Source organism: Rhizobium sp. BK316, assembly GCF_014193695.1.
In the GTDB taxonomy this organism is placed as follows: Bacteria; Pseudomonadota; Alphaproteobacteria; order Rhizobiales; family Rhizobiaceae; genus Rhizobium.
Genome location: NZ_JACHZR010000002.1, coordinates 508,517 through 565,142, shown reverse-complemented (window position 1 = coordinate 565,142; position 56,626 = coordinate 508,517). Strand labels below are relative to the sequence as shown.

The window sequence follows — 56,626 nt, the reverse complement described above, 5'->3', positions numbered from 1 at the left end:
CGAGCGCTTCCAGTTCCTTGACGAGGCCGCGGCTTCTGCTTTCGTCGACACTGCCGCCGTCGCGGGCAGCATTGGTCAGGTCGGCGAGCACGTCAGCCGACTTCAGCATGACCTTCAGGACGTCCTGGGTAGGCTCTAGCTTGTTGGAACGAACGCAATCAAGAGTGGTCTCAAAGACGTGGGCGAAGGCGACGAGGTCATCCAAGCCAAAGGCGCCGGCACCGCCCTTGATCGAATGCACCGCGCGGAATACCGCATTGACGGTTTCCGGATCGCGATCGCCATCATTCATTTTCAGGAGACCGGATTCCAGCTCAGCGAGCTGTTCCTCGCACTCCTGGAAAAAGATCTCTTTGATTTCGTTCATATCCATAGGAGCAAATCCTGGGCTTTAAGCGGTTACACGCTCGATGGCATCGATCAGCTTGGCGGGGTCGAAGGGCTTGACGATCCAGCCGGTGGCACCGGCCTGGCGGGCGCGGTTCTTCTTTTCCGCATCGCTTTCGGTCGTCAGCACCAGGATCGGAATCGCACGGTACTTCTCGTTGCGGCGCACACCTTCGATGAAGCCGAAACCGTCGAGGCGCGGCATGTTGATGTCGGTGACGATGACGTCGGGATTGGATTCCTCGAGAACCTCGAGGCCTTCAACACCGTCTTCAGCCTGGATCGTCTCGAAACCCGCATTGTTCAGCGTTACGAGAAGCATGTTTCGGATGGTGCGGGAATCGTCCACCGTCAGTACTTTTTTCTTCATTGCCGGATCTCCTTGGCAAGCAGATGGTCGATATCGACGCCAACCAGCTGCATGGTTTTTTGAAATGCGTCGGACACTTTCGAGAAGGTGATCGACTGCTTGTCCTGGTCCCAGGTCTTCTCGGCGGCCATCAGAACCTGGGCGCAAAGAGCGCCGACGCGTTCGACTGCTGAAGCATCGATCGCCAGAGGGTTTCCTCGCATCGAGAGAAGCTTGTCGCGCAATGCGGAAGCCTCATTGAGATCAAGAACCGCTGGCAACTCCAGCATCTTGGCACTCTTCTTTGCTGCCATCAGCTTTTCCTTGTCCCCTTGTCCCCGACCCGCGAAAGCGAGCCGACGTCATAATCCGATAGGTTAGTAAACATTCCGCCCACCTCCGGCACTTGCGAGAGGCTGAGGCATGCTGAAATCGTCATTTTCGTAGTCGTCTTCGACCGCTTCCGGACGAGTTGCGATTGCAACCGTCCGGGAGGCGGAAACACGCACCTGCTGAGGCCAGGTTGCGTAGGCATTTTCCCGCGCGATGCGGAATTCGCGGATCGTCTGGCCGAGTTCCAGAATGACCGTATGGAGATGATCGGCGCCCTCAGCCGAACGCTCCGCAAATCCGGCGTTGTCGGCCACTTCGCTGCCAAGGCCCTTAACGTCTGCGGTCACGGCTTCGAGACCGGCGGCGTGTTCGCCCGTCTCGCCCGCGATGCCCGCGATTGCGGCGTTGATGTCGGTTACCTGGCGGACGATGCTGGCAATCGAATCCTGCGTACGGCCGACCATCTGTACGCCGGCATCCACCTGCGTCTTAGTGGTGGTCACCAGCGTCTTGATTTCACGGGCGGCTTCGGCGGAGCGCTGGGCGAGCGCCCGCACTTCCTGGGCCACGACGGCGAAGCCGCGACCGGATTCGCCGGCGCGGGCGGCTTCGATGCCAGCGTTCAAAGCAAGCAGGTTCGTCTGGAAGGCAATCTCGTCGATCGCGCCGATGATCTGGCCGATCTTCTCCGCAGACTGTTCGATATCAGCCATGGCGCTGATGGCGCGGCCGACGACCTCGCCGCTTTCCTCGACGGCCGCACGCGTGGCGGCCGCGGCCTGTTCGGCAGCACGGCTGCCGGCTGCACCCTCGCGGACCCGCTCGGCGATGCCGGCAAGGGTGGCGGCGGAAAGCTGCAGGCGCCGGGCCTGACCGGAAGCATTGCCGGCGAAGCTGCGGGATGCGCCGGCGAGCGATTGCGTTGCGGCCTCTGCCTTCGCATTGCGTTCGGCAATCGCGGCAAATTCCGTCTGAAGATTGTCGAGCGCTGCGTTCAGCGCGGCGGCGATTTCGGTGTGAGCGCCATCGACCGGTGCGCGCGGCGTCAAGTCGCGGGCCGACAGGCCTTCGATGACATCGCTGAAGATGCGGGCGACTTCAACCTCGCCTTCGGCACGCTGATCGGCGAGTGCGCGCTGCTGCGTGGAACGCAGCGCATTAAAGCGCAGCGAGACGGCGATTTCCACGTCGACCATGACGATGCGGATGATTGAGGTCATCAGGTCGGTGATCTCGCGAGCACGCCGCTTGGCCGACGGCAGTACCGGGCGGCCGGCCAGCTCATCGGCCAGACCTGAAATCACGTGTTCCAGCATGACCCCGTGTCCGGCCACGTGCCAGCGGGGGTCAAGGCCGATCTTGCTTTCGGTGTCGGAGAGAACCTTGACCCGCTCCGCATAGAGGCTGTCGAAACGCGCATCCGTCAGCACATCCCAGTGCGAGGATTGCAGGTCGTGCAGCCGCTCAATCTGGCGTTCGCTTTCGAAATTACGGGCGGCATCCGGAAAGGACTGGAAACGATGGAAAAGATCGCGCAGGCCCGCCTTCAGATAGGCTTCGAGAGCCGGCCGGTTGCGGCGGACCATCTCGCACTGGTCTGGATCGAGGCCGGCAAAACGCAGGCGGTCGCGCAGGCTGCCTGCCTGTGTCCCCCGAGCCTGATCTGATGGCATATCCTGCCTCAACGCCTGTCCCCAACCACTTTCCGGGCGAAGCCCGGCCAAAAACTTTTGACGCTTCCGAAGAATGCAAGACGCAGGGACGGTCTTCGCCATCGGTCACGACCGATGGGCTAAAGCCTCCTGATCAGCAATTCTGTTTCGGAGCGGCCTGAAGAGATGGATACCGGATCAACCGGTACGGCGGGACGGCGTCATGCCTGGTGGGAACGAGTGCATCTTCCCATTCCGACGTGTAACCCAATGTTTATGGTTAATTCCTTGCTTGAAGGTTAATAACCCATTCCTGCCGATAGGTTTTGAAACAATTAGGCAGACTTCACATAGTAAATACTGGCGGGGAGTTGCATCGCTGCTACAAGGCACGCGCAAGCTCTATGTTATAGACCCGTTTTATAGAGCCTGACATGACGTCAACAAGGAAAGAGAAATGATAGTTCTCGGAATGGGTTCCTGCCTGATCGCCATCACGATCGCCGCAGCCGTTGCCCTCCTCGATGTGATCTCTGCACATCGCGACAACCGCACGCTTCGCGTCTTCTGAGAGGCCACCGCGCCTCAAGCCTCCGTTTACCTTTCCCGTTGGCAGTCCGGTACCGTTGGTGTATCGACACGCGCTCCTGTGTCAGCGGAAGTCAGCAATTTATGTCAGCTCGGACCGGCCTCATCATCATCATGGCGTTTACGATCTTCCGCATCGTGACGCTGCATTTCGATACGACGGACCTGTTCGTCGATGAGGCGCAATACTGGTTCTGGTCGCAGAATCTCGATTTCGGCTATTATTCCAAGCCGCCGATGATCGCGTGGGTGCTCAGGATTTTCACCGAGCTTGCCGGCTCCAGCGACATCTACTGGCTGCGGCTTCCCGGTCCCCTCTTCCACATGGCGACCGCACTGGTGCTGATGAAGATGGCGAAGCGCTTCATCGGACCTGAGATCGAAGGCTGGGTCGGCGCGACCTATATCACGCTGCCGGCGGTTGCGCTTTCTTCGGTGTTCTTCTCCACCGACGTCATTCTGCTCTTCTTCATCGCCGTTGCGCTCGCTGTCTATTTCGAACTGACGCAGCGCCGCTCGATCGGACTGGCTCTTCTGATGGGTCTCGGCGTCGGGCTGGCTTTCCTCACGAAATATGCCGTGCTCTTCCTCGTGCCGGGCGGTGCGATCGCGATGCTGCTCATTCCGGCGGCGCGGATTTCCGTGCGCGATTTCATCATCGCGGTTGTTACTTCGGCGATTGTCGCCTTCCCGAACCTCTGGTGGAACCTTCAGAACAATAATACGACGGTGCGCCACACGCAGGATATCGCCCACTGGAGCGATCTCGGCATCGATCTTCGCGGTGGCCTGGAATTCTTTTCCGCGCAGTTCGGCGTCGTCGGCCCGATCGTCTTCTTCGCCATGCTCTGGGCCGTCTGGAACATGATCCGCGGCCGGAGCGAGCCACGCGAGAAGATACTCGTCTGGCTGTCGATTCCGGTCGTGTTGCTCATTACCCTGCAGGCGACCGTTGCCAAGGCCTATGCCAATTGGGCCGTCACGGCCTATGTGGCGGGCATCGTGCTGGCTGTCTGGCTGCTTGACCGCCTGTGGCCGAAGGGTCTCAGAACCTCGCTCTGGATCAATGGTGTCGCCTGCCTGCTCTTCCCCTTCGCGACGATTTTCTCGCACCAGCTGGTGCTGCCGAACGGCAAAGAGGTGATGGAGCGCTATCTCGGCCGTGCCGAGGTAAGCCGTGCGGCTGCCGATCTTGCCGCACAGGCCGGAGCCGGCATCATCGTCACCGACAACAGGGACATGGTCGCCGATCTCTTCCACACGCTGAGAGCCGCACCCTACAAGATCTATGCCCGCCCGCCGGCCGGCCTGCCGGACAGCTATTACGAACAGGAATTTGCGCTCCCGGCCGATACCGCGGGGCAGGTTCTGTTCCTGACCTCCAAGCCGCTGAGTTGCGCGAACGAAACGCCGGAAATGCTGAAAACCTGGCAGCCGGAAAAAGGCAACTATAGGGGCGATACGATCTATGTCTATAAGGTCGGTACGGCCTGCCTGATGCAGCCCTAAGGCGGCTTAATTCACGGGACCGGGCAGGCAGAGGCCGGTTCCGCCGCCTTCTATTTCGATAAATTTTACGCCGCCCTCCTCGAAGGCACGGCGTAGCTGCGCGTCCGTCGCACGATGGATTTCGTGGTGACGGCCTTCATAGTCGCGTATCGTGCTACGGGAGACGGCAGCCTTCTCGGCGAGATCCGCTTGCGTCCAATCAAGCAGACCACGAGCCGCGCGGCACAAAGCGGGCGTCAGAATTGTTTCTTTTGCGCCTTGACCCATAATTTCAAACCACCCATATTGGTCAATATAGATCATATATGTCATGTCTTGAACAGGATTTCCAGACCGGGAGAGAGCGATGCCCCACGATACGCCTTTGATTTCGACGATCGTCGGCGGCCTCGTGCTGGCATTTATCCTGGGCGCGATCGCCAATCGCCTGCGCCTGCCTCCTCTCGTCGGATATCTCGTCGCAGGCGTTCTCGTTGGTCCGCATACGCCGGGTTTCGTTGCAGATCAGAGCCTTGCGCCTGAGCTTGCGGAAATCGGCGTCATCCTGCTTATGTTCGGCGTCGGCCTGCATTTCTCCCTCAAGGACCTGCTTTCCGTGCGCGGCATCGCGGTGCCGGGTGCGGTTGTGCAGATCGGCTTTGCCACACTGCTCGGCTGGGGTCTTGGCGCTTTCATGGGGTGGCCGACGGGCGGCAGCCTCGTGTTCGGCCTAGCGCTTTCAGTCGCCTCGACGGTCGTGCTCCTGAAAGCCCTGCAGGAGCGGCGTCTCATCGAGACAGAGCGTGGGCGTATCGCCGTCGGATGGCTGATCGTCGAAGACCTTGCCATGGTGCTCGCGCTGGTTCTCATCCCGGCAGCCGCCAGCATCACCGGCGATGGTCATGGCCCGGTCGAGCCTCTCTCCGCGGGCCTCAACCGGCTTTTCGGCCTCGATCTCGGCGTCGGCGGCATTATCGCCATGACACTGGTCAAAGTGGCTCTGTTCGTCGCCCTGATGCTGGTCTTCGGCCGCAAGCTCATCCCCTGGACCATGCACCGCATCGCTCATACCGGTTCGCGCGAACTCTTCCGTCTCGGCGTGCTGGCAATCGCGCTCGGCGTCGCCTTCGGAGCGTCCAAGCTTTTCGGCGTGTCGCTGGCGCTCGGTGCCTTCTTTGCCGGCATGGTTCTCTCCGAAAGCGAACTCAGCCACCGCGCCGCCCAGGAAAGCCTGCCGCTTCGCGATGCTTTCGCCGTACTCTTCTTCGTTTCCGTCGGCATGCTCTTCGATCCGAATATCCTGATCGAACGGCCTCTGCCGGTTCTGGCGACCATCTTCATCATCATTATCGGCAAATCGGTCGCCGCCTTCCTGATCGTCCTTCTTTTCAAAAAGCCGGTCAGCACGGCGCTGACGATTTCGGCGAGTCTCGGGCAGATCGGTGAATTCTCCTTCATCCTTGCCGCGCTCGGCGTCGAACTCGGTCTGTTGCCGGCGGAAGGGCGCGACCTGATCCTTGCCGGCGCAATCATCTCGATCATTCTCAACCCGCTGCTCTTCTTCGTGTGCGACCGTATGCGGCCATTGCTGGAACGATCCAAGCACGAAGAGCCGGCGCCGGAAGCAGTTGCTCCGGCAGCCGATACCGGGCTCACGCATACAGAGGAACAGGCCGATACGGACCACGTCCATCCGACCGCTCTCAGCGGCCATGCGATCCTCGTCGGTTATGGCCGCGTCGGTAGCATTGTCGGCCAGAATCTCAAGTCATCGGGCACGCCTTTCCTCGTCATCGAGGATTCCGACAAGCGCATTACCGAACTGCGGAGCCAGGGTACCGAAGTGCTCTCGGGCAATGCTGTCGTCCGCGAAACGCTCGACCTCGCCAATCTCGCCGGCGCGCGCAGCCTCGTCATCGCCATTCCGAACGCTTTCGAAGCCTGTCGCATCGCCGAGCAGGGCCGCACCATCAATCCATCGATCCTGATCGTCGCACGTGCCCATTCCGACGCTGAGGTGGACGAACTGCGGCAATACGGCGCCGACACTGTGATCATGGGCGAGCGGGAAATTGCGCTTGGCATGGTTGACCGGCTCGCTCAAGTGCATCATGACAGTGGACCCTATGAAGACGGACCTTCGGCTGGTACAATCGTGCCGTCGGTGGAGCCTCCGCCTGAAAGAGAATGAGAGATTGCCGCGCCTTTGAGCCGATTTGGGAGTGAAATCGCAGAGACAGGGGAGACGGTGCTGGAAGAGCGCCGTCTGGCAAGCCGTATTGCCGCTTCCGTCGTCGTTGCGATCGTCGCCTATCTTGGCCTGCTCTTCGGTGGCAATATCGTCATCGGCCCTTCATCGGCGCCGAACAGCCTGTCTTCCTCCAGCCGGGATTCGCAGCAGACGCAGGTGACTGCGCGCGATGCCATTCGCGGCCTGCTGATCAGCGACCGCAAGGTGGCGCCGAAGCAGCAGCTCCACGATGCCGGCCCGGCATCGCTGAATGCCGCACCCGCACTGCAATTCGCCAACTGGCGCCAAGCCGCTCCGGCCCCTGAATTCGAGGCCCCGCTGCGCCCTGTCGTGGCCGGGGCTCACCAGCCCCGAGCACCGCCGCAGGTTGCCTGAATCACGTCGCCTTCGGGCGCTTCTGATCCAATAGACATGTAGACATGCCGCAGCGCGGTTGCGCCGGCCCAAGCGTTATCCAAGGACTTAAAACATGCGCAATTCACCATGGCTGGTGTTCACCTATACGGTGATCATCGTGCTCGGCCTGTTGATCGCCCTGCCGAACGCGCTGCCGCAGAGCGTGCTGCAGCGTATCCCCTCCTGGCTGCCGCACAGCCAGGTCTCCCTTGGCCTCGACCTTCGTGGCGGCTCGCATCTCGTGCTTGAGGTGGACGAAGCCGACCTCACCAAGGAGCGCCTGAATTCGCTCCTGCAGGACGCACGCCGCGTATTGCGTGAAAAGAATATCCAGCCGAAATCTGTCGTCCGCAACAACAACAACATCGTTGTCTCGCTCGCCGACCCGTCGCAGAGCGATGCGGCCGTCACCCAGCTTCGCACCCTTGGCAACGTGATCTCCAGCGGCATCAGTGCCGGCCAATCCGACCTTGCGGTCACGGCCGACGGCGGCAATATCACTATCGGCTTCTCGCCGGCCGGTATTGCAACCAATGTCGACAATGCGGTCGCGCAGAGCCTTGAAGTCATCCGCCAGCGCGTCGACCAGGTCGGCGTTGCCGAGCCGACGATCCAGCGCATCGGCGCCAACCGCATTCTCGTGCAGCTTCCGGGCGCCCAGGATCCGTCCCGCCTTCGCGAACTTCTCGGCTCTACTGCCAAAATGTCCTTCCACATGCTCGCCCCGAACGGCCAGGCCGGTCCGGGTGTGACGATCATGAAGGATGACGAAGGCAACTCCTATCCGGTTCTCGATCGCGTCGAGATTTCCGGCGACCGCCTCTCGGATGCCCGCGTCAGCTTCGACCAAAGCCAGCAGCCGGTCGTCACCTTCCGCTTCGACAGCGCCGGTGCGACCCGCTTTGCTGATATCACCCGCCAGAACGTCGGCAATCCCTTCGCGATCGTGCTTGACGACAAAGTGCTGAGCGCACCTGTCATCCGCGAGCCGATCACCGGTGGTTCGGGCCAGATCTCCGGCAACTTCACCACCGACAGCGCCAACACGCTGGCGGCCATGCTGCGTGCCGGCGCCCTGCCCGCCAAGCTGACCGTGATCGAAGAGCGCACCGTCGGCGCCGACCTCGGAGCGGATGCGATCCGCATGGGCCTCTATGCCGGTATCGTCGGCTTCGTGCTCGTCGCCGGCTTCATCTTCGTGCTCTACGGTGCATGGGGCATCCTCGCGAACACTGCGCTTCTCATCCACACGATCCTGACCTTCTCGGCGCTGACGCTTGTCGGCGCGACATTGACCCTGCCCGGCATCGCCGGCGTCGTGCTCGGCATCGGCCTCGCGGTCGACGCGAACGTCCTGATCAACGAACGCATCCGTGAAGAGACGCGCAAGGGCAAGAGCGCCTTTGCGGCCATCGACACCGGCTTCCGCCGCGCCTACTCGACTATCATCGACGGCAACATGACGGCGCTGATCGCTGCGGCCATCCTGTTCTGGTTCGGCTCCGGCCCGGTTCGCGGCTTTGCGGTGACCATGGCGCTCGGCCTGATCATCTCGATGTTCACCTCGGTCGCCTTCGTGCGCGTCACGATGATCGAGATCACCCGCCGCCGTAAGCTGAAGACGATCAACATCAAGCCGCTGTTCCCCTTCTTCAGCCCCTACGACAAGCATATCGAGTTCATGAAGGCGCGGTTCTTCGGCGTTACCGTTTCCGCGCTGCTGTCGATCGCTTCGATCGCCCTCTTCATTTATCCGGGCCTCAACTACGGCGTCGACTTCCGCGGTGGTATCCAGATGTCGGTGAAGACACAGGACGCTGCCGATCTCGGCCGCTTCCGCGAGGGTCTGAATGGCCTCGGCCTCGGCGAAGTGGCGCTGCAGTCCTTCGGCGACAACAACACCATGCTGGTGCGCGCGCAGCGCCAGGACGGTGGCGAAGAAGCCCAGACGGCAGCCGTCACCAAGCTCAAGGCTGAGATCGTCAAGATCGACCCGTCAGCGACCGTCACCGGCACCGACGTCATCGGCCCGAAGGTCAGTGGCGAGCTTGCCTGGGCCGGCATCCTGTCGGTCGTCATCGCCAGCCTGGCGATGCTGTTCTACATCTGGTACCGCTTCGAATGGCCGTTCGCAGTCGGCGCCATCGTCACCCTCATACTCGATGTGACCAAGGCGATCGGCTTCTTCGCGCTGACGGGGCTGGACTTCAACCTGACGGCAATCGCGGCGATCCTGACGCTGGTCGGCTACTCGGTGAACGACAAGGTGGTCGTTTACGACCGCATGCGTGAGAACATGCGCCTCTACAAGTCGATGCCGCTGCGTGAGATCATCGACAAATCGATCAACGAGACGTTGGCACGAAGCCTCTACACCAACGCGACGGCCTTCCTTGCCCTGTTGCCGATGGCGATCTGGGGCGGCAGCGCGGTTGAAAGCTTCGCGATACCGATGGTCTTCGGCATTCTCGTCGCCGCTGCATCCTCGGTCTTCATTGCGGCGCCGATCCTGCTCTTCCTCGGCGACTGGCGCCGCCGCCATGCCAAGGCGGTTGCGGCTTCCAACGACGCAGCCGTCGAAATCATTCCGCCGGACGCAGGCCAGCCGCGCAAGACGGCAGGCTAAAAGGTCGACATACGTGGACTTGGAGAGGGCGCCGGTTGCACAGCCGGCGCCCTCTTTCTATGTTTGGTTCAAAGAGATCGGGAGCACCGCCAAATGTCTTCCAAGCCGACGGCGAAAAAGCCGGAAACCGGTTCCACCGTGAATCCGGAGGAGCGTATCAAGCGCTTCCTCGCGACTGCCTCGCACGACCTGCAATCGCCGCTCCGCCATATCGCCATGTATGCGGAAATGCTGCTCGACGATCTGGAACCGATGCTGGACAGCGAACAGCTGCAGAGCCTCAGGGCGATCATCGATAAGGCCCAGACGGCACAGCGGCTCACCAAGGCATTGATGAGCCTGGCGGGAACGGGTCCGCAGATCGCTATCGGCGACGTCCACCTCACCGATATTGCGCGGGATGCCTGGAAGCAGGTGCTCGAGGAATTTCCCGCCAACGGCGCGACACTTGCTGCGGACAATCTACCCGTTATCCGCAGCGATGCCGCACTTCTGACCATTGTTCTGAAGCACCTCTTCTCCAATGCCCTGACTTATCAGGGCGCCACAGCGCCGCATGTCACCGTGACGGCAGCACGGGAAAGTGCGGACTGGCGTATCATCATTTCCGATAACGGCTGCGGCATCGAGCCGGCCTATCAGGAGAAGATCTTCGATGCGTTCTGGAAGCTGCCGAAGGCCGGCAGCGTACCCGGAGCGGGGCTGGGTCTGACGACCACCCGCGAACTGCTCGGCGCGCTCGGCGGTGATATCAGGCTAGATCATTCCGATGAGAGCGGCAGCCGCTTTGCGATCCGTCTGCCGACCTGAGGATAAAGCGTGCCGCAATCTTTCAGGTTCGCGTACCACGCTTTAACTCTTGGTCTTACGCATGTCGTGATCGCAAAACCGCTGCACACTTTTGCGGGACGCGCGTCAGGCGCTGTAATCGTCCTTCCAGAAATCCGGCACGTCATAGGTCACGTATTCGCGGATGATGTGCTGCAGGGTCTGCACGTCGATCTCATCCTTGCCGATGCGGAAGTCGACGCCGTAATCTGGGAATTCCTGGAAATAATTGCCTGATATATCGGTCGAGATGACACCGATCGGACCGGTATAGCCGATGCCCCTGAGCTCGGGCACGGTCTCGCGAAAGTCTGCATTCGGCAGCAGACGGTTGTCGAGAAGGATGAGGTCGAAGCGGCTGGCCTTCACCTTGTCGAGCGCATCGCCGATCGATTGGGAATATTCGACATCGACACGCGGTTCGGAGAGATCTGCGATCTTTTTCTTGAGCGAACGGAATTCGATGAACTCGTCATCGACGAACAATACCTTCACTGCATTCCTGCGCGTTGCTTCCGCACTCATCGCTTCATCTTTCCCCGACATGAAACCGGCTCATGAAACCAGACCGTTTCGCAGCGCAATCGCCACCATATGAACGCGGTTGACGGCCCCAAGTTTCCGGACTGCAGCGGTGATATGCGAATTGACCGTATGTTCCGAAAGGCCGAGGATGATGGCGATCTCCGCGGAGGTCTTGCCCTCGCTCGTCCATTTGACGATTTCGGTTTCGCGCTGCGTGAGCCGACCGGACATTTCCTGCGTCAGGATTTCCTCATACAGCTTATCGAAGATGCGCATGGCGTCGAGCAGGACATCCGCCACCTCGCCCTGGTCTGGCTCCTGGCGCTGGCCACTGAGCACCAGACAGTAACGACGCCCCTCTGGCGTGAACAGCGGGATGAAAAGGAATGTGCTGCCGCTGAATTCATTTAAGACGAGGTCCGACGGATAGCCTTCTATTACAGCACTTTTCCCGTGAACCGGCGTCGTCAAAAACTGAGCCGTCCGCGCCTTGGCAGTTCCGAGCGCTTCCTTGAGGGTCTTGACAAAGAGGCTCATGCGCCGTTCGGCGACATTGGTAATCACAACCTCGCGCGCTCCGAAGGGAGCTGCAGCTTCCGAGATGCGCGCCAGGGTAAAATTATCGAAATTGTAATGCTGTGCGGCCGCCTTCAGCAGGCGAAAAAAATCCGTGCGATTGATGGCCCGGCTAAGTTCCGGACCAGCATGAAAAGGAACTGCGGCAGCACTGGTCATTCCCACTCTTCCTCCTTCCCCCAATTATCAGTCCGCCGGTCCCGAAATCTTGGGATATACGTCCTAAACGCGAACGGTTACAAAAATTGCGAGACAGTTGATGACCGACGACGAAAACAGGGGCTTTTCGATATGTCAGGCGGAAACATCTCAACTACAGGTGATGCACAGGACAGTTTACGCGAATAGTGCTCTTACCTAGGGGTCCTAATCTTTCCGTATTCAACATCCATGGATGCGGAAGACAGTGCCAGAAGTAAGCGCGGAGAGCCGGTCGGCCCATTCAGCTAAGGGGTTGGCTGACGTTCGTGGCGGCGAACACGGATCGGGCGGCTCTCTTAGCGCTTTTTGGTTTTCTTCTCTTCGGTTGCATCTTGAAATGCACTGTCAGGCTTGTCAATTGCGCTTTCTTGCATTCACATGACGCGCCGTGCATGCAGTCAAGGCACCCTTGCCGCAATCATAGATTGCTGACAATTCCGACAAGATCCAGTGGCTTCTCAAGATAGAAATCGGCACCGGCAGCAAGCGCCCGTTCACGGTCCTCCACCGCATCCGAACCGCTGCAGATGCCGAGCTGCATGGCTGAAAAGCGGCCGTCCCGCCGCAGTCGCGCGATCAGTCCGCTGCCGCTGTCGAGCGGCATGTAGAGATCGGCGACCAATATATCCGGCACGCCTTCACCTGCTTCCAGACGCCCCTCAAGCGCCTCGAATGCAGCCTGCGCGGTGGAAAAGCAGAATAGATCAACATCCACTTGCTGTTTCTTTCGGATATAGTCGAGATAGAAGAGGTCATCCCTGCTATCGTCAACGTAAAACAAGGTCGGCATCTGACACCACAATCCGGATATTGTTTCGCTCGTCCTGCACTGTCCTTCGTTGGGACATTAACGCCACTTCACTAAAATTCGATATCGGCCTTCAGGGATTTGCTGTCGAATAAGCGCGTTTCGCGCAACAATCTGCCTATTGAGTATTCGGCTATTTCGGAAAAGATGGCTTGCCAGGAAGGACATGACAAGGAGGTGGTGCACGTGCGGGATACCGCTATATCAGGATGGGACGGGACCGAAAGCGGACGTTACCGCATGGTCGCGCTCGTCATCGGCTGCCTGCTGGTCCTGCTCGGTCTGACCGCGCTGACCGGGTGGCTGCTGGAGGCCGAGATCATCATCTCGATCATGCCGGGCTTTCCGTCCATGGCGTTCAATACCGCCATCTGTTTCGTGCTGTCGGGTATCGGGCTTGCCACGTCGATGGGGACAGGCAAGCGCTACCGCTTCGTGCCCGTCATTGCCTGCAGTCTTGCGGCTCTTCTTCCCGCGGTGCGCCTGACGGAGATCATCACGCTCGGCCGCACGATTCACAATGTCGATGTGTTCCTGACGCAGTTTCTCATCTCTCCAAGCTTCGTCGAACAAATCGGCGGCGGCATGGGGCCGAACACGGCGTTGATCTTCCTGATATCAAATCTCTCCATTCTTTTTGCTCTCTATGAGAGGGAGTCGCGCGGTCAGCTCGTACAGGAACTCACCAGCTATATCGCGATCACGCTCGGCATGATCGCGCTTGCCGGATACATCACCGATGCCGAACAGGGGTATCGCTGGGGTCCCTATGCCGCGATGGCGCTGCATACGGCTATCGGCCTGGTGGCTTTCGGCTGCGGGCTTCTGGCCAGATCCTGGTGGATGTTGCCGACCAACAGGGCGCAAATCCCCCTGTGGATACCGGCAACGATCTGTTTTACCGGCCTCATCGTCGATCTCTATACGCCGCTCGGCGTGGCAAACGGCATTCTCTATGTCCCGCTCGTACTGACAGCGCTCTGGTTTGGCAATCGCAACGCCCCGATCTTCTTCGCTTTCGTCTGCACTGTCCTGATCCTGCTCGGCTTCTTTGCCGTCAACCATTCACAGGACGAATATTGGCGGGAGGCCACCAACCGCTCGATCACGTCAGCGACGCTCTGGCTGGTTGCCATTTTCGTTTTCTATTTCATGCGCAATAGCCAGCATCTTGAGACCGAGCGCATCCGCTTCAGCGCGCTGGTACGCAATACGCCTGATGCAGTGATCGCCATCGACGAGGCGGGGCAGATCACGAGCTTCAATCCCGCCGCCGAGACCATGTTCGGCTACACACCGCTGGAGGCAATCGGCAACAACATCAAGATGCTGATGCCGGAACCCTATCATTCCGAACATGACGCCTATCTCGGCAATTATCGGCGCACTGGCGAGGAACGCATCATCGGCACGACGCGCATGGTCTCCGGCCGGCGCAAGAACGGTGTGGTCTTCCCTATCGACCTCTCGGTCAGCGCCGTCGTTGCCGGCTCAGGCAAGACCTTCGTCGGCATCGTGCGCGACATCAGCGAGCGCGTGCGGCAGGAAGAGCGGATGAAGACGACACTTGCACAGCTCGAAGAATACACGGCCGATCTCGAACGCTCCAATCACGATCTCGACGAGTTTGCTTATATTGCCTCGCACGATCTCAAGGAGCCGCTGCGCGGCCTGCACAATCATTCCCGTTTCTTGCTGGAAGATTATGAAGACAAGCTCGACGAAGACGGCGTGCGCCGGCTCAATCGGCTGGTTCGCCTCAGCCAGCGCATGGAAAAGCTCGTCAACGATCTTCTCTATTTTTCGCGAATCGGCCGCCAGCAACTCGCCGTCAAGCGAACCGATATCGGCTCGATCGTCCGCGATGTCGTGTCCACCATGGAGCTTCTTCTGGAGGAGCGGCATGCGAAAGTCGTCATCGACGGCGTGCTGCCGGAAGTCATCTGCGATGCCCCACGCCTGACCGAGGTGTTTCGCAACCTCATCACAAATGCCGTCAAATATAACGACAAGTCCTTGCCGCTCGTCAGCATCGGCTATCTGGAACATTATGCCGGCAAGGATGGGACGACGGCGCGCAATGTGTTCTATGTGAAAGACAACGGCAAAGGCATACCCCAAGAATTCTACGAGGATATTTTCCGCATTTTCAAACGGCTCGAAAAATCGCAGGATTCCGACGACGGCACCGGCGCCGGGCTCACTTTCGTGCGCAAGATCATCGGGCGTCACAATGGCGAGATATGGCTGGAATCCGAAGTCGGCGCCGGCACGACATTCTATTTCACTCTGGGAAGGAAGCGTGAGGGGCAGAATGCAGCAGCGTGACACGCAACCGATCCTCATCGTCGAGGACAGCGAGGACGATTTCGAAGCGACGATGCGCGCCTTCAAGCGCACCAATCTGCGCAACCCCATCCGCCGGGCCGCTTCCGGCCAGGAAGCCCTCAATATACTCGCAACCATGGCGTCGAAACCCGGCCTCATCCTGCTCGACCTCAACATGCCGGGCCTCGACGGGCGCAAGACGCTGGAGGCGATCAAGTCCAACGCGCATTGGCGCAAAATCCCGGTCGTGATCCTCACGACATCGGACGACGAGCGCGACGTCGAAGGCTGCTATGCGCTCGGCGCCAATACATATGTACAGAAGCCGGTCGATCTCGACGGGCTGTTTGCCGCCATCCAGCGGCTCAAGGAATACTGGTTCGAAATCGCGATCCTGCCTTTAGAGGACTGACGTTTGGCGGAAGACTGCAGCGTTCTGATCATCGATGACAGCATAGACGACCGGGAAGCCTATCGCCGCATGCTGGGGCGCGTTTCCGGCACGAACTATACCGTCATCGAGGCCGAGAGTGGTGATGAGGGTCTTACCCTCATCAGCCAGAGGCGCCCTCACTGTATCTTGCTCGACTATTCGCTTCCCGGCCGCGACGGCCTTGGCGTGCTCTCTGAGATCCTCGCCCAAGATGCCGCCACCAATGTCGTAATGCTGACCGGCCAGGGCAACGAGACTGTCGCAGTCGAGGTTATGAAGGGCGGCGCGCGTGACTACCTCACCAAGGATTCGTTGTCACCCGAGACGCTGCATCGCTGCATCCAGAACGCCCTCATGCATGGCGCGCTGGAGGCAAAACTGGAGCAGAAACGGCAATCGCTGGAGATCTTCACCCGCGCGATGGCACACGATCTCAAGGAGCCGCTGCGAACGATCAAATCCTTCAGCCGCATCCTGCACGGCTCAGCCGAACTGCCGAGCGAAGACCGCGAGCTGCTCGATTATATCCTGAGCGCCGCCGATCATATGGAAGACCTGATCGTCAAGGTGTCGGGCTTCACGAGGCTGGAGGTTTCGAGCGAGCTCGAGCTCAAGCCGGTTTCGCTGTCGGCCGTGCTCGATCAGGTGGAGCACAATCTGCATCAACAGATCGAAAGCCGACAGGCGATCATTATCCGCGGCCGATTGCCGGAGGTGATGGGCGATGCGACGCTGCTCATCCAGCTTTTGCAAAACCTCGTGTCCAACGCGATCCGCTATTGTGGGGATACGGTTCCGGAAGTGCGCATTTCGGCCATGGCAGACAGGGGGACATGCCGCCTGACTGTCGGCGACAATGGACCGGGCATCGCCCCCGATCATCGTGAGCTGATCTTCCAACCGTTCAAGCGTCTCGTCGGCCGCGGCATCGAAGGCACGGGGCTCGGGCTTGCGATCTGCCGGCGCATCGCACAGCTGCACGGCGGCTCCATCTGGTGCGAGGCTAAGACCGGCAGAGGTGCCACGTTCCTGCTCGAAGTACCGCTCGCGGAGATATCAGGCAAACAGCCGGTCTCCAGTGAACAGCCGCAGGCGGTAAAAACATCCGGCCATACGGGCGAAGGAAGCGGCCGGCTCGCCGAAGTGCTGCTGGTGGAAGACAGCCCGGCCGATATCCAGCTTCTGAAGATCAAGCTGATGCGGCGCGAGAAGGTGAGCTTCAACCTGCATGTGGCAACCAACGGCCGAGAGGCGATGCAGCTTCTGGAGCGGCGCGCCAGCGTTCCCGACGAGCCGCAGATCGACCTGATGCTGCTCGACATCAACATGCCGATCATGGATGGTTTCGAAGTGCTAAGCGCGCTCTCAGCCGATCAGCGGCTGAGCCGGATTCCGGTCTGCGTGCTCAGCACGTCAAGCGACGAAGGCGACATGCAACGGGCAAAAGAGCTTGGCGCGCTCGCCTATATGATCAAGCCGCCGACGGTGCAGCAACTCGAAGAAGCATTGGAGGAGGTCGACACGCTGGAGCTCCTGCCGCGCGGTGATGCACTTGTGCTTTTTGCGGAACAAAATTAGGGAAAAGGCCATTGGCAACGGCATGACGCTAGCAACGACCCTCATACTCTCGCTCCTGGCCTCTTTTCAATTCGGGCTTTCATCCATGGCTTCAGGCATACACCATATCACGCTGATCACCCGCAAGGTGCAGGCGAATGTGGATTTCTACGCCGGATTCCTCGGCATGCGGCTCGTCAAACAAACGGCCGGTTTCGAAGACGCCACACAGCTTCATCTCTTCTATGGCGATGCCGAGGGCACTCCGGGCTCACTCGTCACCTTTCTCGTCTGGGAGGACGGCGCACCAGGCCGCGCCGGCTACGGCCAGATCAACGAGGTGTCGCTGGCGATCGATCCGACCAGTATCGGTTACTGGCTGACGCGTGCCATGCGCTTCGGCTTCCGCTCGGAAGGCCCTGCGGACGAGTTCGGCGAGCCGGTGCTGCGGCTGAAGGATCCTGACAATGTCATCGTCAAGCTTGCCGGCGCCAAGGATCTGAAATCGCCGGCTGCCTGGGATGGCGGCGATGTGCCGGTCGAGCATGCCGCGCAGCGCGTGCGCGGCGCGACCCTGCTGACCGAAAGGCCAGCCGAGAGCCGTCATTTCATCGAAAGCCATTTCGGCTACAGGTTCCAGGCAAATCGCGGCACGATCGACCGCCTCGTCTCGCAGTCGGGAGACGTCATCGACGTGCGCGATGCGCGCGGCTTCTGGTCCGGCGCGCCGGGTACCGGGACGGTCGACCACGTGGCTTTCCGCGCAGATGACGACGAAGCCGTGCTCGCCGTTCAAAAGGCGCTTGAAAACGAAAACGCCTCGGCGACCAATCTGCACGATCGCAAATACTTTCGCTCGCTCTATGCCCGTGAGCCCGGCGGCACGCTTATAGAGCTTGCCACCAACCAGCCGGGCATGATGGTGGATGAGCCGAAGGCCACACTCGGAACCAAGCTCTTCGTCCCGCCGAAGGATTCGATCACCAATCTCAGTGATCTGAAGGTCGTGCTGCCGCAGTTTTCCATGCCCGGCAAACCGCGCATCAATTATCGCGATCTGCCCTTCGTCCATCGTTTCTATACCCCGCCCGATCCGGACGGCAGCGTCTTCGTGCTGCTGCACGGCTCCGGCGGCAACGAGACGACACTGATGCCGCTGCTGAACAAGGTTGCTCCACGCGCCACCCTTCTCGGTGTGCGCGGCCGCGCGACCGAGGAAGGGTTCCCGCGCTGGTACAAGCGCATCACGCCTTTCTCCTTCGACCAGGACGACATCAAGAACGAGGCCGAGGCTTTCGCCGCTTTCATCGAAGGCGCTGTCAAATCCTATGGTCTCGATCCGAAGAAGGTCGTCTATGTCGGCTACTCGAACGGCGCGAATCTTCTGAATTCGCTGCTCTACCTGCACCCCAACCTGGTGCACAAGGCCGTGCTGCTACGTTCCATGCCGGTGCTCACCGCCTATCCGCATGCCGACCTGAAAGGCACGGACCTGCTCGTCATCAGCGGCAAGATGGACGCTTACGGCAAATATGCGAACGAGCTGCAAGAGCGGCTGAAGACGTCGGGCGCGACCGTCGATTCCGACATCATCCCAGGCGGTCACGATCTGGGCGATGCCGACGTGCCGATCATTCAAAAATGGCTGCTGCAGAAAAACAAACTGCAGGAAACCCAATAGCCTACCAGTGGAAGCTATCTGGGCATGATGCCGGAACGGCATCCAATACCGGCGTTGCGTTACGATCGATCCCGTAAAGCCTTGCAAAACCGGCGTCTTTTAGAAGACGGATACCCGCTGGCATGACGTCGCCGACATTCTGATCGACGGCATCGGCGTTGACGACCAGAATGAAATCGAACTTGCTGCGCCAGTCGACCAGATAGGGCGTGAAGCTGGCGGCTTCCGCCATCAGACCTGGACAGGACAGCACGCCGGTCGAAAAGAGATTTCCTTCCGGTACCGAGCGATCTGACCAGGATGGACGGACGGCAAGAGGCTGCTTGCCCTGCGCGCTGAAGAGCGTCGGGACAAAAGCATGCGCCAGTGGAACGGCCAATGTCGGCAGATGCCGGAACGTATCCTGGCTGAATGCATAGTGCCGCTGATCCGGCTTTATGTCGCCAGGAGCAGACTCGTGCTGCAGCGGCAGGATCGCAGCGCCCGAGGGAACGGCTTCCAGTACTTTCTCGACGCTTGCAACATCGGCCTGGCCTCGCCACCAGTTATAGCCGATCCAGAGGGTCCGGCCGAAGACAGCGACATTCAGCACAAGGAACAGGATCACGGCCCGCCGCCGGCCGATCTTTTGAAAGGGGCAGATCATCACCATGCCGACGAGAGCGGCCATGATGGGAAAGCGCCAGCTTATCCATCCCGTGCCGAAGGCATGAAGCGGCGAAAGGATGGACAGGGCAAGCAGGCCTGCAGCCGTGACCACAAGACCTGCGTGGACGCGCAGGTTTTTCCCGGTAAGCGCTCTGCTGCAAACGAGCAGGATCGGCACGAGAAAAATCGCGTCGACGAATGCAACATAGGTCCAGATGGCCGAGAGCAGATTGGAAATCAGCAGTATCGGGCTGTCGTTCCAGGTCGCCATGATATCACCGGCCTGGCTTCCGGGAAGATCGGCAGCGGTCAGCGCCAGCGCCGCTGGTGACAGCAAGCAGGCTATTATCGCCGCCGCGAGCTTGCCGATAAGGCGCAGCATGGCCTGGCGTGAATTCAGCACATCGAAGCGCCAGGAAAATTCCAGCCCGCAGATAATCGCAAGAAAGAAGCCCGCGGAAAATAAGTGGACGAGGGTGAGCAGCAGTGAAACCGCCACCCGCCACAGGAAGAGCCTGGCCGCAGAACCGGACTGCAGTCGGTGATCCACCGTTGCAAACAGCAATGCGAGGCCGAGGCCGATCTGGAAATTGATGAAACCGCCGATCAGCGTGGCGCACCAGGCGAGGTAGAGCATGCCGATCTGCCAATAGTGGCTGCCGCCAAACAGGCGACGATGCAGCACGATGGCGCCTGATGGAGGCAGGACAATCGCCAGGAACAGCAGGATACGGGCGAGCAGCGCAACGCCGATAACGGGACCGATGAAGCGGGCGAGCAGGTCGATGCCGACATTGGTGAAGGTGCGGTTCCACTCGATCATGTAGATTTCGGGAAATGGTGCTTCTTTTATGCCGCCAGCAAGCAACCACATGCGGGCATAATGGTTCGCATAGTCGAGCAGTGGCGGAAATTTGAAGAGGCCGACAAGGATGGCGACAAGGACCATGAAGAAGACCAGAGGCGCGGTCGACGCCTGCCGGACAACGACGTCCTGCGGCTTTTCCATTCCGTGGACTTCAGCTGAAAATATCTGATCGAGGTTCGCCATAGCCAATCCTGTCCGAACTCCGGAACAGGTCTAGCAGCCAAATGGTCAAGCTTCCTTTAAGCGGGATCACCCTCGCCTTGCGATCATGATGCCGGCGAGAACGATCAAGCCGCCCAGGGCTTGCATTACCGTGATGTGCTCGTTGAGCAGAGCCCAGGCGAGAATGGCCGCCACGACCGGCTGGAGAAGCAATGTCAGCGAGGAGAAGGCCGCTGGCAGATAGGCAAGCGCATAGGCAATCGCCACTTGTCCGCCAGCATGGCTGACAAAAGCCAGGCCTGATACCACCGACCAGCCGTAAAGGCTTGCCGGCAGCATGTGGCCTTCGAAGAAGAAAGCGAGCGGGAAGACGCCGACTGCGGCAGAGGCGGTGCTCCACAGCATGATGCGGATCGTATCGAAACGGCTGCGCAGCGCGCCGATCGCCAGGATGTAGCAGGCATAGAAGAAGGCGGCGATCATGGCGACACCATCGCCGCGCAGGTCGCCATTGCCGAATGCGGCAGGTCCGCCCTTCAGCACGACCACGCCGGCCAATGCCAAGATGAGGCCGAGCACGAAGACGCGGGTAACTTTGGCCCCGAAGAACAGAAAGCCGATGGCGGTGACGAAGACGGGCGCAAGGTTTGCGAGCAATGTCGCGTTAGCAACCGAGGTCATGGTGATCGACAGATGCCAGGCCGACAGATCGAGCGCCAGCACGGCGCCAGGCAGGATGAGCAGACCGTAATCGGCAAGGCTCTTGGGTTTAGGGCCGGTATCCTTGCGCAAAAGCGAAAAGATGAAGATCGGGATCAGCGCCAGCGCCACACGCCAGAAGGCCGTCGCCATCGGCCCGACTTCGGAAAGCCGCACGAAGATCGGCGATCCGCCGATCGCCGCGCCGCCGATAATGAGGGCGACAAGCGGGAGACGGCTGGAAGAGGGAGTTTCGGAAACGGCGGAAGCGGCCTGCGACATGATCTCGATGCTTTCTGCGCGACCTTTCGGTCAGGCCGCTACGCTGCGACTATCAGGAGTCGCGCGCCGATGACAGTCAGAGAACGACAGATCGATCAGAAATTGTTCGCGAATTATCCCGCGGATACGGCTTTCAGCTTCTCAGCGATCTCGCGTGCGACGAAGACTGTATGTTCCGTTATCTGCGGCAAGCCCATCAGTTCCCCGAACGTGCCGCGTGCAAGCGGCCCTGAAATGAGCAGCGACGAGATCACCGTGCCTTCCGGTCCCAGAGCCTCGGAGCGCTCGCTGCAAGCAAGCCCGAGGCCGGTCGGGTCGAGGGCGAGATAGCCCTCTCGCGCGAGTTCGCCGAGCCAGGGCTGCGTCTGCAAAATGCCGCCATGCGCCGGACCGGTCGTGACGAGGACGGCATCGAACGTCCTCTCCAATTTTTCACGTGCGTGGCGCGGCTGGAGCGTGATGCGGATCGCCTCACCCTCTGCCTTCGCATCGGCGACGGATGCCGCAAGGATTTCCAGCCTGCCGGCTTCGATTGCAGCATCGAGCACTTCCTCCACCTGCGGCGCAATGCGGAAGCGGTGAACATCCCAATAAGGCCGCAGATGCCGAACGATCCGCCGCCGTTCGGCAACCGGCAAACGACGCCAGAGATCGTGGCCCTGGCCGCGCACCTGATCGATCACGGCATGCCAACTCTGGCCCCGTTCGATCGCCTGGCGGATCGTCTGGCGGATAAGGCGCAGCAGCGCGATGGCTGATAGTGCCGGCTCGGAGATAAAATCACCGAACGCCTCCTGCGGGACGGCAGCATGGCCGCGCGAGCGAAGGCCGCGGCGGGAAATTGCGGTAACCGGGCCTTCGTGGCCGTTTCGTGCAAGGGAGGCGATCACGTCTGCCGCCGTCAACCCATTGCCGATGACGAGAACCCTGTCATGCGGCCGCACGACTTCGAGCGCACCCGCTTTCGTGGTGTCGACAATGAAGCGCGGGTGTTCTCCAAGAATGGCCGCCAGCCTGCCCGGCGCCACCGGCGGCGGATGGCTGGTGGCGATGGCGACGATATCGGCCTCCGTCAGCCCACCCTTGTCATCGAGGATCGCCCAGCCATTACCTCGGCGGTGGATGCCGGTCACCGTCGCCCGGCGATGGCCAATGGCACCCGACTTCAGGAAGGGCTGGAGAAGCGAGCCGACGTAATCGCCGAATACGCGTCGGCGCGGGAAGAGCTGGCCGTTCTCGCGTGCGGCTTCGGGATCGTCGCGCACGGCATTGTTCGCCTCGATCCAGCGCTGGAATTCTTCCACATCATCGGGCTGCAGACTCATCTTGGCGGCCGGCACATTGATGCGGTGCGCCGGATCGGCAGTGTCGTAGGCAAGGCCGCGGCCCAGCATGGGACGCGGCTCAAAGACCACGATATCGGGTGCATCCTCGCCAGCAAGCTTCAGCAGATGATAGGCGACACCCGCCCCGGAAACGCCGCCGCCGATGATGGCAACGAGCGGCCGCTGGGATTTCTGTTCGGTCGGAGTTTGTATCTGGGACTGCATCTCAGCCGGCGTTATTTCAATCGATGCCGGAGCATAGGTGGAGCATGAAGGCCATGCAATGCTCCGGCACAATAGTCTATAATTTTTATGCAGAAACCTACAGCGACCCGATCAACCGGAGATCGTGGTTGCGAATTCCGGCGTACCTCTAATGGTGTTGCTGACCGTGCAGATCTCGTCTTCGGCCATATGCGCGATCTTGCGGCGCGTTTCCTCGTCGATATCGCCCTTGATGGAGAAGGCGATGTTGAATTTCGCAACGCGCGACAGCCCTTCCGCCGCCTTCTCGCCAGTCACATCAGCGGTGATCTCGGTGATCTTGTCGAGAATGCCGAGTTGGCTTGCCGCCATGCGGGCGCTCAGCACGAGACAGGCCGAAAGCGAGGAATAGAGCAGATCGAGCGGGTTGAAGCCCGGCTGTGATGGGCTGGTGACGATATCGATCTCGCCGCCGGTGACCGAGGTGACGTGCGGGAAACCAGTACGCCCGAGAACGGCATTTGCACCTGTGGGACGGGGACGAGCCTTGAGATCGGCCATTTTGAAATCCTCTATCGAATATAGCTTTCAGATAGTGTTTTCGGCTCAAAGCCGCAATGCGATGATTTGATTTTCGCCGAGCGCTGCCGAACGGAACCTTTCTACCCTTCAGCGGTTTTTTCGTGAGCAACCTCATGAAGAGGCACGTTTTTCCCATGCCCAATGTCCGCCACATCGACCGCAAGCACAAAAGTATGGATGCCCGCGACCGGCTGATCGTCGCGCTCTATGCGCAGCTCAAGGCCGAGCGGGAGACACGCGAGACGCTGGAATGGGCAATCCGCAACGGTGCGGTATCCAAGGACGTCCTCGAGGCGATCGTCGCCGACCCGGTTCCCGTCGTCACGAGCGAGGATATCGCATCGCTTGAAAAGATCATCGCGCGTGACGAGCATCGCAGCCGTTCGCCCCCGCAATGAATGACCAGAACGGCTGACAAGGAGGAAAGCACATGGCCGACATCACCTATCAGATCGTCCGACATGACAATGGCTGGGCCTACAAGCTCGGCGATACATTGTCCGAACCCTACGCCACGGCAGAACAGGCAATGGATCGCGCAAGAAACGCAGCCGCGCGCCAGAAGATCGGCGGCGGCGATGCGCTGCTCGCCTATCCGGCGCCGGATGGAAGCGGCTGGAAATTCCAGCCGATCGAAACCGACAAAAGCAACAGCAGGCTCTGAACGGAGAAGACGATGGCAGCACGCGCGAGCTGGAAGGGCCATCTGAAGGTCGGCGACCTTGCTTGCGCCGTTGGCCTCTATACGGCCGTTTCCTCTTCCGACCGCGTCTCTTTCAACATCGTCAACCGCAGGACCGGCCATCGCGTCGAGCGGCAGTTCGTCGACAGCGAAACCGGCAAGCCGGTGGAACGCGACGACCAGGTTAAGGGCTACAGGATGGAAAGCGGCGACTACATCCTTGTCGAAAGCGATGAGATTGCCGAGATCATGCCCGAAAGCGACAAGGTGCTGAATGTTCAAGGCTTCATTCCCTGCGATGGGATCGACAAGCTATATTTCGACCGTCCTTACTATCTGGCACCAGTCGACGAGCATGATGTGGAAGCCCTCGCGTTGATTGCCAGAGGCATGCTTGACGGCAAGGTGGCAGCCCTTGCCGAAGCCGTGCTCTTCCGCCGCAACCGCACGCTGCTCATCCGCGCGCATGACGACCACATCATCGCGACCATGCTGAACTTCGACTATGAGGTGCGCTCGGCAGATTCAGTCTTCAAGGACATTCCCGATATCAAGTTCGACAAGGAGATGCTGGATCTCGCCGGCCATATCATCGCGACCAAAGAGGGCCGTTTCGACCCAAGCGAATATCACGACCGCTACGAAGCCGCGCTCGTCGAACTGGTGAAAGCCAAGATCGAAGGTCGCGCACCGCCGAAACGCAAGCGCGAGCCCGAGCGCAAGGTGGTCGATCTCATGGAGGCGCTGCGCCAAAGTGCGAAAATAGGCGGCAAGGCACCCGCGAAAAAACCTGCCGCACGCAAGACCTCCGATAAAAACAGCAGGAAGGCGAGCTGATCATGGCGCTTGAGACCTATCAGACCAAACGCGATTTCAAGATCACTCCGGAGCCACGCGGAAAAAGGAGCCGCGCGAAGGGCAACAGCTTCGTGATCCAGAAGCACGACGCCACACGCCTGCATTATGACTTCCGCCTTGAGATGGACGGTGTGCTGAAGAGCTGGGCCGTGACGAAAGGTCCAAGCCTTAATCCGGAGGACAAGCGCCTTGCGGTTCATGTCGAGGATCATCCCCTCGCCTATGGCGATTTCGAGGGCATCATCCCAAAGGGCCAGTATGGCGGCGGTACGGTTATCGTCTGGGATCGCGGCACATGGACGCCGCTCGGCGATCCGCACAAGGCCTACCGCAAGGGGCATATGGAATTCGAGCTCGACGGCGAGAAGCTGAAGGGGCGCTGGCATCTGGTGCGCATGCATGGAAAGCCCGGCGAGAAGCGCGAGAACTGGTTGCTCATCAAGGGCGACGACGCAGAAGCCCGCCATGAGGGCGGTGCCGATATTCTCGAAGAGCGCTCCGAATCCGCCAAAACCGGTCGGCAAATCGAAGAAGTGGCGGAGAATCCCGACGCTACCTGGCACTCCAGACCGGAAGGCGGCAAGGCTATCGCCACAAAGGCCAAGGCGCAGCCCAGAAGAGCAAAGTCTTCAGCCCCGCAAGAGCAGGATTGGCCTGACGGCGCGAAAAAAACTGATATGCCCGACTTCATCGAGCTGGCGCTCGCCAAGCTGAAGCCTAAGCCACCGGCCGGCGAGCGCTGGATCCACGAGATCAAGTTCGACGGTTATCGGCTGCAGGTGAAGATCAAGGACGGGCGGGTGACGATGTACACACGCGGCGGCCTCGATTGGACGGAAAAATTCGGCCGGAACATTGTCGATGCCTTCGCATCCTTGCCGACCGAGACGGCCATCATCGATGGTGAGCTCGTGGTGGAGCGCGATACCGGCGCATCAGATTTCTCCGCTCTGCAGCACGATCTCAGCCAAGGCCGCTACGACCGCTTTGTCTTCTATGCTTTCGACCTGCTCTATCTCGATGGATACAGTCTGCTCAATGTAAGCCTTGTCGAACGCAAACACCTGCTGGAGAAGCTGCTTCCCAAAGATAGCGCCAAGCTGCGCTACAGCGCGCATTTCAATGAAAATGGCGGCCTCGTGCTGAACCATGCCTGCAGGCTCAGTCTCGAAGGCGTCGTCTCCAAGCAGCGTGACAGCAAATATGTCTCCGGCCGTAAGGGTGAATGGATCAAATCCAAATGTTCGCAGCGGCAGGAATTCGTCATCGGCGGCTACGTGCCCTCGACCGCCATGAAGAATGCCGTCGGCTCGCTCGCCATGGGCTACTACGAGGATGGCGCGCTGAAGCATGTCGGCCGTGTCGGCACCGGCTATACGGTGGCGACCGCGCAGATGCTTTACGAGCGGCTGTCGGCGATGGAGATGAAGCAGAATTCCTTCGACGACAAGCTGACCGCCGAGGAGCGGCGCGGCCTGCATTACGTCAAGCCGCAGCTCGTTGCCGAAGTGGAGTTCCGCGCATGGTCTGCCGATGGTAATCTGCGCCATGCGGCCTTCCGCGGATTGCGGGAGGACAAGCCGGCAAGGGAGGTTGTGCGCGAGATGGAAAAGACGACCGCGAAAAACCTGCCGAAATCGGCTGTGACGCTGACGCATCCCGACCGCATCTATTGGCCGGACGAAGGCGTCACCAAGGAAGGCCTCGCCAATTATTATGCGCAGGTCTGGCGCTTCATGGCCCCCTATGTGGTCAACCGGCCGCTTGCCCTGCTGCGCCTGCCCGACGGTATTTCCGGCCATCAGCGCTTTTTCCAGAAACACGCCTGGAAAGGCATGAACGACCATATCGAGGAAATCACCGACCCCAAGGACAAGGGCGGCGAGAAACTGCTGCGTGTTACCGATTTCGACGGTGTCGTTGCGCTGGTGCAATCCGCCGTACTGGAGATCCATCCCTGGGGCACAACGACGGACAATTGGGAAAAGCCCGACATGATCACCATGGACCTCGACCCCGGCGAGGATGTGCCATGGGAGAATGTGATAGCCGCGGCTTACGAGCTGAAGGAGCGCATAGAAGGCGAAGGCCTTGCGGCTTTCGTCAAGACCTCAGGCGGCAAGGGCCTGCATGTGGTGACGCCGCTGGAACCGAAAGCCGGCTGGGACGACGTGAAAGCCTTCTCAAAATGGCTTGCAGACAGCATGTCGAAGGATGATCCCGACCGCTACCTCGCGACCGCGACCAAAGCGAAGCGGGAGGGCAAGATTTTCATCGATTACCTCCGGAACGGCCGCGGCAATACCGCTGTCGCTGCCTATTCCACGCGCGCTCGTCCGGGTGCGGCCGTCTCCATGCCGCTGGAATGGAATGAGCTGACGACCGAGATCGGCCCCGCCTATTTTACCGTCGATAACACGCCGGCGCGGCTCGACGCGCTTAACAAGGATCCGTGGGATGGGTTCTTCGCAGCGGCCAAGCCGTTGCAGAAGCGCAAGTCGAAGTCGTGATGATTGGTGCGCTGCTTGCCGGAGATCAACGCGGCTTGCCGCGCCCGCTTTCCGCCGCCAGGCTCTTCTTCAGCGCATCCATGATGTTTATGACATTACCTGTTGATCTGACCGGCTCGGGTTTACGGGCGGGGGCGGCCTTCTTGAGGCTCTTCTCCTTGCCGCGGATCAGCGCTTTCAACCGTTTCTGAACCGGATCCTGCACCATCGAAGGGCTCCACTCCTTCGTCTCTTCCTTGACCAGCTTCTTCATCAAGGCCAGCAACTCGCTATCGACCTTTGCCTTCATATCGAGTTCGGCTGCCGGTTCGCGCACCTCGTCACCATAGCGCAGCGTCCACAGAATGATGCCCTTGCCCTGCGGCTCCAGGAGTACGGCGCGCTCGCGCCGGTAGAGCACCAACCGGGCGATGCCGACGACATTGTTGGCCCTCATGGCCTCGCGGATCACGCAGAAAGCTTCCATTCCAACCTTGTCTTCCGGCGCTAGAAAATGCGGCTTGTCATACCAGATCCAATCGATCGATCCGCTCGGCACGAAACTGTCGATATCGATCGTGCGGGTGCTCTCCAATCCCACCTCCTCGATCTCCTCATCCTCGAGCAGAACATAGTCATCCTCGCCACGCGGATAACCCTTCACCTGATCCCTCTCGGAAACCGGTTTATGCGTGACGCTATCGACATACCGGCTTTCGACACGGTTTTTCGTTGCGCGGTTCAGCACATGAAACCGCACCTTGCTCGACTCCGTCGTCGCCGGCGTCAGTGAAACGGACGCAGTGACAAGCGAGAGCTTCAGATAACCTTTCCAGAACGCTTGTCGGGCCATGCGCCATAAACGGCGATTGAGGCGGGAGGTTCCGCTCGGTGACGCTCGCCTGAGCGGAATCCAAGCCCGACACGCAGATTTTCAACGGGATGTGATGGCTAGAAGCCACCGAAGGCAAGCGGATATCCGTTTCGACAACTTACTGACATGATTTCGTACCAACTGGTTCGATGTCGCAGTTATCAGGCAATCAGATGCTAAAAGAAGATGTATCCCGCGCGAAAAAACTCGCTCTTATCCTCACGCTGTTCTTTGGCGTGATCATATCCTACGCAAAGTTCACCGGACTATTTCCGCCACCGGATCTGCACGACGAGAGCAAATACGGGCCACCAGGCTGGTTCTCAAGCTTCGACCTCGGGCCTTCGCCATTCCCTCACCCACCGGAATTTCCGCCAGTCGACAGACCGCACGACATTCCCGTCTGAATGATGCAGACCGGAAAAGCGGAACACGGTCACCAGACAGGCGAAGACGTCAGCGCGGTGAGAAACAAAATGTTCTGATATGGCTATATTAGGAATGGTGCCCAGGACCGGAATCGAACCAGTGACACGCGGATTTTCAATCCGCTGCTCTACCAACTGAGCTACCTGGGCTAGCCATGCTTCGTGGAAAACATTCCGATTGGAATGTCAGGGCCTTGGTTCGCCCCGGAAGCGAGCGGGGTTATAGCATCTTGTTCGCCCATGGCAAGCATCAAATGATAGTTTTTTGACGGTCTTGCTGACTTTGGCGATTTGCGAGGAAAAATAAGGGCTTCGCGGTGGAAAACCTAGTTTTCCTCGTCGGGGTAATCTGCCTTCGTCTCATCGTCGGCGACAGGAATGGCGTAGGAGCCCGTCAGCCAGCGCGACAGGTCCACTTCGCGGCAGCGGTTGGAGCAGAAAGGATAATGCTCGCGGTTCGACGGTTTGCCGCATTCCGGGCAAGGACGCGTCTTGCGCAGCGGCGCGACCTTGCCGCCGGTCTTCATTTCATCAGACATGGTTTCCTCCTACCGCATCGGCCCGAAAATCCTTCCGATTTTCGGAAAGCCTGATGCGTAGATTCAACAAGGTAGAGCGCCGTGCGTCCGAATGGACGCACGGCGCTCTAGCAGGAGATCAGCCCTCGGGCCAACGGCTGTGGACGTCGAAGCCCTCGCCGGTCAGAAGCAGGATGGTTTCATAAAGCGGCAGCCCTACGACATTGGTGTAGGAACCCACCATTTTCTGCACGAAGGTGCCTGCCAGGCCCTGGACGCCGTAAGCGCCGGCCTTGCCGCGCCATTGGCCCGAGGCAATGTAGTTTTCAATCTCGAAACTCGACAGGCGCTTGAAGCGCACCTTCGTCTCGACGATTTTCTGGCGCACCTTGCGATCAGGCGTGATCAGGCAGATGCCCGTATAGACCACGTGGTTGCGGCCGGAGAGCAAATGCAGGGAATTCGATGCCTCATCGGCGAATTCCGCCTTGCCGAGAATGCGGCGGCCAACGGCGACGACCGTATCGGCGGACAGGATATAGCTGCCCTTCCAGGTGATGTCGCCCTTGATGGCGGCCAGTGCGGCTTCCGCCTTTTCGCCCGAGAGACGGCGGGCGAGCGAGCGCGGGTGCTCCGACTTCTTAGGCGCCTCGTCGATATCCATCGGCATCAGGCGCGAAGGCTCGATGCCGGCCTGATTGAGCAGATCGACGCGGCGGGGCGAGCCCGAGGCCAGAATGAGCTTGTATTTCAGCGCCATGGAACCTCGACCATCGGCAGGCGGGAGCGGAAGCTCGTGGGAGTTTCGCAGACCAAGCTTACTTGAAGCGGTAGGTGATGCGGCCCTTCGTCAGGTCGTAGGGCGTCATTTCAACCAGAACCTTGTCGCCGGCGAGAACGCGGATGCGGTTCTTGCGCATGCGGCCGGCGGTGTGAGCGATGATCTCATGCTCGTTTTCGAGCTTCACGCGGAACGTCGCATTCGGCAGAAGTTCGGTCACGATACCCGGGAATTCGAGGACTTCTTCTTTCGGCATATAAGGGTTTTCTTCCTGTGTGTTGGATAAAGCGGCGCAAGGCGCCCAAAAATTTGCGCGGAAACTACACAATCAACGGGGATTTGTGAACCTCGTAGATCGGGCTTTCTGACTTTTGTTTCACGCCGATTGCGCGGCAATGCCATTTCTCTTGAGCAGCCGGCTTTCGATGAGGCCGGCTAGGTGATCGCGAACCTCGCGATAACTGTCCAATATCTGCTCGCGCGTTCCGGTTGCGACCGTGGGATCCATGGTCGGCCAGTAGACGACATCGACGGCGTTGGAGCGTGTCAACTCGAGCGCTGCGTGATGGGCCGGCGGTGAGAGCGTGATGATGAGGTCGAAATAGTCGTCCTCAAGTTCCTCCAGCGTCTGTGGCAGGCGGCGGCCAAGCGACAGGCCTATTTCTTCCAGTACGACATCGACGAAAGGATCGCGTTCGCCGGCGCGAACGCCGGCAGACCGTATATAGGTATTGGCAGGCAGAATGCTACGGGCGATCACTTCCGCCATGGGCGAGCGGATGACGTTCAGTCCGCACATGAAGAGGATGGCGCCTGGCCGCTTTCCATCCTCTGTTTTGACGCCCGGCTCCATCGCGGTCATCCGCGCCAGTAGAGCACGCAGACCAGCGTGAAGAGGCGCCGGGCCGTATCGAAATCGACGTCGATCTTGCCGGAAAGCCGGTCCTTGAGGGTCTGCGAGCCCTCGTTATGAATACCGCGCCGCCCCATGTCGATCGCCTCGATGCGGCTTGGCGAGGCAGAGCGGATCGCCTCATAGTAGCTCTCACAGATCATGAAATAATCCTTCACGATCCGCCGGAAGGGTGTCAGCGAGAGAATGTGGGTCGCGACATCCTCGCCCTTTTCCGTGGTGATGGAAAAGACGAGCTTGGAATCGACCAGTGAGATATTCAGCCGGTAGGGACCGCCGGCATGGCCTGACGGCTTAAAGGAATTCTCCTCGATCAGATCGAAGATCGCCACCGCCCGCTCGTGTTCGACGTCAGGTGTCGAACGGCCGATCGTATCGTCAAGGACAACGTCGCAGAGCCGGAAGTCGCCCTTCGCCATTCCCTCACCTTTCGAGGTTCAGGCGGATCGCGACCGATCGCGCATGGGCGTCGAGGCCTTCGGAAACGGCAAGCGCAATCGCGGCCGGGCCGAGATCGCGAAGCTGCTGGGGGCCAAGCCGCAGGATCGAGGTGCGCTTGACGAAATCGAGAACCGAAAGACCGGAGGAAAAGCGCGCCGAACGCGCCGTCGGCAGCACGTGATTGGAGCCGCCGACATAATCGCCGATCACTTCCGGCGTATGCGCGCCGATGAAGATCGCGCCGGCATTGCGGATCTTGTCCACGAAGGCATCGGGATCGGCAACGGCGAGTTCCAGATGTTCGGCGGCGATGCGGTTTGCGAGCGGAATGGCATCCTTGAGATCGGAGACAAGGATGATTGCACCAAAATCGCGCCAGCTGGCCGCAGCAGTCTCTGCACGGTTCAGCGTCTTCAGCTGCCGTTCGACGGCCGCTTCGACCGCCTTGCCGAATTCTTCGTCGTCGGTGATCAGGATGGCCTGGGAGCTCTCGTCATGCTCGGCCTGCGCCAGCAGATCAGCGGCAACCCAATCGGGATTGTTGTCCTTGTCAGCAATGACGAGCACTTCTGACGGGCCGGCGATCATGTCGATACCCACAGTGCCGAAGACCTGGCGCTTGGCGGCGGCGACATAGGCATTGCCTGGGCCAGTAATCTTGGCAACCGGGGCAATCGTCTCCGTGCCATAGGCAAGGGCAGCAATCGCCTGCGCGCCGCCGACGCGGTAGATTTCACTCACGCCGGCGAGTTTGGCGGCGGCCAGCACGGCCGGATTGACCGAACCGCCCGTCGCCGGCACGGCGATGACGATGCGGTCGACGCCTGCGACCTTTGCCGGCACGGCATTCATCAATACCGAGCTCGGATAGCTCGCCGTGCCGCCCGGTACGTAGAGACCAACAGCTTCGATCGCGGTCCAGCGTGAACCGAGACCGACGCCCATGTCGTCCTCGTAGATATCGTCCTTCGGAAGCTGGCGGCGATGATGGGATTCGATGCGGAGTGCGGCAACCTTCAGGGCGCCGAGCACTTCCGAGGGGACGACCTCGACGGCGTTATCGATTTCTTCCTCGGTGACGCGCATCGGCACGGTGGCGTAGTCGATGCTGTCGAACTTCTTCGAATATTCGGCGAGCGCCACATCGCCGCGGGCGCGCACGTCGTCGATGATGGCGCGCACGACGGCATTGACGTCTTCGGAGACCTCACGCTTGGTGGTCAGAAAGTCCGCGAAACGCTGCTCGAAGCCGTCGGATGCCTGATTGAGCCAGATTGCCAAGGCGGTGTTCCTTCTCTACTCGAAACGATTGCGCTCAGATGCCGGGGTGGCGCGGCTTGGAGCCCGCTTCCCAGGCGCCGCCGATATCGGCAAGCTGCACCTCGATGCATTCGACATCGAGGGCGATCGAGGCCGTGCCTGAGAGCGAGAGCTCGAGCGTGCCTTCCGGCCCCTCGCCCTTCTGCTCGAAACGCAAAGCGAGCAGCGACAGCACATCGTCGCGCCGCGAACGATCGATGCCGATCGAGCGGACGGAAAGCACGCGCTTGAACACGAGGGCCGCGCGGCGGCGTTCGAAACCCTTGCGCTTGCGGGCTGCCTCTTCCCAGACGAAACGGTTGGCGGCGATCGCGAACTGTTTGTCGCGCGACGACCAGTCGATATCGGCGACCTTGAAGACGCTGTCCTGCATATGCGCGGAAATGACCGCAAGGTCCTCACTATCGAGCGCAACGAGCTTCAGGTCGGTCATCCAGCCTCTATCCCATGTCTTTCGGCCGCAGCTGCGGCGATCTGTCAGACAACGGAAATAAGGCGCGGCGGTCAAATACGCAACCAGGATAAAGGGCGCATAAGCGCCCTTTTCTTACTCGCTGACGCGTTCGACGATGGCGCCGCAGCGGGTCAGCTTCTCTTCCAGCCGCTCGAAGCCGCGATCGAGGTGATAAACGCGGGAAACCGTGGTTTCGCCTTCGGCGGCAAGGCCGGCGATGACGAGGGAAACGGAAGCGCGAAGATCGGTCGCCATGACAGGGGCACCCTTCAGCCGCTCTACACCCTCGATCTTTGCCGTCTGGCCCGACAGCGAGATCTTCGCGCCGAGGCGGGCGAGCTCCTGCACATGCATGAAGCGGTTTTCGAAGATGGTTTCCGTGACATGCGAGATGCCGGAAGAGCGGGTCATCAGCGCCATGAACTGCGCCTGCAGGTCGGTCGGGAACCCCGGGAAGGGATCGGTGACGATATCCACCGGCTGGATGCCGGCGCCATTGCGCTTGATGCGCATGCCATTATTGGTCGACGAGATCTCCGCGCCGGCGCGGCGCAGCGTTTCCAGCGCCGTTTCCAAGAGGGCAATATCGGTATTTTCGAGTACGACATCACCGCCGGCCATAGCAACGGCCATGGCATAGGTGCCGGTCTCGATACGGTCAGGCAGGACGCGATGGCGCGCGCCGGACAGCGAGGTGACGCCCTCGATTGTGATGGTCGGAGTGCCGGCGCCGGAAACCTTGGCGCCCATGGCGTTCAGGCAGTTGGCGAGGTCGACGACTTCGGGCTCACGGGCGGCATTGCCGATCACGGTCGTGCCGCGGGCAAGCGTTGCCGCCATCATCAGTACATGCGTTGCGCCGACGGAGACTTTCGGGAAGGTATAGTGGGTGCCGATGAGGCCGCCCTGCGGTGCCTTGGCGTTGATATAACCACCGTCGATTTCCATCGTGGCGCCGAGTGCGGTCAGGCCCTCGATGAAGAGATCGACCGGGCGCGTGCCGATGGCGCAGCCACCCGGCAGCGAAACGCGGCAATGGCCTTCACGGGCGAGAAGCGGACCGATGACCCAGAAGGAGGCGCGCATCTTCGAGACCAGCTCATAGGGGGCGGTCGTATCGACGATGGTGCGGCAGGTGAAATGGATCGTGCGGGCGTAGGAATCTTCCTGGCGCTCGCGGCGGCCGTTGACCGCAACGTCGACGCCGTGATTGCCGAGGATGCGCATCAGCAATTCGACATCGGCGAGGTGGGGCACGTTTTCCAGCGTCAGCGTATCGCTCGTCAAAAGCGAGGCGATCATCAGCGGCAGCGCGGCATTCTTGGCGCCGGAAATCGGAATGATGCCATTGAGCTCATTACCGCCGACAATTCTGATACGATCCATGTGCACTTACGGGCGAGGCCCGCCTTTCCTGAAAAAGTTTTGCCTGTGGGGGCAAGGCAAGAAGTGGGGGTGTTTAGAGCAAATCCCCCGACGCTTCAATTCGTCGCGGACCGAACATTACGATTCGTCCATTTTTGCGGCGGCTGGTTTTGCGGCGGGCAGGCCATCCGTCTCGTCCGCCTGGCCGGACTGGCGGGCGCGCACCTGCTGTTTGCGTTTCGAAAGATTTTCTCTCAGCTTTTCGGCCGCCCGTTCGCGGCGCAATGCCGCCTGGGCCTCTATGGCCTCTTTCCGGCTCTGCCGGCCCTTTTCAGTCTCTTCGTTCATGCACCAGAATTAACCGAATTCGCGCCGTTCCAAAAGTGGGCCAGCCGTTATTCCCAGAGAAGTTGGAATTTGCTGCTTGCGCTCCTGCCGAAGCTGTGGCAATAGGCGCCCCGTTCACGCGAATTGAGCGTTTCCGCTTCACGCGTCTGGTCCTGCTGCCGTAGCTCAGTGGTAGAGCACACCCTTGGTAAGGGTGAGGTCGGTGGTTCAATCCCACTCGGCAGCACCAGTTTTCTCCCTTAGCATTATCCACTGCACCAATCGGCGCCATTGCTGCCGGCAAAAATCTCGCTAGAATATTAGCATTCTGAAGCCTTCGCGGAGGGAACTCCGAGGCTTCGTCAATGTTTCTATCGAGACATGCTGGAGGAGCATCGATGGCGACTGAACGATGGAATGGTCCGATCAAGGTCGGTTTCGAAGAGGCGGGAGCGCGCACGGTTAACGGACCGTTCGATGCCTTGGCATGCCTTGCCGATCACTGGCCTGCTGTGCGCGGACTGAAATATCTGAAGGCACGCAGCGCCTGCCGCGCCGCACTCGATGGCCGAAAGAGTGTCGAAGAGGCCCGCGCGGAGTTCATGGCGGCGGCCGAAGAAGCGAAACTTAAAGTGCATTGAGCTTTCGGCGGCGATATCGGACAATAAAAGTCCGATCCGTTCCGAAACGGAGCAATACTTAATTTTCACTTAACCCTGCGCAGAGCTCACGCAGGGCTTTGTCTCGAAAGAGATTGCGCCGCTCATCTGTTCATCCATAGAACGACGCCAGCCATCATGATGATGGTTAGAGGCTCGTCACCCTCTATGGGAGACTGCAGACGAGCCTCGTCCGAAAGAAACTTCGAATATTCCATCAGCAATTCGAAGTATTCCCATCCTTCATCTGAATATATCCTACACCGATGATTGTGCCATCCGCGGCGCGGATGAAGGACGGCAGGAAATGCGGTTCGGCGGTTTTGCAGACGGCGGCGCTGATATATTCGTTCAACGCGATCTCGTCCTTCGGCAGAGCCGAATAATTCATATCGGTTTCGAGTGAGGCATAGGCGGAGCCGGCAAAGGCGCCGCACCCCAGAAGAAGGGCCGCAGCCCACGGGCGCATAAGCGTTTGCATTATTGTCTCCAGCATTGAAATCAGCTTTTCAACACGCGAGACGGGAGTTGGTTCCTCGGAAACTCCTGAAGGGAACCAGGATTTATCTCACCAGCAAGCGGCAATGCACATAACCGCTTCCGACGATCTCCTCGGCAATTGCCAGCGCTCGCACGCTATCGCCCCATTGCCGAACGAAACCTTCGAGAATAACGCTGGAACCAACGCTGATGACGATGATGTCAGTCGCGTCGAGATCGGCTGCGGCATGCAGGGCGCTTTCCACGGACGCGCGTAAGGCGACCGCGTTGTGGTCCTTCATCCAGGCCTCCTCGTGGGGTGGCGAGTTGTGAAACGGCAGCACCATGACCGTTCCTGACGTTGGCTAATAGGGATTTAACGCATGAACACGACGTTTTGTTGCCACGTGCTGCCGGCTGGAGGCATAGTCGCCGTGGTGGTGCTCCGATACGCCTGCCCTTGCCAGGAGGCGTCAGGAGCCGCCGCAAGCAATTGCAGCCGAAGGAAACGATGATGAACGCGCTGGTGCCTGCCCTTCTTGCCACGACCCTTCTGGCCGCACCTTTGCTGGCCGGCTGCTCGGCCGCGGACACACCTGCGCTGGAGCCTATTCCCGGCAGCATCACCTATGGCGGGCAACCGCGCACGAAGCTGACGAAGTCGCCGATCGGCAGCGCGGTCTATAACGACTTTTACAACCAGCATGGCGAGCACGTCTACGAAACCTATATTCTCCAGCCCGACCGCAGCCTGAAGTTGACGCGGCGCCAGATCGTGCCGGACTTTCCGTAGTAGAAGCTATGAGCTGGCGCATCAGGCTTTCCGAAAATCGGTCGATTTGCGCGCCGATGCTGCAGTGCATGGCAGTCCGCACCTGCTTGACAGCGACGCCAATCGAGAACATCCAAGGAACATCTGATTTTATTCGCAGGCGCTGATTCTCCCGCGAAGCCCAACCGGACGGCTGGATGTATCTCGAAAGACTCAATCCCCAGCAGCGCATGGCCGTGGAGCACGGCACACTCACAGACGGCAGCCATGTGGCCGGGCCGATGCTGATCATTGCTGGTGCCGGTTCCGGCAAGACGAATACGCTTGCCCATCGCGTTGCCCATCTCATCCTCAAGGGTGCCGATCCGCGCCGTATCCTGCTGATGACCTTTTCGCGCCGGGCAGCTGCCGAAATGGGCCGGCGCGTCGAACGCATCTGCGGCGAGGTTCTCGGCAAGAATTCCGGCATCATGGCGGATGCGCTTGCCTGGAGCGGCACGTTTCATGGTATCGGCGCGCGACTGCTGCGTGATTATGCCGAACAGATCGGCATCGACCCGGCCTTCTCCATCCATGACCGGGAAGACAGCGCCGACCTGATGAACCTCGTGCGCCACGATCTCGGCTTCTCCAAGACCGAAAGCCGGTTTCCGACGAAGGGTACCTGTCTGGCGATCTATTCGCGTGCGGTGAATTCCGAAACGGAACTGCCGCTGGTGCTGCGCGACGCCTTTCCCTGGTGCACCACCTGGGAAAAGCAGCTTCGCGAGCTTTTTGCCTGTTATGTCGAGTCGAAACAGAGCCAGAATGTGCTCGATTACGACGACCTGCTGCTCTACTGGGCGCAGATGGTGGCCGAGCCGATGATCGCCGAGGATATCGGCAGCCGCTTCGATCATGTGCTCGTCGACGAATATCAGGACACCAACAGGCTTCAATCTTCGATCCTGCTTGCCCTCAAGCCCACCGGGCACGGATTGACCGTCGTTGGCGACGATGCACAGTCGATCTATTCCTTCCGAGCCGCGACGGTGCGCAACATTCTCGATTTTCCGGCCTCCTTCAGCCCGGCCGCCAACATCGTCACGCTCGACCGCAACTATCGCTCGACGCAGCCGATCCTTGCCGCCGCCAATGCGGTGATCGACCTTGCTTCGGAGCGTTTTACCAAAAACCTCTGGACGGAGCGGGAGTCGCCGGAGCGGCCGAGGTTGGTCACGGTGCGCGACGAGAATGATCAAGCCCGCTATGTGGCCGATAAGGTTCTCGACAATCGCGAAGAGGGCGTGAAGCTGAAAAGCCAGGCCGTGCTCTTCCGCGCCTCGCATCACAGCGGCCCGCTGGAAGTGGAGCTAACCCGCCGCAACATTCCCTTCGTGAAATTCGGCGGACTGAAGTTTCTCGACAGTGCGCATGTGAAAGACATGCTGGCGGCATTGCGCTTTGCCCAGAATCCGCGCGACCGGGTGGCAGGTTTCCGGCTGATGCAGATCTTGCCGGGTATTGGCCCTTCCACGGCACAAAAGGTGCTGGACCATATGGCCGAAGACGCGAGCCCGGTGACGGCGCTTGCCGCCATGCCTGCGCCGCCACGCTCGGGCGATGACTGGACTTCGTTCGTTTCCACCATGCAGGAACTGAAAACCGGCAAGGCCGGCTGGCCTGCCGAGATCGAACTGGTGCGGAAATGGTATGAGCCGCATCTGGAAAGGCTGCATGAGGATGCAAGCGCCCGGCTTGCCGATCTCATACAGCTCGAGCAGATCGCCGGCGGCTACGCCTCCCGCGAACGCTTCCTGACGGAACTGACGCTCGATCCGCCCGACGCCACCTCGGATCAGGCGGGTGTGCCGCTGCTCGATGAAGATTATCTCATCCTTTCGACCATCCATTCGGCCAAGGGACAGGAATGGACCAAGGTCTTCATGCTGAACGTCATCGACGGCTGTATTCCCTCCGATCTTGCGGTCGGCACGACGGCCGAAATAGAGGAGGAGCGACGGCTGCTCTATGTGGCGATGACACGCGCCAAGGATAGCCTCGATCTCGTGGTGCCGCAGCGTTTCTTCACCTATGGGCAGAATTCGCAGGGCGACCGGCATGTCTATGCGTCGCGCAGCCGCTTCATTCCCGCCACGCTGCTGCAATTCTTCGAGGTCTGCGGCTGGCCGCAGGTGAAGGCCGATACGGCAGCAGCCCAGCAAGCGCGGCAGGTGCGCATCGATGTCGGCGCGCGCATGCGCGGCATGTGGCGTTAGAGCAATTCCAGCAAAAGTGCGCAGCGGTTTTGCGTCCGGAATTGCGTAAAAACAAAGAGATAGGGCCTCTCCTGACCAGATGGCGCTAAAGCGCGAGCGGCGGCTTGGGTGGTTCGAAAAACCGGGCGATCATCTCGTCGTTGACCAAGGCGATCGTCGGCGGTGACCATTTCGGGTTGCGGTCCTTGTCGACCACGGCCGCGCGTACGCCCTCGTAGAAATCGTGGCCATGCAGGATTTGCATGCAGGCGCCAAGCTCACGGGCGAGGCATTCGGCAAGTGTACGGCTCTGGCGTCCGGCACGCAGCAAACGGAGCGCAAGCTTCAGGCTTGTCGGTGAGCGGTTGAGAATGACGCGGCGGGTTTCGGCGGCAAATTCACCTTCTTCCCTCGCGAGCGCCGCAACGATCGCCTCAACGCTGTTGAAGTGGAAGGCGCGGTCGATCATCGCCGCATTGGCCTGCAGTCTGCCTTCGCCCGGTTGATCCGACAGATTGCGCAGCGCCGCGTCGACATCGTCTGACGAGCTTCCCACAGGCAGATCCGAGAGACGCTGGACTGCCTCTTCGAGACGCGAGAAGGGCATATAGAAATCGGCAAGTCCGGCATGGATCGCATCGGCGGCATTGATATCCAGCCCCGTCAGAGCCATCCATGTGCCGCTTTCGCCTGGCATGTGCGGCAGCAGCCACGTGGCGCCGACATCAGGGAAATAACCGATGCCGGTTTCCGGCATGGCAAGGCGGGTGCGTTCGGTGACGATACGGTGGCGACCGTGGCTGGAAAGCCCGACACCGCCGCCCATGGTGATGCCGTCCATCAACGCCACATAGGGCTTCGGATAATTGGCGATACGGTGATTGAGGCGAAATTCCTCGCGCCAGAAGGTTTCAGCCAAGCCGTCGCCGGCACGCCCGCTCAGGTGAATGGCACGGATATCGCCGCCGGCGCAGAAGCCGCGCTCGCCCTCGCCCATCACGACGACGCTCGCCACAGATTGGTCGCCGGCGAAATCGTCAAGTGCAGCGGCAATTGCGCGCACCATCGGGATGGTCAGGCTGTTCAGCGCCTTTGGGCGATTCAGCCGGACAAGACCCGCCGTACCACGTCGTTCAACTATGACTTCGCTCTGATTGCTGTTGTCCATGGTCCACCTCACTCCTGCCCTAGGAATAAACGGGGTTGGGCCGAGGTTCCAGTGGCTGGCTGATCAATCAGGCCGAGAGAGACTGCGAAACGCTGACATCGCGCCTGACCGCGTAGTCGATTGCCAACTCCAGCGGCAACGGCCGAGAGAAATAATAGCCTTGCGCCAGGCGCACGCCGATGCCTTTCAGCGACTCTGCCACGTCCTCACTTTCGACCCCTTCGGCCACCGAGGCAATGCCAAGGTTCTGGCAGAGATTGGCGACGGAGCGGGTGATGTTCATGCAGCGCGCATCGCGATCGAAATTCATCACGAAGGCCTTGTCGATCTTCAGTTTGTCGAAGGCCAGGCGGTGGATGTGGCTCAAGCTGGAGTAACCCGTACCGAAATCGTCAAGCGCAATCGAGATGCCGGCAGCGCGCAACACGCCGATCACCTGATCGGCGGTGTCGAAGTCCGACAGCAGCGCCGTCTCTGTGATCTCGAATTCGATGCGTTTGGGATCGACGCCGGAGCGCGTGATCATGGCGAGCAGGGCCATCGATGTTTCGTGGTCGCAGATATCGCGGGCCGAGAGGTTGAAGGAAACGCGCAGATGCGACGGCATGATCTTCAGGGCGTCGAGCGCCTGGCCGAAGAGAATACGCGTCACGCGGCCGATCACGGCGGTGCGCTCGGCAGCCGGGATGAAGGCATCCGGGCTGATACGGCCGAAGCGCGCGCTGTCCCAACGCGCAAGCGCCTCAAAACCCACGACACGTCCGTCGCGCAGTTCGACGATCGGCTGATATTCGAGCTTCAACTCCTTGGCAAAATTCTCCGCCTGCAACTCCAGCTCGATCAGATAGCGCTGCGTCAGGATTTTTTCGTGCTCCGGCGAGAAGAGTTCGACACCACCAGTGCGCTTGCTCTTGACCTGATAGAGCGCGAAGTCCGCCTTTTCGTAGAGATCTTCGGCGCTGTATTCGCCCGCATCAGGATAAACGATGCCGCAGGAGCCGGAGACGCGCACTGAACCGTCAGGAATTTCATAGGGATCACGCACGGCGGCACATAGCGCCAGACCGAGGTCGGAGACGCCCCTCAACGTCATATCCGACGGGAAAATGATGCCGAATTCATCGCCGCCGAGGCGTGAGACGATACCCTGATCGCCGACCAGCGAGACGAAGCGGTGCGCCGTCTCCTTCAACACGAGGTCGCCGGCCGCGTGGCCGAAGACATCGTTGACCGGCTTGAAGCCGTCGAGATCGAGGATGCCGATGACGGGCGGCGAGGCCGGATTCTTCTGTAGCATCTTTTCAAGCGAGAGGAAGAAGCTGCGGCGGTTGGCAAGACCGGTCAGTTGGTCCTGCATGGCATTGCGGCTATTGACGAGGTTCAGCTCCTCGGCTTCCGCCTGCTTCTGCTTGAGTTCCTCGGCAAGCCAGACCAGATGGGCGAAATTCTGGAAATAGCTGTTGATGACGCGCAGGAAGGGCAGAACGAGGAAAAGGCCGCTGACTGCCGTTGCGACGAAAACCGGGTTGCCGGAAAAAAGGAAGGTCACGATCATCGCTGTGAACGTGATGACCGTGGTGATTGCCGCTGCGAGCGGCAGGTGCATCAGGCAGAAGACGCAGGAAATGCCGGTTACGACGAGGAAATAAGCGATCTGGCCCTGCTGCGAGGCGTCGCCATATTGATAGAGCGCAACAGCCCAGCCGCCGAAGCCGATCGTGAGGATAACGGCGCCGACCAGCGTCACCTTCATCAGCCGCAGCGCACGCTCCGGCGTGACATTTTCCTTGCCTGTTATCTCCCACCAGCAGAGGCGGAAGACGCAGACGATGCTGAGACCGACGGGAATGTAGAGCGAAAGCCAAAGAGGCGCCGACTTGATGTGCGTAATGGCCACGGCCAGGGCATTGATGACAAGAAGAACGTACAAAATCGGAATCTGTGATGACAAAGCTTTGAACTGCGCCACCAGAAACTTCGGATTATCTTTTTGCAGCCGCAATGATGCTATGAAGTTCTTCATGATCCCTTTTCCCTTGGCTGAAGCGAGCCAGAGAAAGCTTGATTATTCCTTATTCACGTAACGTCAGGCCCTCGCATCTGCGCGAGGATGGTAAATGCTCGGTTGCAAGTTCAGAAGGAGGCCGCAGCCAGCGCACGATGAATGCTGTGCAGATCGTCGACGCTCTTGTTCATCAGGAAGAGTTCCCAATCGAGCGAGCTGCGGACGATGGTTTCCAGCGAGTCGTGTTTCGGCGTCCAGTCCAGCACGCGGCGGGCAAGCGTCGCATCGGCGACGACGCTTGCCGCGTCGCCCGGCCGACGCGGTGCCATATTGATCTTGAAGGAGTGGCCGTTCAGGCGGGTGACCATGTTCAAGACATCGAGCACGGAATAGCCGCTGCCATAACCGCAATTGGCGACCAGTGGCCCCCTACCCTGGCGCAGATGCTGGAGCGCTTTCAAATGCGCCGCCGTCAAATCGCTGACATGGATGTAGTCGCGCACACCGGTGCCGTCATGGGTCGGGTAATCGAAGCCGTAGACGGCGATGCTGTCGCGCTTTCCGAGGGCGGCCTCGCAGGCGACCTTGATGAGATGGGTTGCGCCGGAGGTCGACTGGCCGGTGCGCAGATGCGGATCGGCGCCGGCAACGTTGAAATAGCGCAGCGCCACATAATCGAAATCGTAGGCGGCGGCGGCATCGCGCAGCATCATTTCGGTCATCAGCTTGGACTGACCGTAAGGATTTTCCGGGTTGAGCGGCGCCGTTTCCTTCACCGGAGCGGAGCTCTTCTGCTGGCCGTAGACGGCAGCGGTCGAGGAGAAGACGAAGTTGCGGATGCCGGCCTTGATGGCGGCGCTCAGCAGCACGCGTGTTTTGCCCGAGTTATTGTCGTAATAGGAGAGCGGATCGGTAACCGACACAGGAACGACGGCGGAGCCGGCGAAATGGATGATCGCCTCGATATCGTTCTCGATGAAGATCTTCTTCAGAACGTCCGGGTCGGCGACATCGCCGAGATAGAAGCGCGCCGCCGGCGCCACGGCCCAGCGAAAGCCGGTGGAGAGCCGGTCGAGTACGACCACATCTTCCCCGGCATCTAGCAGCGTCCAAACCATGTGGCTGCCGATATACCCAGCCCCACCCGTCACCAGAACCGCCATGTCTGCATTCCCTGTTTTATGTTTTTTCGGGAGCATCAGAACGGCTTTTTCCTTTCCGATTTTGTTATCAAACGGCCTCGGAAAGCCTTTGCGGCCGGTATGTTTGGAGATGTGGTTAGAGGCGGATTTCAGGTATTTCTACAATTTTATCGAACAGCCGGTTTCGGGACAAAAACGTCTTTTGCCACCCCTTTCCGAGCGCGTTGACAAGGCGTCCACGGCAAGTCAAGGTAGGTGTATGAACAACTACGCGTTTCAGGCTATGACGATGGGCATGACGACCACCCTTTGCGGTGGGGGCGTCGGCTTGTGACCTGAAACTGTTCACTTCACCCGATCCAACCCCGCCGGACACGCGCGGGGTTTTTATTTCTGCCCCGATGTCCGCCCCATACAAAGGACTTCTCGTGGCACAAGATCTTCTCTCAATGCCGGTTCGTGACCTGCCCCTTCAAAACCGGGAGCAGCAACAATGAGGCTCTATCTGTCATCCTACCGGCTCGGTGCCAGCGCTTTCCGGCTCAAGAAACTTCTCAACGGCGGGCGACGCGCCGCCGTCATCCAGAATGCGCTGGACTTCATTCCGTCCGAGGCGCGTCGCGCCTATGAGACCAATATCTACGACCCCAAAGAAGAACTTGCCGATTGGGGGATCGGGGCGGAAGAGCTGGATCTGCGAGACTATTTCGGACAACCGCACGCGCTGAAAGAAGCACTCGCCGGCATCGACTTCGTCTGGGCCGTCGGCGGCAATGCATTTCTTCTGCGGCGAGCCATGCGCCAGAGCGGCTTTGATCGCATCATCGGGGAATTGCTGCGCAAGGATGCGCTCGTCTATGGCGGCTTCAGCGCCGGGGCGGTCGTGGCGACGCCCTCACTTGACGGCATCGACATCATGGATGACCCACGCCAACTCGTGCCGGGCTATGACGAGGGCATTCTTTGGGATGGGCTTGGCCTTGTCGATTTCTCCATCGTTCCGCATTATCGCTCTGACCATGATGAGGCCGAAGCAGCCGAAAAGACCGTCGGCTTCCTTGAGGAAGCGAGTATGCCCTTCCAGCCGCTTCGAGACGGCGAAGTCATCATTGTCGAGGGGCGGAATGTGACGCTGCTTCCGGTGCTGCCGGAAGCGATGCGCCGCTCCGCCTAAAGCTTCAGGATGTAATCGCAGAGCCGCTCGGCCGCGACTGTCACTTGCGCTGGATCGCGCAGGAAGCAGGCGCGCAGGAAAAGCTCGCCGCCGGGTCCGAAGGCCGTGCCGGGAGCAAGGCCGACATCGGTCTTGTCGACGATGTCGATCGCGGCCTTTCGGCTGTCGGTGACGCCGTCGATCTTCAGGAAGGCGTAGAGCGCACCGTCCGGCTTCAGTGTCTGGACGCGGTTGGTGGCAATCATCGCATCGCAGAGGATATCGCGGGAGCGCGTTGCCTTATCGATGTTCGACTGCACGAAGGCATCACCGTCGTTGAGCGCTGCGACAGCGCCCTTCTGCATGAATTGAGCAACGCCCGAAGTGGAATATTGGATCAGGTTTTCCAGCACCTGCCCGGTTTCCGGCGGAGCAACGATCCAGCCGACGCGCCAGCCGGTCATCGACCAGTTCTTGGAGAAGGAGTTGACGAACATCACCTTGTCGCCCGGTTCCATCACATCGAGGAAAGAGGGCGCCCGGCCACCAGCGTAGAAATAACGGGCATAGATCTCATCGGCCATGATCCAGAGATCATGCTTGCGGGCCAGTGCCAGGATGTCGGCCAGATCCTTCTTCGTCGCGGTCCAGCCGGTCGGGTTCGACGGCGTGTTGATGAAGAGACCGCGGGTCTTCGGCGTGATCGCCGCTTCGATGCGGTTGAGGTCGACAGTCCAAGTACCGCCTTCGAACTGCAGTTCGACGCCAACCGAGCGGGCGCCGGCGATTTCGAGTGCAGCGGCAATGTTCGGCCAAGCCGGGGTGAGATAGACAAATTCATCGCCGGGCGAGGTGATTGCCTGAACGGCAATCTGGATCGCCTGCATGCCCGAACCGGTCACATAAAAATGCTCGACCGGAAGGCGGATGCCAAAATGCCTGAAATAATAATCCGACAGCGCCTGGCGCAACTCGGGGATGCCGCGCTGCCAAGTGTAGAAGGTCTCGCCGACGGCGAGCGCCTGCATGGCGGCCTGATTGATGAAATCGGGGGTAGGAAGATCACCCTCGCCGACCCAGAGCGGCAGAAGGCCTTCACGGCCGCGGGCATAGTTGACGACTTCTACGATCCCGCTTTCTGGCGCTGCGATGGCGCGCGGGCTGAGGCTGCTTACAATCGACATGCATATCTCCAGTTCACGCCTTCATAGCGGATTTGCAGGCGCAAATCCCATGACAATGCGTGATGACATATCGATTTTCGTGATGATTGAGCCCGGCCGGGGCGGACGGGCTTGGGACCGGATCAGACGGTGGGGCGTTTGGCGAGAAGGTCGCGGATTTCCGTCAGCAGCGCGACATCCGCCGGCGGCGGCGGAACCTCTGCCGGCGCTTGCTTTTCCTTGCGCTCGACCTGCTCGCGCAGAATATTCACAGCCTTGATCATCAGGAAGATGATCCACGCGAGGATCAGGAAATTGATGAGGACGGTGATGAAGCTGCCATAGGCGAAAACGGCGCCCTGAGCGCGGGCGCCGGCAAGGCTCGTCTCAGTGACCTTGGATGACAGCGGAATGAAGTAGTTGGAGAAGTCGAAACCGCCGAAGATCGCGCCGACGATCGGCATGATGATATCGTCGACCAGAGATTTGACGATGCCCCCGAAGGCGCCGCCGATGATGACGCCGACTGCAAGATCCATGACATTGCCGCGGGCGATGAAAGCTTTGAACTCATTGAGCATCAGATGCGTCTCCCCTCGATGCATTTTCAAAGACATGCCGTTGTTTTCATTAGCTACACCTTCATCTCAATTAATCAATCGGCAATTGGAAATATTCGGAGACCGTCCCCTTCGACGTAGAACTTAAGACGAAGACCCTGGGAATTTTCAAACTTGCTGAATTGCCCTAATCTCCAATGTGTTCCGGAGGACGGCGGATTGTCCGCCGGCGGAGGGTCAATGCTTCCAGGCTGGGTCATATTTGCGTTTGCCTTGGGTTATCTTCTGCTGCTTTTCGCAGTAGCTAGCTACGGCGACCGCCGAAGCCGGAAATTCGGTGTGCCGGAAGGCGGCCGACCGGCGGTCTATGCGCTCAGTCTGGCGATCTACTGCACGTCCTGGACCTATTTCGGCGGCGTCGGCTTAGCTGCCCATCACGGGTTGGAATTTGCCGGCATCTATATCGGGCCGATCCTCGTCTTCACACTCGGCATGCCGCTTTTGAAGCGCATCATCGAACTCGCCAAGGCCGAGAAGCTGACCTCCGTCGCCGATTTCATTGCCGCCCGCTATGGCAAGAACTCCACGGTTGCCACGATCGTGGCGCTGATCTGCCTGATCGGCACCATTCCTTATATCGCGCTGCAGCTGAAATCCATTTCAGCGACGGTCACGGCCATGGTCAATCCGTCCGACTATGGCATCGGCAGTGGCAACCTCTATTTCCTCGACCTTCCGCTGATCGTCACGCTGGTGCTTGCCTGCTTCGCCATCATGTTCGGCACCCGCCACACCGATGCGACCGAACATCAGGACGGGCTCATCCTCGCGGTATCGATGGAATCGATGGTGAAGCTCGTTGCCTTCCTGACGGCAGGCGTCTGCGTCATCTGGTTCCTGTTCGACGGGCCAAGCGACCTGTGGCAGAAGGGATCGGAGAACACCCTGGTCACCGCCGCACTCGACTATCAGACCCCGCTCAGCCGATGGATCACGCTGACGCTGCTCTCGGCTTTCGCCATTATCATGCTGCCGCGCCAGTTCCATGTCACGGTCGTCGAAAACCGCACGGCAAAGCAGCTCCGGCTCGCGGGTATTCTCTTTCCGCTTTATCTGATCGCCATCAATCTCTTCGTGCTGCCGGTCGCCATCGGAGGGCTGCTCATCTTCGGCGGCAACGGCAATGCCGATCTTTATGTTCTTACCCTGCCACTTGCAGGGCAAATGCCTGTAGTCTCGCTTATCACCTTCATCGGCGGCTTTTCGGCGGCGACCGCCATGGTGATCGTCGATTCCGTGGCGCTTTCCATCATGGTGTCGAACGACATCGTCATGCCGTTCTTCCTGCGCCGGAAATTCGCGAGGCTTGCGAGCCAGCGTGACGACTTCGCAAAGAGCCTGCTCAATATCCGCCGCAGCGCCATCTTCGCCGTGCTGCTGCTGGGCTATGCCTATTATCGCTCGACGGACAGCACGGCAGGGCTCGCCTCGATCGGCCTGCTCTCCTTTGCCGCCATCGCGCAGATTGCACCCGCCCTCTTCGGCGGCATGATCTGGCGGCGGGCGAATGCCCGCGGCGCCGTCCTCGGCCTATCGTCCGGCTTCATCATCTGGGTCTATCTGCTGTTCCTGCCGTCCCTCGGAGGCCCGGATTATTCCTATGTGGCAAGCACCTTCCTCGGCTTCATCTTTCCCGGCGCGACGCTCTTTACCGGCCCGGATACCGATCCGCTTGTCAATGCGACGGCGATGAGCCTGCTCGTCAACACCGCCGCCTTCATCGTCGGCTCGCTGACACGCAACGCCAAGCCACTGGAACGCATCCAGGCCGGCATTTTCGTCAAGCGGCATTCGCGCTCGCAATTTGCCACGCGCGGCTGGAAGACCCGCATCAGCGTCGGCGATCTCAAGACGGCGATCGCCCGCTATCTCGGCGAAGAGCGCATGCAGCGCTCGCTTGCGACCTACGAGCAGACGTCCGGGCGCAAACTGGAGGACGACCAGCCGGCCGATATGGCGCTCATCCATTTCACCGAGCAGCTTCTCGGCAGCGCCATCGGCTCCTCCTCGGCGCGGCTGGTGCTGTCCCTGATCCTGCAGAAGATCGAGGATGCCTCGTCCGACACGGCATGGCTGCTCGATCAGGCGAGCGAAGCGCTGCAGTACAATCAGGACATGCTGCAGACCGCGCTTTCGCAGATGGACCAGGGCATCGCCGTCTTCGACAGTTCCAACCGGCTGACGATCTGGAACCGGCGTTTCCGGCAATTGCTGGACCTCCCGGAAAATGCCGGCCAGGTCGGCTTTCCGCTCTCGGAGATTGTCAACATCCTGAGCCAACGCGGCGATATCACACCCGGCGACCAGTCACAGGCCGTGCGGCACTTCCTGACGCTCGACAAGCCCTTCCCGCTGGTGCTCGGAGGCGGCGAGCGCATCATCGAAGTGCGTTCCAATGCCATGCCGGACAAGGGTATCGTCGCGACCTTCACCGACATCACCCAGCGTGTGGCCGCCGACCGGGCACTGAAACAGGCCAACGAAACGCTGGAGCAGCGTGTTGTCGAGCGCACGGCGGAACTGACCCGCGTCAACAAGGAGCTCGCTGAGGCGCGTGCAGCGGCCGAGGAGGCCAATATAGGCAAGACCCGCTTCTTTGCCGCCGCCGGCCACGATATTCTGCAGCCACTCAATGCGGCCCGGCTCTACTCCTCCGCACTCGTCGAACGCATGGCGCAATCGGAAAACAGCCCGATCGTGCGCAATATCGATTCTGCGCTGGAATCGGTTGAGAGCATTCTCGGCGCCGTGCTCGATATTTCCCGCCTCGATACCGGCGCCATGCGGCCGCGGCTGGCATCCGTGCCGCTGTCCGACCTGCTGGAACGCATCGAGACCGACTTTGCGCCAATCGCCCGCGAGAAGAAGCTGAAGCTCAAAGTGATGCCGACGTCCCTGCGCGTGCGCTCCGACCCGAACCTGCTGCGGCGACTGGTGCAGAACCTCGTCTCCAACGCCATCAAATATACTGTCAGCGGCAAGGTGCTGGTCGGGGTAAGGCGACGTGGCAATCAAGTGGTGATCCAGGTGATGGATTCCGGCATCGGCATTCCGCCCTCTAAATTCCGGACGGTGTTCAAGGAATTCGCGCGGCTGGATGAGGGCGCCAAGACCGCATCGGGCCTGGGGCTCGGGCTCTCCATAGTCGACCGCATCGCCCGCGTGCTCAGCCATAAGGTCGAGCTTTATTCGACGCATGGCAAGGGTACGGAATTCCGAATCCTCATTCCGCTCGATATCTCAAAGAGCGCAGAAACCACTGCAGCCATGCTTCCCATCGACCGGACGGCGCAGCCGCTGCAGGATCTGCGCATCCTCTGCATCGACAACGAACCGAAGATCCTCGAAGGCATGCGGCTGCTGATCGACGGATGGGGCTGTGAAACGCAGGCGGTGGATTCGCTTTCCGCTGTCCGGATGCTTTCGATGCGGCAGCCGCCGGATCTCGTCATTGCCGATTACCATCTCGCTGACGGAACCGGGGTCGAAGCGATCCGGCACCTGCGGCAGCATTTCGGCATCGATATTCCAGCCCTGCTCGTTACCGCCGACCGGACACCGGAAGTGCGGGCCGAGGCGGAAAAACACGGCATCGCGGTACAGCACAAGCCGGTGCGCCCGGCCGCATTGCGCGCCTACATCACGCAGATTTCCGGCTTGAAGCGCACCGCCGCCGAGTGAAGATCAGGCGGCCTTACGCCGGCCGAAGACGTGGCCGACAAGCTCCTGCACACGGGTGGCGGTCGGAACATCGCCGAACAGGATGCGGTACATGATGGGGGCGACCACCCGATCCATCACCGCATCGACATCGGGAAAAGTCTCACCCCTCTCCTTCGCTCGACCGGCAATCGTCTCGATCTGCTGGCGGGTGAAGTTGCAGCATTTATTGGCGTTGTCGCCTGTCTGGGCGGAGAGCACGTCCCGGACATATTCACGGCCGGGGCCGGAGGACATTTCCTCCGCATATTGCTCGGCCCAGGCTTCCAGATCACCGGCGCCATTGCCGGTATCGACCGGCTCCATGTCCGGGCGCAGACGCTCGACGGCGACATCGGCAAGCAATTCCTGCAGGTCACCCCAGCGGCGGTAGATGGTGGACGGGGTCACGCCTGCGCGTGTCGCAATCAGCGGAACAGTGATCTCCGCTCGGCTCATTTCCGCCAGGAGTTCGCGGACTGCCGCATGCACCGAAGCCTGGACACGCGCACTTCTGCCACCGGGACGGATATTCTCTTTCACTGCCATTTCGAACCCAACCTTCTCCCCTAAAGCCTGCTGCGATCTTTCAGATTCGCCTAGCACGCTCCAGGTTTTTTACGCCTGTCGTTGCGCGACATGCTCTCTTTGCTTTCACGCAATTCCGGACGCAAAACCGCTACACACTTTTGCTGGAATTGCCCTAGCACCGACAGTTCAGAAACTTTCATATATCCATTAACGCAAATTATTTGCTTTTATCCTTTGCCTTGCCTAGATAGAGCTAACGCAACGACTTAGCTTTAAGGAGCTTATATATGGTCGCCGCTCCCGAATCCATCAAGAATTCGTCGCCCATGGGCTTCCACGCTCTGACGCTTGCCGTCTTCTTCGGCGCGTCGGCGGCCCCGACGCCGCTCTATCGCATCTACCAGGAAAGCTTTGCCGTTTCCCCCATCCTCATCACCGTCATCTTTGCAGTATACGCTTTCGCGCTGCTTGGAGCATTGCTGATTGCCGGCTCGATCTCCGATCATCTCGGGCGGCGACCGGTGATCTTCGGCGCACTGATCCTCGAAATCATTGCCATGGCGCTGTTTTCCATCGCCAGCGGTCCGGAATGGCTGATCGCCGCACGCATCGTGCAGGGTATCGCCACCGGTATCGCCGGCGCCTCCCTCGGCGCTGCTCTTGTCGATATCGACCGGGCCAGAGGGCAGATCGTCAATTCGATCGCGCCGCTTTCCGGCATGGCGATCGGAGCGATCGGCACCAGCGCGCTGATCCAATACGGACCGGAGCCGCTGCATCTCGTCTATGCCTTGCTGCTTGCCGCCTTTGCGGTGCAAGCCGTTGCGCTGTGGCTGACGCGGGAGACGGGCGGCACGCGGCCTGGCGTCTTCGGATCGTTGAAGCCGGCCATTTCCATTCCGCAGCAGGTGAAGCGGCCGCTGTCGCTGGTGACGCCGATCAATATTGCCAACTGGACGCTCGGTGGTTTTTACCTGTCGCTCGTACCTTCCCTGGTCGCCTCCACCACAGGCAGCCGTGCACCACTGACGGGCGGGGCGGTCGTTGCTGCACTGATGCTGTCAGGCGCTGTCTCCGTGTTCCTGCGTCGCAGCCGCAGCCGAAGGCCAATCTCGCCTTCGGCGTGAGCGCACAGACGCTCGGCATTCTGACAGTCGTGGCGGGTGTGCATCTCGCCAACGTGCCGCTGTTGCTGATCGGCACGCTTTTGACCGGTGCCGGCTTCGGCACAAACTTTCTCGGCTCTATCGGGACGATCATGCCGCTGGCCAAGCCGGAAGAGCGGGCCGGCCTGTTGTCAGCCTTCTACATCCAGAGCTATCTCGCCTTCAGCCTGCCGGCGATCCTTGCCGGCTTCCTCGTCAGGTCGATCGGCTATGGAGCAACGACGGATATCTACGCCACAGCCATCGTCCTCATCAGCCTTGCCGGGCTGATGGCGGTACGGAACACTAGAGCGCCGTGCGTCCATTCGGACGCACAAAGGACGCTCTAACTCTTTGAATCTACGCATCAGGCTTCCGAAAATCGATTCCGATTTTCGGGCCGATGCTGTAGAGAAACAGCGACGGCATGATGCCGTTGCGCAGTGTCATCAGCGCCAGCCAAGCGCCGGGGCGACATATTTCAGGATCGATTCGATGACGTGGGCATTATATTCCACGCCGAGTTGGTTGGGCACGGTGAGCAGCAGCGTGTCGGCCTCGGCAATCGCCTCGTCCTTCTTCAGCTCCTCGATGAGAGCATCAGGCTCGGCGGCATAGGAGCGGCCGAAGATCGCCCTGGTATTCTCGTCGATGAAGCCGATCTTGTCCTGCCCTTCATTGCCATAGCCGAAATAGGAGCGGTCGCGATCGTTCACCAGCGCGAAGATGCTTCGGCTGACGGAAACGCGCGGTTCGCGGGCATGGCCGGCGTCCTTCCAGGCCTCGCGATAGGCACGGATCTGCTTGGCCTGCTGAATATGGAAGGCTTCGCCCGTCTCATCGTCCTTCAGGGTGGAGCTCTGGAGATTCATGCCGAGCTTGGCAGCCCAGACCGCCGTTGCGTTCGAGCCCGCACCCCACCAGATGCGGTCACGTAAGCCTTCGGAATGCGGCTCGAGGCGTAACAGGCCGGGCGGATTGGGGAACATCGGCCGCGGATTGGGCTCGGCAAAGCCTTCGCCCCGCAGCACTTCCAGGAAGACCTCGGCATGGCGGCGGCCCATATCGGCATCGCTCTGTCCATCCGGCGGATTGTAGCCGAAATAGCGCCAGCCATCGATGACCTGCTCGGGCGAGCCTCGGCTGATGCCGAGCTGCAGGCGCCCGCGCGAAATCAGATCGGCCGCGCCGGCATCCTCCGCCATGTAGAGCGGGTTTTCGTAGCGCATATCGATAACAGCCGTGCCGATCTCTATGCGGCTCGTCCTTGCGCCGACAGCCGCAAGCAGCGGATATGGCGAGGCAAGCTGGCGGGCGAAGTGGTGAACGCGGAAATAGGCGCCATCCGCGCCCAATTCCTCGGCGGCGACGGCGAGGTCGATCGACTGCAGCAGCGTATCACCTGCCGAGCGCGTCTGAGATTGCGGCGAGGGCGTCCAATGCCCGAAAGAGAGAAAACCGATCTTCTTCATGATTCCATCGCTTAAACTTGTAATTTGCCACCACGCTTCTTGGCATGATTCCGGATGGTCATATAGGCGTTGCGCGCGCGATTTGTGAGCCCTATCCGGCTGGATCAAATGAAACTCACACCCCGAATGTCCCTGCGGTCAATCCAGGGAGCCGCCCAAATCAAGAGATGACAATTTGTCATTTATCCCACTATCAAGATAATTCTTTATTAGTCATATGAAATTACATTCTCTAAATCGTGAGGGCAGAAATCATGAATACGGATAGCTTTGAAAAGAAGGCCGAGCTGTTGCTGGTCATGGCGAATGCCCATCGGCTCAGGATGCTGCAGACCCTGGCGGAGCGCGAGGTCACGGTCAACAATCTTGCCGATATAATCGGCATCAGCCAATCCGCCCTCTCCCAGCACCTTGCCAAGCTCCGCAGCAAGGACCTCGTCAAGACGCGGCGTGATGCGCAGACGATCTACTACTCGGTCAAATCCGACAAGGTCCATGTGATCCTGGAGATGCTGCGTCAGATGTTTGACGAAGGTCAGGCGGAAGATTTTCGCCTCGCCGTTTAACGACTTTGGGCGGAACTTTCAGTGATCCTATAAGTCTTCGTGTTAATCTGCGTAGATCACATTACCCGCCTACACCTTGCCTGTCGTGTGAACATGTTACGGAAATGGTGATTTCCGATTCCCCGCCTGTCGATCTTAAGGGGGAGGAATCGAGCATGACAATTGTATCGGGCTTTGCGGCCTCTCTCGTCCTTGCCACCACCGGCATTGTCTTTGCCCATCCTGCGGCTGGCGCCTGCTTTTCCTGCTATGCTTCCACGAACTTCGCCAGTTGCTCGGCAACCGTGCCCCAGCCGTCATAGAAGCCCAATTCCTCATGCGTGGCGCGAGTCTCCTTGTCCTTGTGCATGACGAGGGCGTTGTAATCGGTGCCTTCCGGGTGGTCGGCGAAGGTGATGATGGCAGTCATGAAGGGGGTCGGCGCAGGGCGCCAGCCGCCGAGAAGCGCGTTGGTGAAAACGATGCGGCGGCCGTCCCGAACATCCAGGTAGCAGGCGCTGAGATGCGGCTGGAAGGGGCGGCCGTCTTCGCTCATCTCGGTGACGAGGGCGCCGCCGGCTGAGACGTCCATGGTGGTGACGCGGCAAAGCGCCGGCGCGGGGATCCACCATTTTTCGAATTTTTCTGGCGTCGTCCAGGCGCTCCAGACGGCTGTCGGCGGGGCCTTGATGATGCGCGAAATGGTGAGATCGAGATCGGGATTCACATTGATGTTCATTGAGGTTTCTCCTCCTTCGATTGCGTGGCCGTGACGAAGGCTTCGAGCCTGTCCGTGCGGGCTTCCCAGATGGCGCGCTGAGCAGAAAGCCAGCCTTCGACCATGGCGAAACGCGGCTTCTCCAGCGTGCAGGTGCGCACGCGGCCCTGCTTTTTCGTTTCGATGAGGCCTGTTTCTTCCAGTAGGCGGATGTGCTTCATGAAAGACGGCAAGGCCATGTCGAAGGGCTTTGCGAGGTCGCTGATGCTGGCCGGGCCAGTGCCGAGACGGCCGATGACGGCGCGGCGCGTGGGGTCGGCGAGCGCTAGAAAGATGCTGTCGAGTTGATGTGAATAGTAATCCATAAGGCTAAGTATCACGACGAGATAGTTAGCGCAAGAGCTAAGTGTTTTGCGCTCCTGCTGGCGTGAGGCACCCCCATCGCACACAGGGGCTGGATTTAACGAGAACGGGAGGGCGGCTAAGGCTACAGCGAGCCTTGCCGCCTCGTTGCTTACGCGGCCTTGTCAGCCGCAGGATGGGGATCGAAGCGGCCGTAGAAGGTTTCGCCCTTGGCGGCCATATCTTTCAGCAGCAGCGTCGGCTTGAAGTGATCGCCATAGGCGGAGGCCAGCTTTTCGGCGAGGTCTACGAAGGCCTTGACGCCCATGCCGTCGATATAGCTCAGCGCACCGCCGGTATAGGGCGCAAAGCCGAAGCCGAGGATGGAGCCGACGTCGGCCTCACGCGGATCGGTGACGATGCCTTCTTCCATGGTGCGGGCCGCTTCGAGCGCGATCGTCACCAGGAAGCGCTGCTTCAGGGTGTTGACGTCGATCTCGTCGGCCGGCTTCTGTGGATAGAGCGTTTTCAGCTCAGGCCAGAGGAACTTCTTGGCGGGCTTGGCCGGGTATTCGTAGAAGCCCTTGCCGTTCTTGCGGCCGCGGCGATCGAGTTCGTCGACCAGCTTGTTGATGAGGGCAAGGTGGCGCTCGTCAACCGCTTTGGGTCCGAGATCTGCGACCGTGGCCTTGAGGATCTTCTGCGAGAGATCGATTGCCACTTCGTCATTCAGCGACAGCGGGCCGACCGGCATGCCGGCCATCTTGGCAGCATTCTCAATCATCGTCGCCGGCACGCCTTCGATCAGCATGTCATAGGCTTCGTGGATGTAACGGAAGACGCAGCGGTTGACGAAGAAGCCCCTGACATCGTTGACAACGATCGGCGTTTTCTTGATGGCGGCGACATAATCCAGCGCCACAGCGAGCGCCCGGTCGCCGGTGTTTTTGCCAAGGATGACCTCGGTCAGCATCATCTTTTCAACCGGCGAGAAGAAATGCACGCCGATAAACTGCTCCGGGCGCTTGGAATTTTCGGCAAGGCCCGTGATCGGCAGGGTCGAAGTGTTGGAGGCAAAGATGGTGGTTTCCGGGATGACGGCCTCGACCTGTTCGATGACCGCTTTCTTGACGGCGCGGTCTTCGAAGACCGCTTCAATAACGAGATCGGCATTGCCAAGATCGGTGTAGTCCGCCGACGGTATGATGCGGGAAAGCAGCGCGGTACCCTCATCTTGCGTAAGACGCCCCTTACCGATGGAATCCTTGACGAGACCTTCCCCAACGCCCCTGCCCTTGGTGGCAGCCTCCATATCGCGGTCGATCAGCACAACCTCGAAACCGGCAGCGGCCGTGACATAGGCGATCGATGCGCCCATGAAGCCGGCGCCGACGACGCCAACCTTTTTCAGCTCCGTCTTCGGCACACCTGCCGGGCGACGGGCGCCCTTGTTGAGTTCCTGCATGGAGATGAAGAGCGAGCGGATCATCGAGAAGGCTTCGGTGGTCTGCAGCACCTGCGTGAAATAGCGCTGCTCGATCTTGAGCG

53 protein-coding genes, 2 tRNA genes and 1 pseudogene (2 of these 56 cut by a window edge) are annotated in these 56,626 nt (G+C 60.1%); 21 read left to right on the top strand and 35 right to left on the bottom strand.

All coding sequences use genetic code 11. The features are described from left to right. The 4 genes from FHT87_RS11320 to FHT87_RS11305 all read right to left on the bottom strand — a co-directional run. Positions 1-373 carry the 5' portion of a chemotaxis protein CheA gene (locus FHT87_RS11320; protein ID WP_183728510.1) on the bottom strand. Its footprint begins 1,925 nt before the window's first position, so 373 of the gene's 2,298 nt are visible here — the first part of the coding sequence; it begins with the start codon at positions 371-373; its stop codon lies beyond the left edge, outside the window. An 18-nt stretch (positions 374-391) separates the two neighbouring features. Then, the gene (gene cheY1, locus FHT87_RS11315) at positions 392-757 is read right to left on the bottom strand and encodes a chemotaxis response regulator CheY1 (RefSeq protein WP_003570362.1); all 366 of its coding nucleotides are present in this window, start codon (positions 755-757) and stop codon (positions 392-394) included. Next, complete coding sequence (locus FHT87_RS11310; RefSeq protein ID WP_183728507.1) at positions 754-1,050, bottom strand: STAS domain-containing protein; 297 nt, start codon at positions 1,048-1,050, stop codon at positions 754-756. The genes cheY1 and FHT87_RS11310 overlap by 4 nt, the downstream gene beginning before the upstream one ends. 63 nt (positions 1,051-1,113) lie before the next feature. Beyond that, a complete protein-coding gene (locus FHT87_RS11305) occupies positions 1,114-2,742 on the bottom strand; it encodes a globin-coupled sensor protein (protein WP_183801864.1) in 1,629 nt (542 codons plus the stop codon). Between the two features lie 651 nt (positions 2,743-3,393). Between FHT87_RS11305 and FHT87_RS11300 the strand changes: the two genes are divergently transcribed. Further along, positions 3,394-4,818, top strand: a complete 1,425-nt coding sequence (locus FHT87_RS11300; protein ID WP_183728501.1) for a glycosyltransferase family 39 protein — start codon at positions 3,394-3,396, stop codon at positions 4,816-4,818. A 6-nt stretch (positions 4,819-4,824) separates the two neighbouring features. On the opposite strand, the gene FHT87_RS11295 is transcribed toward FHT87_RS11300, so the two are convergent. After that, a complete protein-coding gene (locus tag FHT87_RS11295; protein WP_183728498.1) occupies positions 4,825-5,130 on the bottom strand; it encodes a helix-turn-helix domain-containing protein in 306 nt (101 codons plus the stop codon). A gap of 34 nt (positions 5,131-5,164) precedes the next feature. On the opposite strand from FHT87_RS11295, the gene ybaL reads away from it, so the two are divergent. From ybaL to FHT87_RS11275, 4 genes are all read left to right on the top strand, one after another. Next, positions 5,165-6,988: a YbaL family putative K(+) efflux transporter gene (gene ybaL / locus FHT87_RS11290; protein ID WP_183728496.1), complete on the top strand. Its 1,824-nt coding sequence runs from the start codon at positions 5,165-5,167 to the stop codon at positions 6,986-6,988. Positions 6,989-7,003: 15 nt separating this feature from the next. Further along, a complete protein-coding gene (locus FHT87_RS11285) occupies positions 7,004-7,423 on the top strand; it encodes a hypothetical protein (RefSeq protein ID WP_183801861.1) in 420 nt (139 codons plus the stop codon). Positions 7,424-7,517: 94 nt separating this feature from the next. After that, on the top strand, positions 7,518-10,070 hold the full coding sequence (gene secD / locus FHT87_RS11280) for a protein translocase subunit SecD (RefSeq protein WP_183728491.1): 2,553 nt from the start codon (positions 7,518-7,520) through the stop codon (positions 10,068-10,070). Positions 10,071-10,163: 93 nt separating this feature from the next. Next, positions 10,164-10,880 (top strand): HAMP domain-containing sensor histidine kinase, encoded by a 717-nt coding sequence (locus tag FHT87_RS11275; protein ID WP_183728488.1) that lies wholly within the window; start codon positions 10,164-10,166, stop codon positions 10,878-10,880. 105 nt (positions 10,881-10,985) lie between these two features. On the opposite strand, the gene FHT87_RS11270 is transcribed toward FHT87_RS11275, so the two are convergent. The 3 genes from FHT87_RS11270 to FHT87_RS11260 all read right to left on the bottom strand — a co-directional run bounded on the left by FHT87_RS11270 (position 10,986) and on the right by FHT87_RS11260 (position 12,990). Further along, positions 10,986-11,423 carry a response regulator gene (locus FHT87_RS11270; RefSeq protein WP_183729219.1) on the bottom strand — a complete coding sequence of 146 codons (438 nt, stop codon included), beginning with the start codon at positions 11,421-11,423 and terminating at the stop codon, positions 10,986-10,988. 30 nt (positions 11,424-11,453) lie between these two features. Continuing rightward, positions 11,454-12,158, bottom strand: a complete 705-nt coding sequence (locus FHT87_RS11265; RefSeq protein ID WP_183801858.1) for a helix-turn-helix transcriptional regulator — start codon at positions 12,156-12,158, stop codon at positions 11,454-11,456. A 460-nt stretch (positions 12,159-12,618) separates the two neighbouring features. Next, positions 12,619-12,990 carry a response regulator gene (locus FHT87_RS11260; protein WP_183728482.1) on the bottom strand — a complete coding sequence of 124 codons (372 nt, stop codon included), beginning with the start codon at positions 12,988-12,990 and terminating at the stop codon, positions 12,619-12,621. A 258-nt stretch (positions 12,991-13,248) separates the two neighbouring features. Between FHT87_RS11260 and FHT87_RS11255 the strand changes: the two genes are divergently transcribed. The 4 genes from FHT87_RS11255 to FHT87_RS11240 all read left to right on the top strand — a co-directional run bounded on the left by FHT87_RS11255 (position 13,249) and on the right by FHT87_RS11240 (position 19,007). Continuing rightward, positions 13,249-15,336: a PAS domain-containing sensor histidine kinase gene (locus tag FHT87_RS11255; protein WP_183802670.1), complete on the top strand. Its 2,088-nt coding sequence runs from the start codon at positions 13,249-13,251 to the stop codon at positions 15,334-15,336. Next, entirely contained in the window at positions 15,323-15,748 is a 426-nt protein-coding gene (locus FHT87_RS11250) for a response regulator (RefSeq protein ID WP_183801855.1), read from the top strand. The genes FHT87_RS11255 and FHT87_RS11250 overlap by 14 nt, the downstream gene beginning before the upstream one ends. Positions 15,749-15,751: 3 nt before the next feature. Then, positions 15,752-17,347, top strand: a complete 1,596-nt coding sequence (locus FHT87_RS11245; RefSeq protein ID WP_183801852.1) for a response regulator — start codon at positions 15,752-15,754, stop codon at positions 17,345-17,347. Between the two features lie 85 nt (positions 17,348-17,432). Beyond that, positions 17,433-19,007 (top strand): VOC family protein, encoded by a 1,575-nt coding sequence (locus tag FHT87_RS11240; RefSeq protein ID WP_183728473.1) that lies wholly within the window; start codon positions 17,433-17,435, stop codon positions 19,005-19,007. Between the two features lies 1 nt (position 19,008). Here FHT87_RS11240 and FHT87_RS11235 read toward each other — a convergent pair whose 3' ends face one another. The 4 genes from FHT87_RS11235 to FHT87_RS11220 all read right to left on the bottom strand — a co-directional run bounded on the left by FHT87_RS11235 (position 19,009) and on the right by FHT87_RS11220 (position 23,756). Further along, on the bottom strand, positions 19,009-20,706 hold the full coding sequence (locus FHT87_RS11235; RefSeq protein ID WP_183801849.1) for a hypothetical protein: 1,698 nt from the start codon (positions 20,704-20,706) through the stop codon (positions 19,009-19,011). A gap of 66 nt (positions 20,707-20,772) precedes the next feature. Further along, positions 20,773-21,666, bottom strand: coding sequence for a DMT family transporter (locus tag FHT87_RS11230; RefSeq protein WP_183801846.1), 894 nt, complete (start codon positions 21,664-21,666; stop codon positions 20,773-20,775). 113 nt (positions 21,667-21,779) lie between these two features. Next, positions 21,780-23,216 carry an FAD/NAD(P)-binding protein gene (locus tag FHT87_RS11225; protein WP_183801843.1) on the bottom strand — a complete coding sequence of 479 codons (1,437 nt, stop codon included), beginning with the start codon at positions 23,214-23,216 and terminating at the stop codon, positions 21,780-21,782. A gap of 111 nt (positions 23,217-23,327) precedes the next feature. Then, a complete protein-coding gene (locus FHT87_RS11220; RefSeq protein WP_183728463.1) occupies positions 23,328-23,756 on the bottom strand; it encodes an OsmC family protein in 429 nt (142 codons plus the stop codon). A 155-nt stretch (positions 23,757-23,911) separates the two neighbouring features. On the opposite strand from FHT87_RS11220, the gene FHT87_RS11215 reads away from it, so the two are divergent. Genes FHT87_RS11215 through ligD form a run of 4 tightly spaced genes read left to right on the top strand, consistent with a single transcriptional unit; the run spans position 23,912 to position 27,827 of the window. After that, positions 23,912-24,175: a hypothetical protein gene (locus FHT87_RS11215; RefSeq protein ID WP_183729212.1), complete on the top strand. Its 264-nt coding sequence runs from the start codon at positions 23,912-23,914 to the stop codon at positions 24,173-24,175. A gap of 32 nt (positions 24,176-24,207) precedes the next feature. Then, positions 24,208-24,441, top strand: coding sequence for a DUF2188 domain-containing protein (locus FHT87_RS11210; protein ID WP_183801840.1), 234 nt, complete (start codon positions 24,208-24,210; stop codon positions 24,439-24,441). 12 nt (positions 24,442-24,453) lie between these two features. Then, positions 24,454-25,296, top strand: coding sequence for a Ku protein (locus FHT87_RS11205; RefSeq protein ID WP_183801837.1), 843 nt, complete (start codon positions 24,454-24,456; stop codon positions 25,294-25,296). 2 nt (positions 25,297-25,298) lie between these two features. Then, positions 25,299-27,827: a DNA ligase D gene (gene ligD, locus FHT87_RS11200; RefSeq protein ID WP_183728454.1), complete on the top strand. Its 2,529-nt coding sequence runs from the start codon at positions 25,299-25,301 to the stop codon at positions 27,825-27,827. Between the two features lie 25 nt (positions 27,828-27,852). Here the strand turns inward: ligD and FHT87_RS11195 are convergent, their stop codons facing one another. From FHT87_RS11195 to FHT87_RS11140, 11 genes are all read right to left on the bottom strand, one after another. Beyond that, positions 27,853-28,659, bottom strand: coding sequence for a Ku protein (locus FHT87_RS11195; RefSeq protein WP_183801834.1), 807 nt, complete (start codon positions 28,657-28,659; stop codon positions 27,853-27,855). 523 nt (positions 28,660-29,182) lie between these two features. Beyond that, a tRNA-Phe gene (locus tag FHT87_RS11185) sits at positions 29,183-29,258 on the bottom strand. A 176-nt stretch (positions 29,259-29,434) separates the two neighbouring features. Next, positions 29,435-29,647 (bottom strand): DNA gyrase inhibitor YacG, encoded by a 213-nt coding sequence (gene yacG, locus FHT87_RS11180; RefSeq protein ID WP_183728446.1) that lies wholly within the window; start codon positions 29,645-29,647, stop codon positions 29,435-29,437. 118 nt (positions 29,648-29,765) lie between these two features. Next, positions 29,766-30,386: a Maf-like protein gene (locus tag FHT87_RS11175; RefSeq protein ID WP_183728443.1), complete on the bottom strand. Its 621-nt coding sequence runs from the start codon at positions 30,384-30,386 to the stop codon at positions 29,766-29,768. Positions 30,387-30,444: 58 nt separating this feature from the next. Next, positions 30,445-30,663, bottom strand: coding sequence for a translation initiation factor IF-1 (infA, locus tag FHT87_RS11170; RefSeq protein ID WP_003545338.1), 219 nt, complete (start codon positions 30,661-30,663; stop codon positions 30,445-30,447). A gap of 120 nt (positions 30,664-30,783) precedes the next feature. Beyond that, a complete protein-coding gene (locus FHT87_RS11165) occupies positions 30,784-31,269 on the bottom strand; it encodes a low molecular weight phosphatase family protein (RefSeq protein WP_183728440.1) in 486 nt (161 codons plus the stop codon). Further along, entirely contained in the window at positions 31,266-31,739 is a 474-nt protein-coding gene (locus FHT87_RS11160; RefSeq protein WP_183728437.1) for a UPF0262 family protein, read from the bottom strand. The genes FHT87_RS11165 and FHT87_RS11160 overlap by 4 nt, the downstream gene beginning before the upstream one ends. A gap of 4 nt (positions 31,740-31,743) precedes the next feature. Next, on the bottom strand, positions 31,744-33,042 hold the full coding sequence (gene hisD, locus FHT87_RS11155) for a histidinol dehydrogenase (RefSeq protein WP_183801828.1): 1,299 nt from the start codon (positions 33,040-33,042) through the stop codon (positions 31,744-31,746). A gap of 34 nt (positions 33,043-33,076) precedes the next feature. After that, positions 33,077-33,514, bottom strand: a complete 438-nt coding sequence (locus FHT87_RS11150) for a DUF2948 family protein (protein WP_183801825.1) — start codon at positions 33,512-33,514, stop codon at positions 33,077-33,079. Between the two features lie 114 nt (positions 33,515-33,628). Then, entirely contained in the window at positions 33,629-34,921 is a 1,293-nt protein-coding gene (gene murA, locus FHT87_RS11145) for a UDP-N-acetylglucosamine 1-carboxyvinyltransferase (RefSeq protein ID WP_183801822.1), read from the bottom strand. 117 nt (positions 34,922-35,038) lie between these two features. Then, positions 35,039-35,248 (bottom strand): hypothetical protein, encoded by a 210-nt coding sequence (locus FHT87_RS11140; RefSeq protein WP_183801819.1) that lies wholly within the window; start codon positions 35,246-35,248, stop codon positions 35,039-35,041. Positions 35,249-35,402: 154 nt separating this feature from the next. Between FHT87_RS11140 and FHT87_RS11135 the strand changes: the two genes are divergently transcribed. Together FHT87_RS11135 and FHT87_RS11130 are read left to right on the top strand one after the other, a co-directional pair. Further along, positions 35,403-35,477: transfer RNA gene (locus tag FHT87_RS11135), tRNA-Thr, on the top strand. Positions 35,478-35,625: 148 nt separating this feature from the next. Further along, entirely contained in the window at positions 35,626-35,868 is a 243-nt protein-coding gene (locus FHT87_RS11130) for a DUF982 domain-containing protein (protein WP_183728408.1), read from the top strand. A gap of 235 nt (positions 35,869-36,103) precedes the next feature. Here the strand turns inward: FHT87_RS11130 and FHT87_RS11125 are convergent, their stop codons facing one another. Next, entirely contained in the window at positions 36,104-36,367 is a 264-nt protein-coding gene (locus FHT87_RS11125; protein WP_183728405.1) for a hypothetical protein, read from the bottom strand. 82 nt (positions 36,368-36,449) lie between these two features. Then, positions 36,450-36,668 carry a BON domain-containing protein gene (locus tag FHT87_RS11120; RefSeq protein WP_246698102.1) on the bottom strand — a complete coding sequence of 73 codons (219 nt, stop codon included), beginning with the start codon at positions 36,666-36,668 and terminating at the stop codon, positions 36,450-36,452. Positions 36,669-36,880: 212 nt separating this feature from the next. Here FHT87_RS11120 and FHT87_RS11115 point away from each other — a divergent pair, with 212 nt between their 5' ends. Next, complete coding sequence (locus FHT87_RS11115; protein WP_183729209.1) at positions 36,881-37,159, top strand: hypothetical protein; 279 nt, start codon at positions 36,881-36,883, stop codon at positions 37,157-37,159. Between the two features lie 176 nt (positions 37,160-37,335). Then, positions 37,336-39,396, top strand: coding sequence for an ATP-dependent helicase (locus FHT87_RS11110; protein WP_183728400.1), 2,061 nt, complete (start codon positions 37,336-37,338; stop codon positions 39,394-39,396). Between the two features lie 85 nt (positions 39,397-39,481). Here the strand turns inward: FHT87_RS11110 and FHT87_RS11105 are convergent, their stop codons facing one another. The 3 genes from FHT87_RS11105 to galE all read right to left on the bottom strand — a co-directional run bounded on the left by FHT87_RS11105 (position 39,482) and on the right by galE (position 43,711). Further along, the gene (locus FHT87_RS11105; protein ID WP_183728397.1) at positions 39,482-40,543 is read right to left on the bottom strand and encodes an enoyl-CoA hydratase/isomerase family protein; all 1,062 of its coding nucleotides are present in this window, start codon (positions 40,541-40,543) and stop codon (positions 39,482-39,484) included. Between the two features lie 67 nt (positions 40,544-40,610). Beyond that, the gene (locus FHT87_RS11100) at positions 40,611-42,566 is read right to left on the bottom strand and encodes an EAL domain-containing protein (protein ID WP_183728394.1); all 1,956 of its coding nucleotides are present in this window, start codon (positions 42,564-42,566) and stop codon (positions 40,611-40,613) included. Positions 42,567-42,676: 110 nt separating this feature from the next. Continuing rightward, positions 42,677-43,711, bottom strand: a complete 1,035-nt coding sequence (gene galE, locus FHT87_RS11095; protein WP_183728391.1) for a UDP-glucose 4-epimerase GalE — start codon at positions 43,709-43,711, stop codon at positions 42,677-42,679. A 472-nt stretch (positions 43,712-44,183) separates the two neighbouring features. Here galE and FHT87_RS11090 point away from each other — a divergent pair, with 472 nt between their 5' ends. Further along, on the top strand, positions 44,184-44,864 hold the full coding sequence (locus tag FHT87_RS11090; RefSeq protein ID WP_183801816.1) for a Type 1 glutamine amidotransferase-like domain-containing protein: 681 nt from the start codon (positions 44,184-44,186) through the stop codon (positions 44,862-44,864). Here FHT87_RS11090 and FHT87_RS11085 read toward each other — a convergent pair. Further along, positions 44,861-46,027, bottom strand: a complete 1,167-nt coding sequence (locus FHT87_RS11085) for a pyridoxal phosphate-dependent aminotransferase (RefSeq protein ID WP_183801813.1) — start codon at positions 46,025-46,027, stop codon at positions 44,861-44,863. The genes FHT87_RS11090 and FHT87_RS11085 overlap by 4 nt on opposite strands. Before the next feature lie 122 nt (positions 46,028-46,149). Further along, positions 46,150-46,587, bottom strand: coding sequence for a large conductance mechanosensitive channel protein MscL (gene mscL, locus FHT87_RS11080; RefSeq protein ID WP_183801810.1), 438 nt, complete (start codon positions 46,585-46,587; stop codon positions 46,150-46,152). A 219-nt stretch (positions 46,588-46,806) separates the two neighbouring features. Between mscL and FHT87_RS11075 the strand changes: the two genes are divergently transcribed. Next, a complete protein-coding gene (locus FHT87_RS11075) occupies positions 46,807-50,307 on the top strand; it encodes a PAS domain-containing hybrid sensor histidine kinase/response regulator (RefSeq protein WP_183801807.1) in 3,501 nt (1,166 codons plus the stop codon). Positions 50,308-50,310: 3 nt separating this feature from the next. On the opposite strand, the gene FHT87_RS11070 is transcribed toward FHT87_RS11075, so the two are convergent. Beyond that, positions 50,311-50,874, bottom strand: coding sequence for a TetR/AcrR family transcriptional regulator (locus FHT87_RS11070; RefSeq protein WP_183728376.1), 564 nt, complete (start codon positions 50,872-50,874; stop codon positions 50,311-50,313). A 269-nt stretch (positions 50,875-51,143) separates the two neighbouring features. Here FHT87_RS11070 and FHT87_RS11065 point away from each other — a divergent pair. Beyond that, positions 51,144-52,351: pseudogene (locus FHT87_RS11065) on the top strand (MFS transporter). Positions 52,352-52,450: 99 nt separating this feature from the next. On the opposite strand, the gene FHT87_RS11060 reads toward FHT87_RS11065, so the two are convergent. Next, a complete protein-coding gene (locus tag FHT87_RS11060; RefSeq protein ID WP_183801804.1) occupies positions 52,451-53,473 on the bottom strand; it encodes an LLM class flavin-dependent oxidoreductase in 1,023 nt (340 codons plus the stop codon). Between the two features lie 254 nt (positions 53,474-53,727). Here FHT87_RS11060 and FHT87_RS11055 point away from each other — a divergent pair, with 254 nt between their 5' ends. Continuing rightward, the gene (locus tag FHT87_RS11055) at positions 53,728-54,039 is read left to right on the top strand and encodes a metalloregulator ArsR/SmtB family transcription factor (RefSeq protein ID WP_183728367.1); all 312 of its coding nucleotides are present in this window, start codon (positions 53,728-53,730) and stop codon (positions 54,037-54,039) included. 247 nt (positions 54,040-54,286) lie between these two features. On the opposite strand, the gene FHT87_RS11050 is transcribed toward FHT87_RS11055, so the two are convergent. From FHT87_RS11050 to FHT87_RS11040, 3 genes are all read right to left on the bottom strand, one after another. Continuing rightward, positions 54,287-54,757, bottom strand: coding sequence for an SRPBCC family protein (locus tag FHT87_RS11050; protein WP_183801801.1), 471 nt, complete (start codon positions 54,755-54,757; stop codon positions 54,287-54,289). Further along, on the bottom strand, positions 54,754-55,101 hold the full coding sequence (locus FHT87_RS11045) for a metalloregulator ArsR/SmtB family transcription factor (RefSeq protein ID WP_183728360.1): 348 nt from the start codon (positions 55,099-55,101) through the stop codon (positions 54,754-54,756). Before FHT87_RS11045 ends, FHT87_RS11050 begins: the two co-directional genes overlap by 4 nt. 149 nt (positions 55,102-55,250) lie before the next feature. Further along, positions 55,251-56,626: the 3' portion of a 3-hydroxyacyl-CoA dehydrogenase NAD-binding domain-containing protein gene (locus tag FHT87_RS11040; RefSeq protein ID WP_183801799.1), read on the bottom strand. Its footprint extends 838 nt past the window's final position; only the last 1,376 of its 2,214 coding nucleotides appear in the window; its start codon lies off the right edge, out of view — the gene reads right to left on this strand; it ends in the stop codon at positions 55,251-55,253.

Bases quoted from the DNA above. Each gene is read 5' to 3' on its own strand.
- FHT87_RS11050 (WP_183801801.1), bottom strand. From the start codon at position 54,757: ATGAACATCAATGTGAATCCCGATCTCGATCTCACCATTTCGCGCATC.
- FHT87_RS11085 (WP_183801813.1), bottom strand. From the start codon at position 46,027: ATGTCGATTGTAAGCAGCCTCAGCCCGCGCGCCATCGCAGCGCCAGAA.
- FHT87_RS11300 (WP_183728501.1), top strand. From the start codon at position 3,394: ATGTCAGCTCGGACCGGCCTCATCATCATCATGGCGTTTACGATCTTC.
- galE (WP_183728391.1), bottom strand. From the start codon at position 43,711: ATGGCGGTTCTGGTGACGGGTGGGGCTGGGTATATCGGCAGCCACATG.
- FHT87_RS11175 (WP_183728443.1), bottom strand. From the start codon at position 30,386: ATGGCGCTGAAATACAAGCTCATTCTGGCCTCGGGCTCGCCCCGCCGC.
- FHT87_RS11070 (WP_183728376.1), bottom strand. From the start codon at position 50,874: ATGGCAGTGAAAGAGAATATCCGTCCCGGTGGCAGAAGTGCGCGTGTC.
- FHT87_RS11100 (WP_183728394.1), bottom strand. From the start codon at position 42,566: ATGAAGAACTTCATAGCATCATTGCGGCTGCAAAAAGATAATCCGAAG.
- FHT87_RS11060 (WP_183801804.1), bottom strand. From the start codon at position 53,473: ATGAAGAAGATCGGTTTTCTCTCTTTCGGGCATTGGACGCCCTCGCCG.
- FHT87_RS11240 (WP_183728473.1), top strand. From the start codon at position 17,433: ATGGCTTCAGGCATACACCATATCACGCTGATCACCCGCAAGGTGCAG.
- FHT87_RS11105 (WP_183728397.1), bottom strand. From the start codon at position 40,543: ATGGACAACAGCAATCAGAGCGAAGTCATAGTTGAACGACGTGGTACG.
- FHT87_RS11220 (WP_183728463.1), bottom strand. From the start codon at position 23,756: ATGGCCGATCTCAAGGCTCGTCCCCGTCCCACAGGTGCAAATGCCGTT.
- FHT87_RS11160 (WP_183728437.1), bottom strand. From the start codon at position 31,739: ATGGCGAAGGGCGACTTCCGGCTCTGCGACGTTGTCCTTGACGATACG.
- yacG (WP_183728446.1), bottom strand. From the start codon at position 29,647: ATGTCTGATGAAATGAAGACCGGCGGCAAGGTCGCGCCGCTGCGCAAG.
- secD (WP_183728491.1), top strand. From the start codon at position 7,518: ATGCGCAATTCACCATGGCTGGTGTTCACCTATACGGTGATCATCGTG.
- FHT87_RS11130 (WP_183728408.1), top strand. From the start codon at position 35,626: ATGGCGACTGAACGATGGAATGGTCCGATCAAGGTCGGTTTCGAAGAG.
- FHT87_RS11120 (WP_246698102.1), bottom strand. From the start codon at position 36,668: ATGAAGGACCACAACGCGGTCGCCTTACGCGCGTCCGTGGAAAGCGCC.
- FHT87_RS11210 (WP_183801840.1), top strand. From the start codon at position 24,208: ATGGCCGACATCACCTATCAGATCGTCCGACATGACAATGGCTGGGCC.
- FHT87_RS11215 (WP_183729212.1), top strand. From the start codon at position 23,912: ATGCCCAATGTCCGCCACATCGACCGCAAGCACAAAAGTATGGATGCC.
- FHT87_RS11090 (WP_183801816.1), top strand. From the start codon at position 44,184: ATGAGGCTCTATCTGTCATCCTACCGGCTCGGTGCCAGCGCTTTCCGG.
- infA (WP_003545338.1), bottom strand. From the start codon at position 30,663: ATGCCGAAAGAAGAAGTCCTCGAATTCCCGGGTATCGTGACCGAACTT.
- FHT87_RS11250 (WP_183801855.1), top strand. From the start codon at position 15,323: ATGCAGCAGCGTGACACGCAACCGATCCTCATCGTCGAGGACAGCGAG.
- FHT87_RS11195 (WP_183801834.1), bottom strand. From the start codon at position 28,659: ATGGCCCGACAAGCGTTCTGGAAAGGTTATCTGAAGCTCTCGCTTGTC.
- cheY1 (WP_003570362.1), bottom strand. From the start codon at position 757: ATGAAGAAAAAAGTACTGACGGTGGACGATTCCCGCACCATCCGAAAC.
- FHT87_RS11075 (WP_183801807.1), top strand. From the start codon at position 46,807: ATGCTTCCAGGCTGGGTCATATTTGCGTTTGCCTTGGGTTATCTTCTG.
- FHT87_RS11295 (WP_183728498.1), bottom strand. From the start codon at position 5,130: ATGACATATATGATCTATATTGACCAATATGGGTGGTTTGAAATTATG.
- FHT87_RS11265 (WP_183801858.1), bottom strand. From the start codon at position 12,158: ATGACCAGTGCTGCCGCAGTTCCTTTTCATGCTGGTCCGGAACTTAGC.
- FHT87_RS11140 (WP_183801819.1), bottom strand. From the start codon at position 35,248: ATGAACGAAGAGACTGAAAAGGGCCGGCAGAGCCGGAAAGAGGCCATA.
- FHT87_RS11305 (WP_183801864.1), bottom strand. From the start codon at position 2,742: ATGCCATCAGATCAGGCTCGGGGGACACAGGCAGGCAGCCTGCGCGAC.
- FHT87_RS11110 (WP_183728400.1), top strand. From the start codon at position 37,336: ATGTATCTCGAAAGACTCAATCCCCAGCAGCGCATGGCCGTGGAGCAC.
- FHT87_RS11055 (WP_183728367.1), top strand. From the start codon at position 53,728: ATGAATACGGATAGCTTTGAAAAGAAGGCCGAGCTGTTGCTGGTCATG.
- FHT87_RS11045 (WP_183728360.1), bottom strand. From the start codon at position 55,101: ATGGATTACTATTCACATCAACTCGACAGCATCTTTCTAGCGCTCGCC.
- FHT87_RS11260 (WP_183728482.1), bottom strand. From the start codon at position 12,990: ATGCCGACCTTGTTTTACGTTGACGATAGCAGGGATGACCTCTTCTAT.
- FHT87_RS11310 (WP_183728507.1), bottom strand. From the start codon at position 1,050: ATGGCAGCAAAGAAGAGTGCCAAGATGCTGGAGTTGCCAGCGGTTCTT.
- FHT87_RS11165 (WP_183728440.1), bottom strand. From the start codon at position 31,269: ATGACCGCGATGGAGCCGGGCGTCAAAACAGAGGATGGAAAGCGGCCA.
- FHT87_RS11225 (WP_183801843.1), bottom strand. From the start codon at position 23,216: ATGCAGTCCCAGATACAAACTCCGACCGAACAGAAATCCCAGCGGCCG.
- mscL (WP_183801810.1), bottom strand. From the start codon at position 46,587: ATGCTCAATGAGTTCAAAGCTTTCATCGCCCGCGGCAATGTCATGGAT.
- ligD (WP_183728454.1), top strand. From the start codon at position 25,299: ATGGCGCTTGAGACCTATCAGACCAAACGCGATTTCAAGATCACTCCG.
- FHT87_RS11150 (WP_183801825.1), bottom strand. From the start codon at position 33,514: ATGACCGACCTGAAGCTCGTTGCGCTCGATAGTGAGGACCTTGCGGTC.
- ybaL (WP_183728496.1), top strand. From the start codon at position 5,165: ATGCCCCACGATACGCCTTTGATTTCGACGATCGTCGGCGGCCTCGTG.
- FHT87_RS11275 (WP_183728488.1), top strand. From the start codon at position 10,164: ATGTCTTCCAAGCCGACGGCGAAAAAGCCGGAAACCGGTTCCACCGTG.
- FHT87_RS11125 (WP_183728405.1), bottom strand. From the start codon at position 36,367: ATGCAAACGCTTATGCGCCCGTGGGCTGCGGCCCTTCTTCTGGGGTGC.
- FHT87_RS11230 (WP_183801846.1), bottom strand. From the start codon at position 21,666: ATGTCGCAGGCCGCTTCCGCCGTTTCCGAAACTCCCTCTTCCAGCCGT.
- FHT87_RS11270 (WP_183729219.1), bottom strand. From the start codon at position 11,423: ATGAGTGCGGAAGCAACGCGCAGGAATGCAGTGAAGGTATTGTTCGTC.
- FHT87_RS11205 (WP_183801837.1), top strand. From the start codon at position 24,454: ATGGCAGCACGCGCGAGCTGGAAGGGCCATCTGAAGGTCGGCGACCTT.
- murA (WP_183801822.1), bottom strand. From the start codon at position 34,921: ATGGATCGTATCAGAATTGTCGGCGGTAATGAGCTCAATGGCATCATT.
- FHT87_RS11235 (WP_183801849.1), bottom strand. From the start codon at position 20,706: ATGGCGAACCTCGATCAGATATTTTCAGCTGAAGTCCACGGAATGGAA.
- FHT87_RS11255 (WP_183802670.1), top strand. From the start codon at position 13,249: ATGGTCGCGCTCGTCATCGGCTGCCTGCTGGTCCTGCTCGGTCTGACC.
- FHT87_RS11115 (WP_183729209.1), top strand. From the start codon at position 36,881: ATGAACGCGCTGGTGCCTGCCCTTCTTGCCACGACCCTTCTGGCCGCA.